General features: G+C 53.5%; 54 protein-coding genes (1 of these 54 only partly in view). 32 read left to right on the forward strand and 22 right to left on the reverse strand.

Features of this window, described 5'->3' with window-relative positions; all coding sequences use genetic code 11:
- On the forward strand, positions 1-616 hold the 3' end of the coding sequence (gene envC, locus JOE25_RS24640) for a murein hydrolase activator EnvC (protein WP_209640077.1). 719 nt of this gene lie to the left of the window's left edge; 616 of the gene's 1,335 nt are visible here — the last part of the coding sequence; the start codon falls outside the window, past its left edge; the stop codon is at positions 614-616.
- A gap of 2 nt (positions 617-618) precedes the next feature.
- Positions 619-1,587, forward strand: coding sequence for a divergent polysaccharide deacetylase family protein (locus JOE25_RS24645; protein ID WP_209640080.1), 969 nt, complete (start codon positions 619-621; stop codon positions 1,585-1,587).
- A gap of 31 nt (positions 1,588-1,618) precedes the next feature.
- Here the strand turns inward: JOE25_RS24645 and tdh are convergent, their stop codons facing one another.
- Both tdh and kbl read right to left on the reverse strand, forming a co-directional pair.
- On the reverse strand, positions 1,619-2,644 hold the full coding sequence (gene tdh, locus JOE25_RS24650; RefSeq protein WP_037421692.1) for an L-threonine 3-dehydrogenase: 1,026 nt from the start codon (positions 2,642-2,644) through the stop codon (positions 1,619-1,621).
- Positions 2,645-2,653: 9 nt separating this feature from the next.
- On the reverse strand, positions 2,654-3,850 hold the full coding sequence (kbl, locus tag JOE25_RS24655; protein ID WP_209640082.1) for a glycine C-acetyltransferase: 1,197 nt from the start codon (positions 3,848-3,850) through the stop codon (positions 2,654-2,656).
- A gap of 240 nt (positions 3,851-4,090) precedes the next feature.
- Here kbl and rfaD point away from each other — a divergent pair, with 240 nt between their 5' ends.
- The 6 genes from rfaD to JOE25_RS24685 are packed head-to-tail and all read left to right on the forward strand — an operon-like array spanning position 4,091 to position 10,469.
- Positions 4,091-5,020, forward strand: coding sequence for an ADP-glyceromanno-heptose 6-epimerase (gene rfaD / locus JOE25_RS24660; RefSeq protein ID WP_209640085.1), 930 nt, complete (start codon positions 4,091-4,093; stop codon positions 5,018-5,020).
- Positions 5,021-5,042: 22 nt separating this feature from the next.
- The gene (gene rfaF / locus JOE25_RS24665; RefSeq protein ID WP_209640088.1) at positions 5,043-6,089 is read left to right on the forward strand and encodes an ADP-heptose--LPS heptosyltransferase RfaF; all 1,047 of its coding nucleotides are present in this window, start codon (positions 5,043-5,045) and stop codon (positions 6,087-6,089) included.
- 2 nt (positions 6,090-6,091) lie between these two features.
- A complete protein-coding gene (gene rfaC, locus JOE25_RS24670; RefSeq protein WP_209640090.1) occupies positions 6,092-7,057 on the forward strand; it encodes a lipopolysaccharide heptosyltransferase RfaC in 966 nt (321 codons plus the stop codon).
- A complete protein-coding gene (locus tag JOE25_RS24675; RefSeq protein ID WP_209640093.1) occupies positions 7,054-8,223 on the forward strand; it encodes a glycosyltransferase in 1,170 nt (389 codons plus the stop codon). Before rfaC ends, JOE25_RS24675 begins: the two co-directional genes overlap by 4 nt.
- Positions 8,224-8,245: 22 nt before the next feature.
- Positions 8,246-9,481, forward strand: a complete 1,236-nt coding sequence (locus tag JOE25_RS24680; RefSeq protein ID WP_209640096.1) for an O-antigen ligase family protein — start codon at positions 8,246-8,248, stop codon at positions 9,479-9,481.
- Between the two features lie 4 nt (positions 9,482-9,485).
- Complete coding sequence (locus JOE25_RS24685) at positions 9,486-10,469, forward strand: glycosyltransferase (RefSeq protein ID WP_209640099.1); 984 nt, start codon at positions 9,486-9,488, stop codon at positions 10,467-10,469.
- Between the two features lie 2 nt (positions 10,470-10,471).
- Here the strand turns inward: JOE25_RS24685 and JOE25_RS24690 are convergent, their stop codons facing one another.
- The gene (locus JOE25_RS24690; RefSeq protein WP_209640102.1) at positions 10,472-11,569 is read right to left on the reverse strand and encodes a glycosyltransferase family 9 protein; all 1,098 of its coding nucleotides are present in this window, start codon (positions 11,567-11,569) and stop codon (positions 10,472-10,474) included.
- 1 nt (position 11,570) lies between these two features.
- Positions 11,571-12,527, reverse strand: a complete 957-nt coding sequence (locus tag JOE25_RS24695) for a polysaccharide deacetylase family protein (protein WP_209640105.1) — start codon at positions 12,525-12,527, stop codon at positions 11,571-11,573.
- Positions 12,528-12,738: 211 nt separating this feature from the next.
- On the opposite strand from JOE25_RS24695, the gene rfaQ reads away from it, so the two are divergent.
- The 3 genes from rfaQ to JOE25_RS24710 are packed head-to-tail and all read left to right on the forward strand — an operon-like array spanning position 12,739 to position 16,045.
- A complete protein-coding gene (rfaQ, locus tag JOE25_RS24700) occupies positions 12,739-13,821 on the forward strand; it encodes a putative lipopolysaccharide heptosyltransferase III (RefSeq protein WP_209640108.1) in 1,083 nt (360 codons plus the stop codon).
- Positions 13,818-14,945 carry a glycosyltransferase family 4 protein gene (locus tag JOE25_RS24705; protein WP_209640111.1) on the forward strand — a complete coding sequence of 376 codons (1,128 nt, stop codon included), beginning with the start codon at positions 13,818-13,820 and terminating at the stop codon, positions 14,943-14,945. Before rfaQ ends, JOE25_RS24705 begins: the two co-directional genes overlap by 4 nt.
- A gap of 2 nt (positions 14,946-14,947) precedes the next feature.
- Positions 14,948-16,045 (forward strand): glycosyltransferase, encoded by a 1,098-nt coding sequence (locus JOE25_RS24710; RefSeq protein WP_209640114.1) that lies wholly within the window; start codon positions 14,948-14,950, stop codon positions 16,043-16,045.
- A gap of 34 nt (positions 16,046-16,079) precedes the next feature.
- Here JOE25_RS24710 and JOE25_RS24715 read toward each other — a convergent pair whose 3' ends face one another.
- Positions 16,080-17,093, reverse strand: a complete 1,014-nt coding sequence (locus JOE25_RS24715; protein WP_209640229.1) for a glycosyltransferase family 9 protein — start codon at positions 17,091-17,093, stop codon at positions 16,080-16,082.
- Positions 17,094-17,218: 125 nt separating this feature from the next.
- On the opposite strand from JOE25_RS24715, the gene waaA reads away from it, so the two are divergent.
- The 3 genes from waaA to coaD are packed head-to-tail and all read left to right on the forward strand — an operon-like array spanning position 17,219 to position 19,759.
- Entirely contained in the window at positions 17,219-18,496 is a 1,278-nt protein-coding gene (gene waaA / locus JOE25_RS24720; RefSeq protein WP_209640118.1) for a lipid IV(A) 3-deoxy-D-manno-octulosonic acid transferase, read from the forward strand.
- The gene (locus tag JOE25_RS24725; RefSeq protein ID WP_209640121.1) at positions 18,497-19,270 is read left to right on the forward strand and encodes a glycosyltransferase family 2 protein; all 774 of its coding nucleotides are present in this window, start codon (positions 18,497-18,499) and stop codon (positions 19,268-19,270) included.
- Between the two features lie 3 nt (positions 19,271-19,273).
- Entirely contained in the window at positions 19,274-19,759 is a 486-nt protein-coding gene (gene coaD, locus JOE25_RS24730; RefSeq protein ID WP_037421730.1) for a pantetheine-phosphate adenylyltransferase, read from the forward strand.
- Here the strand turns inward: coaD and mutM are convergent, their stop codons facing one another.
- The 4 genes from mutM to radC form a co-directional block, all read right to left on the reverse strand.
- On the reverse strand, positions 19,760-20,569 hold the full coding sequence (gene mutM, locus JOE25_RS24735) for a bifunctional DNA-formamidopyrimidine glycosylase/DNA-(apurinic or apyrimidinic site) lyase (RefSeq protein WP_209640123.1): 810 nt from the start codon (positions 20,567-20,569) through the stop codon (positions 19,760-19,762).
- Positions 20,570-20,729: 160 nt separating this feature from the next.
- A complete protein-coding gene (gene rpmG / locus JOE25_RS24740; protein ID WP_004392084.1) occupies positions 20,730-20,897 on the reverse strand; it encodes a 50S ribosomal protein L33 in 168 nt (55 codons plus the stop codon).
- Between the two features lie 11 nt (positions 20,898-20,908).
- Positions 20,909-21,145, reverse strand: coding sequence for a 50S ribosomal protein L28 (gene rpmB / locus JOE25_RS24745; RefSeq protein ID WP_004931195.1), 237 nt, complete (start codon positions 21,143-21,145; stop codon positions 20,909-20,911).
- Between the two features lie 263 nt (positions 21,146-21,408).
- The gene (gene radC / locus JOE25_RS24750) at positions 21,409-22,092 is read right to left on the reverse strand and encodes a DNA repair protein RadC (RefSeq protein ID WP_209640126.1); all 684 of its coding nucleotides are present in this window, start codon (positions 22,090-22,092) and stop codon (positions 21,409-21,411) included.
- 179 nt (positions 22,093-22,271) lie between these two features.
- On the opposite strand from radC, the gene coaBC reads away from it, so the two are divergent.
- From coaBC to slmA, 3 genes are all read left to right on the forward strand, one after another.
- Positions 22,272-23,489 carry a bifunctional phosphopantothenoylcysteine decarboxylase/phosphopantothenate--cysteine ligase CoaBC gene (coaBC, locus tag JOE25_RS24755; protein WP_209640129.1) on the forward strand — a complete coding sequence of 406 codons (1,218 nt, stop codon included), beginning with the start codon at positions 22,272-22,274 and terminating at the stop codon, positions 23,487-23,489.
- Positions 23,467-23,925 (forward strand): dUTP diphosphatase, encoded by a 459-nt coding sequence (dut, locus tag JOE25_RS24760; RefSeq protein ID WP_209640132.1) that lies wholly within the window; start codon positions 23,467-23,469, stop codon positions 23,923-23,925. Before coaBC ends, dut begins: the two co-directional genes overlap by 23 nt.
- Before the next feature lie 260 nt (positions 23,926-24,185).
- The gene (slmA, locus tag JOE25_RS24765) at positions 24,186-24,782 is read left to right on the forward strand and encodes a nucleoid occlusion factor SlmA (protein WP_037421744.1); all 597 of its coding nucleotides are present in this window, start codon (positions 24,186-24,188) and stop codon (positions 24,780-24,782) included.
- A gap of 47 nt (positions 24,783-24,829) precedes the next feature.
- Here slmA and pyrE read toward each other — a convergent pair whose 3' ends face one another.
- Both pyrE and rph read right to left on the reverse strand, forming a co-directional pair.
- On the reverse strand, positions 24,830-25,471 hold the full coding sequence (gene pyrE, locus JOE25_RS24770) for an orotate phosphoribosyltransferase (RefSeq protein ID WP_037421748.1): 642 nt from the start codon (positions 25,469-25,471) through the stop codon (positions 24,830-24,832).
- A gap of 92 nt (positions 25,472-25,563) precedes the next feature.
- The gene (gene rph, locus JOE25_RS24775; protein ID WP_209640135.1) at positions 25,564-26,280 is read right to left on the reverse strand and encodes a ribonuclease PH; all 717 of its coding nucleotides are present in this window, start codon (positions 26,278-26,280) and stop codon (positions 25,564-25,566) included.
- A gap of 126 nt (positions 26,281-26,406) precedes the next feature.
- Here rph and JOE25_RS24780 point away from each other — a divergent pair, with 126 nt between their 5' ends.
- Positions 26,407-27,270, forward strand: a complete 864-nt coding sequence (locus tag JOE25_RS24780; protein ID WP_209640138.1) for a YicC/YloC family endoribonuclease — start codon at positions 26,407-26,409, stop codon at positions 27,268-27,270.
- Between the two features lie 317 nt (positions 27,271-27,587).
- Positions 27,588-28,772, forward strand: a complete 1,185-nt coding sequence (locus JOE25_RS24785; RefSeq protein ID WP_209640141.1) for a nucleoside transporter C-terminal domain-containing protein — start codon at positions 27,588-27,590, stop codon at positions 28,770-28,772.
- Between the two features lie 32 nt (positions 28,773-28,804).
- On the opposite strand, the gene JOE25_RS24790 is transcribed toward JOE25_RS24785, so the two are convergent.
- On the reverse strand, positions 28,805-29,239 hold the full coding sequence (locus JOE25_RS24790) for a DUF3574 domain-containing protein (protein WP_209640144.1): 435 nt from the start codon (positions 29,237-29,239) through the stop codon (positions 28,805-28,807).
- A gap of 296 nt (positions 29,240-29,535) precedes the next feature.
- Between JOE25_RS24790 and JOE25_RS24795 the strand changes: the two genes are divergently transcribed.
- Positions 29,536-30,153, forward strand: a complete 618-nt coding sequence (locus tag JOE25_RS24795) for a trimeric intracellular cation channel family protein (protein WP_209640147.1) — start codon at positions 29,536-29,538, stop codon at positions 30,151-30,153.
- A 6-nt stretch (positions 30,154-30,159) separates the two neighbouring features.
- On the opposite strand, the gene JOE25_RS24800 is transcribed toward JOE25_RS24795, so the two are convergent.
- Positions 30,160-31,050, reverse strand: a complete 891-nt coding sequence (locus tag JOE25_RS24800) for a LysR family transcriptional regulator (protein ID WP_209640150.1) — start codon at positions 31,048-31,050, stop codon at positions 30,160-30,162.
- Positions 31,051-31,166: 116 nt separating this feature from the next.
- On the opposite strand from JOE25_RS24800, the gene JOE25_RS24805 reads away from it, so the two are divergent.
- On the forward strand, positions 31,167-32,723 hold the full coding sequence (locus JOE25_RS24805; RefSeq protein WP_209640153.1) for an MFS transporter: 1,557 nt from the start codon (positions 31,167-31,169) through the stop codon (positions 32,721-32,723).
- A 7-nt stretch (positions 32,724-32,730) separates the two neighbouring features.
- Here JOE25_RS24805 and ligB read toward each other — a convergent pair whose 3' ends face one another.
- On the reverse strand, positions 32,731-34,434 hold the full coding sequence (ligB, locus tag JOE25_RS24810) for an NAD-dependent DNA ligase LigB (protein WP_245210099.1): 1,704 nt from the start codon (positions 34,432-34,434) through the stop codon (positions 32,731-32,733).
- Between the two features lie 284 nt (positions 34,435-34,718).
- Here ligB and gmk point away from each other — a divergent pair, with 284 nt between their 5' ends.
- The 5 genes from gmk to recG are packed head-to-tail and all read left to right on the forward strand — an operon-like array spanning position 34,719 to position 40,582.
- Entirely contained in the window at positions 34,719-35,342 is a 624-nt protein-coding gene (gmk, locus tag JOE25_RS24815; RefSeq protein WP_041415115.1) for a guanylate kinase, read from the forward strand.
- 54 nt (positions 35,343-35,396) lie between these two features.
- Entirely contained in the window at positions 35,397-35,672 is a 276-nt protein-coding gene (rpoZ, locus tag JOE25_RS24820; RefSeq protein WP_004953385.1) for a DNA-directed RNA polymerase subunit omega, read from the forward strand.
- Between the two features lie 19 nt (positions 35,673-35,691).
- Positions 35,692-37,803 (forward strand): bifunctional GTP diphosphokinase/guanosine-3',5'-bis pyrophosphate 3'-pyrophosphohydrolase, encoded by a 2,112-nt coding sequence (gene spoT, locus JOE25_RS24825; RefSeq protein ID WP_209640156.1) that lies wholly within the window; start codon positions 35,692-35,694, stop codon positions 37,801-37,803.
- Positions 37,804-37,808: 5 nt separating this feature from the next.
- Complete coding sequence (gene trmH, locus JOE25_RS24830; protein ID WP_209640160.1) at positions 37,809-38,504, forward strand: tRNA (guanosine(18)-2'-O)-methyltransferase TrmH; 696 nt, start codon at positions 37,809-37,811, stop codon at positions 38,502-38,504.
- Complete coding sequence (gene recG / locus JOE25_RS24835) at positions 38,501-40,582, forward strand: ATP-dependent DNA helicase RecG (protein WP_209640163.1); 2,082 nt, start codon at positions 38,501-38,503, stop codon at positions 40,580-40,582. Before trmH ends, recG begins: the two co-directional genes overlap by 4 nt.
- Before the next feature lie 57 nt (positions 40,583-40,639).
- On the opposite strand, the gene gltS is transcribed toward recG, so the two are convergent.
- Entirely contained in the window at positions 40,640-41,851 is a 1,212-nt protein-coding gene (gene gltS, locus JOE25_RS24840) for a sodium/glutamate symporter (protein ID WP_209640167.1), read from the reverse strand.
- Positions 41,852-42,093: 242 nt separating this feature from the next.
- Here gltS and JOE25_RS24845 point away from each other — a divergent pair, with 242 nt between their 5' ends.
- Together JOE25_RS24845 and JOE25_RS24850 are read left to right on the forward strand one after the other, a co-directional pair.
- On the forward strand, positions 42,094-43,494 hold the full coding sequence (locus JOE25_RS24845) for a uracil-xanthine permease family protein (RefSeq protein ID WP_209640170.1): 1,401 nt from the start codon (positions 42,094-42,096) through the stop codon (positions 43,492-43,494).
- 128 nt (positions 43,495-43,622) lie between these two features.
- Positions 43,623-45,284, forward strand: a complete 1,662-nt coding sequence (locus JOE25_RS24850) for an AsmA family protein (RefSeq protein ID WP_209640173.1) — start codon at positions 43,623-43,625, stop codon at positions 45,282-45,284.
- Positions 45,285-45,328: 44 nt separating this feature from the next.
- Here JOE25_RS24850 and fabY read toward each other — a convergent pair whose 3' ends face one another.
- The 5 genes from fabY to typA all read right to left on the reverse strand — a co-directional run bounded on the left by fabY (position 45,329) and on the right by typA (position 50,379).
- Positions 45,329-46,276, reverse strand: a complete 948-nt coding sequence (gene fabY / locus JOE25_RS24855; protein WP_209640176.1) for a fatty acid biosynthesis protein FabY — start codon at positions 46,274-46,276, stop codon at positions 45,329-45,331.
- A gap of 23 nt (positions 46,277-46,299) precedes the next feature.
- The gene (gene dtd, locus JOE25_RS24860; RefSeq protein ID WP_209640179.1) at positions 46,300-46,737 is read right to left on the reverse strand and encodes a D-aminoacyl-tRNA deacylase; all 438 of its coding nucleotides are present in this window, start codon (positions 46,735-46,737) and stop codon (positions 46,300-46,302) included.
- Positions 46,734-47,624, reverse strand: a complete 891-nt coding sequence (locus tag JOE25_RS24865; RefSeq protein WP_209640182.1) for a virulence factor BrkB family protein — start codon at positions 47,622-47,624, stop codon at positions 46,734-46,736. The genes dtd and JOE25_RS24865 overlap by 4 nt, the downstream gene beginning before the upstream one ends.
- A gap of 176 nt (positions 47,625-47,800) precedes the next feature.
- Positions 47,801-48,391, reverse strand: a complete 591-nt coding sequence (yihX, locus tag JOE25_RS24870; protein ID WP_209640185.1) for a glucose-1-phosphatase — start codon at positions 48,389-48,391, stop codon at positions 47,801-47,803.
- Positions 48,392-48,555: 164 nt separating this feature from the next.
- On the reverse strand, positions 48,556-50,379 hold the full coding sequence (gene typA / locus JOE25_RS24875) for a ribosome-dependent GTPase TypA (RefSeq protein WP_037421790.1): 1,824 nt from the start codon (positions 50,377-50,379) through the stop codon (positions 48,556-48,558).
- A 370-nt stretch (positions 50,380-50,749) separates the two neighbouring features.
- Between typA and glnA the strand changes: the two genes are divergently transcribed.
- The 4 genes from glnA to JOE25_RS24895 all read left to right on the forward strand — a co-directional run bounded on the left by glnA (position 50,750) and on the right by JOE25_RS24895 (position 55,174).
- On the forward strand, positions 50,750-52,159 hold the full coding sequence (glnA, locus tag JOE25_RS24880; RefSeq protein WP_020837667.1) for a glutamate--ammonia ligase: 1,410 nt from the start codon (positions 50,750-50,752) through the stop codon (positions 52,157-52,159).
- Between the two features lie 308 nt (positions 52,160-52,467).
- Positions 52,468-53,517, forward strand: coding sequence for a nitrogen regulation protein NR(II) (gene glnL / locus JOE25_RS24885; protein WP_209640188.1), 1,050 nt, complete (start codon positions 52,468-52,470; stop codon positions 53,515-53,517).
- 8 nt (positions 53,518-53,525) lie between these two features.
- Positions 53,526-54,938 carry a nitrogen regulation protein NR(I) gene (gene glnG / locus JOE25_RS24890; RefSeq protein ID WP_209640191.1) on the forward strand — a complete coding sequence of 471 codons (1,413 nt, stop codon included), beginning with the start codon at positions 53,526-53,528 and terminating at the stop codon, positions 54,936-54,938.
- A gap of 113 nt (positions 54,939-55,051) precedes the next feature.
- Positions 55,052-55,174, forward strand: coding sequence for a YshB family small membrane protein (locus JOE25_RS24895; protein ID WP_209640194.1), 123 nt, complete (start codon positions 55,052-55,054; stop codon positions 55,172-55,174).
- 47 nt (positions 55,175-55,221) lie between these two features.
- On the opposite strand, the gene hemN is transcribed toward JOE25_RS24895, so the two are convergent.
- Positions 55,222-56,595, reverse strand: a complete 1,374-nt coding sequence (gene hemN / locus JOE25_RS24900) for an oxygen-independent coproporphyrinogen III oxidase (RefSeq protein ID WP_209640197.1) — start codon at positions 56,593-56,595, stop codon at positions 55,222-55,224.
- 182 nt (positions 56,596-56,777) lie between these two features.
- Positions 56,778-57,332, reverse strand: a complete 555-nt coding sequence (gene yihI, locus JOE25_RS24905; RefSeq protein ID WP_209640200.1) for a Der GTPase-activating protein YihI — start codon at positions 57,330-57,332, stop codon at positions 56,778-56,780.
- Positions 57,333-57,671: the final 339 nt, after the last annotated feature.

Genomic DNA, 57,671 nt, shown 5'->3' on the forward strand with positions numbered 1-57,671 from the left:
GGAAAAAGATCAGCAACGTCTGGTGGAACTACGCCAGAACGAAACCCGCATGCGAGACCAGATTGCACGTGCCGAACGTGAAGCCCGTGCTCGTGCTGAACGCGAAGCACGTGAAGCGGCAAAGGTACGTGAACAGGTTCGTGTTAAAGAGCAGCAAGCGAAAAAAACCGGCACCAGCTATAAACCAAGCGAAGCCGACCGCTCGCTGATGGCCCGGACCGGCGGCCTGGGCCGACCAAACGGGCAAGCAATATGGCCAGTACGCGGCCGCACTCTGCACGGTTTTGGCGAACAACTGCAAGGTGAGTTACGCTGGAAAGGTATGGTCATTGAGGCCAGAGAAGGCAGCGAAGTAAAAGCGATCGCCGATGGCCGCGTATTGCTGGCCGACTGGCTGCAAGGTTATGGGCTGGTTGTCGTCATCGAACACGGTAAGGGTGACATGAGCCTGTATGGCTATAACCAAAGTGCACTGGTCAACGTCGGTGCGCAGGTGCGAGCAGGTCAACCGATAGCCTTAGTCGGCACCAGCGGGGGTCAGGGCACACCATCGCTTTATTTCGAAATTCGTCGCCAAGGTCAGGCCGTTAACCCACTACCGTGGTTGGGAAGATAGATTTGCGCTATATCAAAACCCGTACTGTCGTACTGATTGGCTGTCTGTTGCAAGTCTGCACTGCACAGGCAGGGAAACTGTCCATCGTCATCGATGACGTGGGTTATCGTCCGCATGAAGAAGGCGCTGTACTGCAAATGCCAACGGCGATATCAGTCGCCGTATTGCCTAATGCCCCCCATGCCCGTTTGATGGCCACCCGCGCCCACAGTCAGGGCCGCGAAGTGCTGATTCATATGCCAATGGCACCGCTCAGCAAGCAACCGTTGGAACGTGATACATTGCAGCCTTCCATGAGTAGCGAAGAGATCCAGCGCATTATCCGCAATGCGGTTAATAATGTGCCCTATGCGGTGGGTATGAATAACCATATGGGCAGCGCCATGACGTCTAGCCTGCCAGGCATGCAAAAAGTCATGCAGGCACTCGACAGTTATCAGCTTTATTTCCTCGACAGCATGACCATCGGTAACAGCCAAGCTACCCGAGCGGCGGCCGGAACGCACGTGAAGGTCATCAAGCGTAAGGTGTTCCTGGACGATACTGCCAACGAAGCCGATATCCGACGTCAATTCAACCGTGCGGTAGACTTGGCACGCCGTACGGGATCGGCTATCGCGATTGGTCACCCGCGCCCAGCCACCGTGAAGGTGCTGCAGCAAATGCTACCAACGCTACCAGCGGATATCGTGCTGGTAAAACCCAGCGCATTGCTCAACGAACCACAGGGCAACAGTAGCGGCGGCAATAATTATGTTCCACCGCCGGTCAAACAGCCGAAACCACAGCCGAAGAACCCGTTCACCGGTGGCATCAAGCAGTGTAAGGTCAAGTTGCCGAAAGAAAAAGTCAACGCGAGCACGGTGATTAACGTGATCGGTGAAAGCGTGGCGCAATCGCCAGCGGGGACATTCATCAAACGCCAGTGGCAACGCTGGACGGACACTGCACCAGCGAAACCAAAAGCATAAAAAAAGGCCGGGATTCCGGCCTTTTTTACAATCAATCCCAGCTCAACACCACTTTCCCGGATTGACCGGAACGCATGGCGTCAAAGCCCTCTTGGAACTGGTCGATAGAGAAACGATGGGTAATAATCGGCGTCAGATCCAAACCAGACTGGATCAGCGCAGCCATCTTGTACCAGGTTTCAAACATCTCACGGCCGTAAATCCCTTTGATAAACAGCCCTTTGAAGATCACCTGATTCCAGTCGATCGACATGTCAGACGGCGGAATCCCCAGCATGGCAATGCGGCCACCGTGGTTCATCGCGTTGAGCAGTGAACGGAATGCCGGTGGTGCGCCGGACATTTCCAACCCCACGTCGAACCCTTCAGTCATGCCCAATTCAGCCATCACGTCGTTCAGATTTTCTTTGCTGACGTTTACCGCACGGGTCACACCCATTTTGCGCGCCAAATCCAGACGGTATTCGTTAACATCGGTGATCACCACATGGCGAGCACCAACGTGTTTACACACGGCTGCGGCCATGATGCCGATCGGCCCAGCACCGGAAACCAGCACATCTTCGCCAACCAGATCAAATGACAGTGCGGTGTGCACCGCATTGCCGAAGGGGTCAAAAATAGACGCCAGCTCATCGGAGATATTGTCTGGGATCTTGAACGCGTTAAACGCCGGGATCACCAGATATTCAGCAAACGAACCAGGGCGGTTCACACCGACACCCGTCGTGTTGCGGCACAGATGCGTACGGCCGCCACGGCAGTTACGGCAATGGCCGCAGGTGATATGGCCTTCACCGGAAACACGGTCACCGACGTTGAACCCTTTGACTTCCTGACCGATGGCAACCACCTCACCCACGTATTCGTGGCCGACCACCATAGGTACCGGGATGGTTTTCTGCGACCATTCATCCCAGTTATAAATATGAACATCGGTACCGCAGATCGCAGTTTTACGGATTTTAATCATGATGTCGTTATGGCCCAGCTCCGGCTGAGGCACATCGGTCATCCAAATCCCTTCTTCCGCTTTCAATTTTGACAATGCTTTCATGGTTTTACCTTATGCAATAACGCCAAGATCTTTACCGATACGAATGAACGCCGCAATCGCACGTTCAATTTGCTCCGGGGTGTGATCGGCGGACATCTGGGTACGGATGCGCGCCTGGCCTTTCGGCACCACCGGATAGAAGAAACCCGTCACATAAATGCCTTCCTTGAGCAGCGCATTGGCGAAATCCTGCGCCAGTTTTGCTTCACCCAACATCACGGGGATGATGGCGTGATCGGCCCCGGCCAGCTCAAAGCCTGCCGCGGTCATTTTTTCACGGAACAGGCTCGCATTGGCCCACAGACGATCACGCAATGCGTCGCCCTGCTCCAGCAGTTCCAGCACTTTAATCGAAGCGGCAACGATCGCCGGCGCCAGCGAGTTGGAGAACAGATAAGGACGCGAACGCTGACGCAGCCATTCCACCACCTCTTTCTTCGCCGCGGTATAACCGCCAGAAGCCCCGCCCAGCGCCTTGCCCAACGTGCCCGTAATGATGTCAACACGCCCCATCACGTCGCAATATTCGTGAGTACCACGCCCATGAGCACCAACAAAACCCACCGCGTGGGAATCATCAACCATCACCAACGCCTGGTATTGATCCGCCAGATCGCAAACCCCTTTCAGGTTGGCAATCACGCCGTCCATTGAGAACACACCGTCGGTGGCGATCATGATGTGGCGTGCACCGTCAGCCTTGGCTTGCTTCAGCTGTGCGGCCAATTCGGTCATATCGTTATTAGCGTAACGATAACGTTTTGCCTTACACAGCCGGACACCGTCAATGATCGACGCATGGTTCAGCGCATCAGAGATAATGGCATCCTCCGGGCCCAGCAGGGTTTCGAACAACCCACCGTTAGCATCGAAGCAGGAGGAGTACAAGATAGCGTCTTCCATCCCGAGGAAATCAGCCAGCTTTTGCTCCAACTGTTTATGACTGTCCTGAGTCCCGCAAATAAAGCGCACCGATGCCATACCGAAACCGTGGCTGTCCATGCCGGCCTTGGCCGCGGCAATCATCGCCGGGTGGTTAGCCAAACCCAGATAGTTGTTAGCGCAAAAGTTAATCACATGACGGCCATCAGCAACGGCAATATCCGCCTGCTGAGCAGTGGTGATAATGCGCTCTTCTTTGAACAGCCCTTCGCTACGGGTGGTTGCAAGTTGTTGTTCCAACTGCTGATAAAAAGACGCGGACATTCGGTTATCTCCAGGATTGGTCTGTTTTCAACATATTTTACTGATTTGTAACCAAACTGACGAGAAACTGCGGGAGAGAATATGAAAATTGCAGCAGATATCACGGCAAAGTGCTGCCGGACTCGACATCGCGGGATATTCGGAGCCCGTCCGATGTTTGCGGCGACATGAAATGCTATTATAAGCGGCATTGAGCGTGGGGCACCGTGTCCCACCGGGCAGAATAACAGGGGTAACCCAATGATTATCGTTACTGGTGGCGCCGGCATGATCGGCAGCAACATCATTAAAGCGCTGAATGACACAGGGTATCGCGATATCCTGGTGGTCGATAACCTGAAAGACGGCACCAAATTCGCCAATCTGGTGGATCTCGACATCGCCGACTATATCGACAAAGAAGATTTCATCGCCAATATCGTGGCCGGTGACGATCTGGGCGAAATCGATGCAATCTTCCACGAAGGTGCCTGTTCGTCCACCACCGAGTGGGACGGCAAGTACATGATGGACAACAACTATCAGTACTCCAAAGATGTGCTGCATTACTGCCTGGATCGTGAGATTCCGTTCCTGTACGCCTCGTCTGCAGCCACCTACGGCGGCCGTGAAGAGTTTATCGAAGAGCGTCAATTCGAAGAGCCGCTGAACGTCTATGGCTATTCCAAATTCCTGTTCGACCAGTATGTACGCGAAATCCTACCGCAAGCCGACTCACAAATTTGCGGCTTCCGGTACTTTAACGTTTACGGCCCACGTGAAGGCCACAAAGGCGGTATGGCCAGCGTCGCATTCCACCTGAACAACCAGATCAACCGCGGTGAGAATCCAAAACTGTTCGACGGCAGCCAAGACTTCAAGCGTGACTTTATCTACGTTGGCGACGTGGCAGCCGTGAACCTGTGGTTCTGGAAAAGCGGCGTCTCCGGCATCTTCAACTGCGGCACTGGCCGGGCGGAAACCTTCCAGGCCGTGGCCGACGCAGTCGTCGACTTCCATCAGAAAGGTACGGTAGAAAATATCCCGTTCCCAGAAAAGCTAAAGGGCCGCTATCAGGCGTTTACCCAGGCCGATCTGACCAAGCTGCGCGCTGCCGGCTATGACGCACCGTTCAAAACGGTCGCCGAAGGCGTGAAAGAGTACATGGCTTGGTTAAACCGCACCGCTTAAGCTGAAGGGAATCACCCCGGGTATGAAAATACTGGTTATCGGCCCTTCATGGGTTGGCGATATGATGATGTCGCAAAGTCTCTACCGCACCCTGAAGGCCGAGCACCCGACGGCAGAAATTGATGTGATGGCACCGGCCTGGTGCCGTCCATTACTGGCGCGTATGCCGGAAGTCAATCAAGCGCTGTCGATGCCGTTAGGCCACGGCGCATTGGCACTCGGTGAGCGTCGTCGTTTGGGGCATGCCCTGCGCGCTAACGGATACGATCGCGCTTACGTGTTACCAAACTCATTCAAATCCGCACTCGTGCCATTCTTTGCCAACGTGCCGCAGCGCACCGGCTGGCGCGGGGAAATGCGCTATGGCCTGCTGAATGATGTTCGCGTGCTGGACAAGGCCGCCTTCCCGCTGATGGTGCAACGTTATGTGGCGCTGGCCTACAACAAACAGCGCATTCAACGCGCAGAAGATCTGCCGCAGCCGCTATTGTGGCCGCAACTGCAGGTCAGCGACGAAGAAATTGCGGAAACCACCGCCGCCTTCAATCTGACCGATCACCGACCGATTATCGGTTTTTGCCCAGGTGCCGAATTTGGCCCGGCCAAACGCTGGCCACATTATCACTATGCCACTCTGTCGCAGAAGCTGATCGACCAAGGCTATCAAATCGCCCTGTTTGGCTCTGCCAAAGATAATGAGGCGGGCGAGCAAATTCGCACGGCGTTGGATGACGACGCACGCGGTTTTTGCATGAACCTGGCTGGGGAAACCCAGCTTGAACAAGCGGTGATCCTGCTCGCTTCCTGTTCGGCTGTGGTCAGCAATGATTCCGGCCTGATGCACGTTGCAGCCGCATTGAACAAACCGCTGATAGCCTTGTATGGCCCAAGTAGCCCGGACTTCACCCCACCGCTGTCCGACAAGGCCACAGTGATCCGCTTAATCAGTGGTTACCATAAGATACGCAAAGGCGATGCCGATCAGGGTTACCATCAAAGCCTGATCGATATACAGCCACAGCAGGTGTTGGACGCGCTGACGCCGTTACTTGCCGCCAGCGAGGAATAAGCATGCAGGTGTTGATTGTAAAAACGTCCTCCATGGGGGATGTACTCCATACGCTACCGGCGTTAACGGATGCCATGCAGGCCATTCCCGGCATCCGTTTTGACTGGGTGGTAGAGGAGGGGTTTAGCCAAATTCCCACTTGGCACCCGGCGGTGGACCGTGTGATCCCGGTGGCAATCCGCCGTTGGCGCAAAAATTGGTTTGGCAGTGAAACCCGCCAGCAACGTTGTGACTTCAAACGTGTGGTGCAAGAGCGCGACTACGATGCGGTGATAGACGCCCAGGGGCTAATCAAAAGCGCGGCGCTGATCACCCGTATCGCCAAAGGCAGCAAGCATGGCCAGGACAGCAAAAGCGCCCGCGAACCCTTTGCCAGTTGGTTCTACAACTTTCGCCATGACATCGACAAGCGGCAACATGCCGTCGAACGTACGCGTGAGTTGTTCGCCAAAAGTCTGGGCTACGAAAAACCCGACAGCGTCGGCGATTACGCCATTGCCGCCCGCTTTCTCAATCATCTACCGGCCGACGCCGGGCAATATCTGGTGTTTCTGCACGCCACCACCCGCGATGATAAACACTGGCCGGAATCTCATTGGCGCGATCTGATTAAACTGATGGCGCCAAGCGGGCTGAAGATCAAATTGCCGTGGGGTGCGGAACACGAACGCCTGCGTGCACTGCGTTTGGCGGAAGGCTTCCCGCATGTGGAAGTTTTGCCAAAGCTTAGCCTGCAGCAGGTTGCCGAAGTGCTGGCCGGCGCAAAAGGCGTGGTTTCGGTCGATACCGGCCTCAGCCACCTGACCGCCGCGCTAGACAGGCCGAACATCACGCTGTTTGGGCCCACAGATCCAGGCTTGATCGGTGGTTACGGGCAGAATCAACATTCCCTGATATCTCCGGAAAAAAACATGGCGACTATCACCGCCGATTCCGTCTGGGACGAGCTGCAAAAGGTTATTGGATGAAAAAGCTGCACATTATCAACTTAGGGAAAATGGGCGGTGTTGAACGCCTGTTCCTGCAGTATATCAACGACACAACCGACGGCAGTAACGAGGTGATTTGTATCAGCAGTGAGATCGGCGAAGAGATCCGCCGTCAAATGCCTGACCAGAAAGTCACATTTGCCAACCGGCTGATTAATTCACTGCCGCTGCGTTGCCCACAATTCTTGCGCAAATACCTGCTCAAAAGAAAAATCGAGAAGGCCAACGCCGACGTGGTCATCGTTTGGGATTTGGTGCCCGGTCTGGCCGCTAAGCCTAAACGCGGCAAAATGATTTATTACGACCATGGCTGTTCATGGCGCTATCCGAAAAACCACAAGACATTACGTTTTCTGGCCATGCTGGACGGTTGTATCTCGGCGTCCTACGCCTCTAAACGGGTGATGGCGCTGCGGTTCAATCTGCCCTGCCCGAATCACGTGGTGATCAATCGACTGAAAACGCCCTCAGGGATCAGCGATAGCCTGAAACCGCTCAGCAAACCGATCAGAATAGGTACTGCGTCACGGTTGGTCAGCCTGAAAGGCATCAGCGTATCATTATTGATGATGCAGGAGCTGCTGCGCCGCGGGCACGATGTCACCCTGGAAATTGCAGGCAAGGGGCCAGACAGAGCTGAATTTGAAGCCTTGGCGGAAAAACTCAAACTGGGCGACCGAGTCACCTTCAGCGGTTTCCAGGATAACGTAGCGGATTTCTTCAACCGCACGCATATCTATATGAGTACGCCAATCACCGAGCCCTTCGGCTTATCCTGTATGGAATCGCTGTATTTTGGCGTACCGGTAATTTTCCCGCAGGTCGATGGCCAGCCTGAAGTGATTAAAGACGGGCTCTGCGGCATTGGCTTGACCCCCTCGGTAACGATTGAAGAACACCAACGGCTAACGGGCATCAAGGTGGATTTCCCTCACGATGTTTATGACCCGGTTAGTGATACGTTGGTAATGCCTAAGTTGTTGTCGCACCTTGAGTGCGCAGATGCGGTGGAAAAACTGATGAATCCCGCAGACTATCAAAACATGAGCCGACACGCACAGCGCTATCCCATCGAACATTTCAGCTATGCTTTGTTCAAAACCGAGTTTGATGACGCGCTAAAATCATTTGTTGCCCAACCGTAATGTGAGCCGGAAACCAAGCCCCATGCTACTCAAAGAAACCACACCGCACCCTGCCTTCAGTTATCTGATCTATTTGGGATGTGCTATCGCGTTTTGCACTATCCCCTTCGGCTCCGACACCGGGCGCAATATCTTTTATATTTCCAGTTATATCTCGTTCATCGCCGTATGTTTAAACCTAAAGTATTACGTTAAAAACAAAAGAAACCTTATCGTGCCTGTTCTGTTCTTCTGCGTAGGTATGGGCAGTATTTTCTGGTTGCAGTATTTCAAACAGCCGGGCGAGTACATTAATATTTACCGCTCTTATATGTCGACCGGTAAATTGCAGATTGCCACCGCATTTATTTTGCTGATTGCGGTAAATGAACGTCTTTGCATGCAACGCGCATTCATTGTAATTGCGTTGCTGGCAGGCATTGCGGTCAACGGTTATTCCCTCTATCAGGGCTTGTGGCTGGATATTGGTCGCGTAGAGATTAACTTCGATCGCGCTACCGTTGCCGCCTATTTGATTACCGCCATCAATTTGGTGATGATGCAGTCAATACTGATGCTACGGACAAAATACCGCATCCCGTTGTACATTATCGGCTTCTTATTCACCTTCTCAACGCTGGTGCTCACCGGAACGCGGGCGGCAATGCTGGTGTACCCGGTTGCGGTTGCCCTGTCGATATTGGCGACGAAGAACCTGATCTCCCATAAGCATAAGATACTGTTGGTCGCCTCAGTGCCGCTGTTACTGCTCGTTAGCGGCTTCGTTTTCAAATCACAGATAGAACAACGTATTGCCGATTTTAAAACTAATATGCAACTGGTGAATACTCCCGAAATCGATAACTCAATTATGTCCCGTCTTTCGATGCAAATCATTGGCGTTCGCACAGGTACTATGGCGCCGTTAGGGCAATCTGCAGAACAACGCGGGGAGGAAATCAAAGCTATAGTTGCCAAACAGCCAGAATTGTATGGTGTCATGCCTTACATCAACGTGCATCTGCACAACGAACTGCTAGAGACCTATTCACTCAAAGGGGTCTGGGGCGTGCTGTTTTTACTGGCGCTCTACGTTGGCCTACTTGTTTCTTCACTTAAGCCCTACCGCAACGCATTACTGCTGGGAGTGACATTCAGCCTGTTTGTATATGGGCTCAGCGACGTCATCTTCTTCAGCACCGAAGGCACTGCCATGTTCTGCCTGGCGATTATTGCCAGCGTACTGTCAGTGAAGAAAACGCCACCCGCGCAGGATTAAAACCATGCACTCTTCGCCGCCTCTGCTCAGCGTTATTGTGCCATTTTACAATAACGAAGACTTCGTGGTCGCCAGCCTGAGTTCGCTGTTCAACCAGATTGGCGATGATATTGAAGTGGTCATCATTGATGACGGTTCAACAGATGCATCCGCTGGGCGAGTCAGCGAACTGCTGGCCAAATGGCAGCATCCGCATGTCACCTTTATCTCGCAAAAAAATGGGGGTATCGCCAACGCCCGCAACGTCGGGCTGCATCATGCTCAAGGGCGCTATATTACCTTCCTTGATGGCGATGATTTATTGAGTGACGACTATCTGAGCATCCTGCGTCCACTGCTGATTGCCGATGAAGACGATCTGATCGATTTCAATTACCAGAAGTTTACCGACATTCCGCCAGTGCAACCCGCCGTTACGACCATACAGCGTAGCGTTTATGATTTTGCTAATCACGGCCTTGCCTGCCTCACCCCTTTGTTTGCCAACTCGATGTGGCACCTCTGGAGCCGGGTCTATAGACGAAGTCTGCTTGAGGGTGAGTCATTTGAAAACGGTCGGCGTTATGAAGACGTGATCTTCACGCCTTTCCAGTATTTCAAAACCCAGAAAATTGCTCATCTCGATCACGTGCTTTATTTTTATCGCGACAACAGTCACGGGATTACCCGTAATGTTAAAGCCAAAGACATTGAAGATATGCTGTTTGCTATCGACAAGATGCTGCTCTTTATTGACCAGCATCCGGGGGATGAACCGTTGCGACAGTTGGCGGCGTTAATGCTCGCCAACTGTTTCTCTGAGGTGAAAAGCATGTCGAAGGTATTGTATGGCTACTACTATTACCCAGCTGAGGCGCTGCATATCTTTAAACGCCTGGCCGACGTATGCCGTAATAGCGCGGTGCCACGTAAAAAAATCCGGCAAATGCATTACGCGTGGGTAGATACCTGTTTGTCAAAAATCCGCTGGCGATTAAAAAAGCGCTAAATTCACGCCTTATCCAACGACAGGTGATCCACTATCTCATCGTAAATCCGCTGTGGCTGGATCACGCCCATTGGGCTCTCCGCCTCAAGCGGCATGGTATAGCCAGTGCGAGATACCTGAATAATTCGATGAAGCTCCAAATCCTGAATGGGTCCGGTAGAACGTGAGTCGGCAGTCACAAACAGACTGATGGTTTTTACCTTCAGCGCGACCGCCAGATGCAGTGGCCCGGTATCGCCGGTGATCAGGACGTGGAAGCTGTCGATCAACGTCAACAACGCCTGCAACCCCGTTTTCCCAATCCTATTGTCCACGCAAGGTCGGGTTTCAGGATTGACCTGATTCAGGAACTGCTGTGCCTTCCCGTCATCAAAAGGCCCACCAATCAGCACAATACGCACGTTGGCCTGCTTAGCCACCAGTTCGTCGGCAAGCTGGACGAAATGTGATACAGGCCAGCAACGTGACTCGGTTGAAGCCCCCAGCTGAAACCCAATCGTACAGTGATCGCGGCTTTTTACACCCGGCTGGTAAGGCGCTGGAATTTCCATTGTTGGATCATCACTGCGGCAACCCAGGATAGAAATCAGCTCCAGCTTACGACGAATAAAGTGGCCGTAGTAATGGAAGATGTAATTGGTCAACCAGGGTTCAAGCCCACAAATACCGGAACTGTAATTATCCCTGATAATGTATTTGGCCCCGGATAATACGGCGCTGATAATGTCATACGGCAGATGAGAATGCAGGATAAGCGCCAAATCCGGCTGATGCTCACGTAATGACTTCAACAGCGGGCGCATGGTTTTTATTTTACTGTCCCAATACACCACACGATCATAGTAGCGACCGTTCTCAACCAACTCCTGATTCTTTTTATGCACCACCAGCGTGATGTGCGCGTCGGGATAGCGCTCCCGCATTGCACGTAACGCAGGCGTATTAAACATAAAGTCACCCAGCGCCGTGGTGGAATAGATGACGATGTTGTCAAACTGAAGCCGACTGTCGAAAGTCGTCTTATCCTGGAAACGGCCGGACTTAGCGGTATAACGGCGCAAAAACCAATCCGCGAGCTTAATCTTCCATTTTTTCGACATGTCAGTTCACTTTAAGTTGATAATACTCGGCCAGCGTCATGCCCACCGTACGCTGCTGCAACCAGGCAAACAGCTGCTCCAAATCACGGTACAACACGTCAATATCCTGCTGCGTTTTAAATGTCGGGCTGCCGCCCGGCATAAACTCGGAAGAGTGAAGCATAAATTCAACGTAGTCATTGCCTTGAGCCAGACAACGCTCCACCACCGACTTCATTTTCTCCAGATTACCGCCGCTTGGCCGCAACCAATTCGCCGACGGCGATCGCTGCTTGCCACGTAAGCGATCGTAACCTTGTTTCAGCGCATTCATCAGCGCCGAATGTTTATACTGGATGCTCATCGGTACTTCCAGCAGTGATGAGGAACCCGCCCTGGCGATATTGTCAGGATCGATAAAATAGGCGTGTGATGGGAAATGGCGGTAGTCGGTACCGCCATTGCCTTGTGGGTTACCCGGGGAGTATTGCCAGTTAACACGCGGTGTAACCGAACAATCTACCTGATAGCCATATTCCAACAGCAAAGCAGCATAATATTCATTAAACGCCCAACGGCCGGCACGATGGCTGAGCATCTTGGTCTGAAAGCTATCTTCCAACAGCTTGGTCATATGATCGACTTTTGCACGGATTTGATCGGCCGGATACTCGATCAGATAAGGCTTATGGCGCCAGTCGTCATTGGTCAAGGGCGTTAACGGCGGGCTGTTCCAGGCATGCAGGTGCATACCGACTTCCCCACAGCCACGTGCAATGACATCGCGAGCAAACTCGACATATTCTGCATCCACCGCCATTTCATAATTAGTGAGGTACACTGGCTTAAAGCCATATTTCTCACACAGCGCCTGAAAGCGCGGCAAAAATCGCGTGTTTTCGGTCGAAATGCGATCGTGGTTTTGCCACAGATTATCGCCTTCGGTATCAATGGTGATGAGAAACGCCGGTTTAGTCATAAATATCGAGCCTGATATCAACAGAATGCATTATGTTACGCAGGGCGTTTCGCCAGGGCAAACGACTTTACTGCCTGGTTTGGACAACGTTGAAGGCCTTTTGTCTCCCTCGCGCGTTATTTTTTCACTTCACGGCAAGAAAACTGTGCAACAGTAGCCACATGCGATCGGGTCATTTAGAATCAAACATTGGTTTCCCAGAAAGCGACTCATGATGAACGACGCGCCAGCCTTAGCTCCTGATACCTCGATACAGCGTATTCTGATCGTTAAACTTCGCCACCACGGCGACATGTTGCTGACAACTCCGGTCATCAATACTCTGCGGCAAAACTACCCACAAGCGCAGATTGACGTACTGCTGTATAAAGAAACCCAGGATATGCTGGCCAGCAACCCCGCACTGTCGAATGTCTTCGTTATCGATCGCCAGTGGAAAAAACAGGGGACAAAAGCACATCTGAATCATGAGCTTAATCTGATCCGGCAGCTCAAGGCGCAGCGTTACGATCTGGTGGTCAATCTGGCCGATCAGTGGCGCAGTGCCCTTCTCACCCGGCTGACCGGGGCACGCATCCGGTTGGGGTTCGACTTCCCCAAGCGGCAGGGTTTTTTATGGCGTCATTGCCACACACATTTGGTGCCGGTTACTGATCACGCCCACCTCCATACCGTCGAACAAAACCTGTCGCTGTTACACCCCTTAGGCCTGCCAACCGTCAGCCAACAGGTGACCATGAGTTATCCGCCCGAGGACTGGCAAACCTGCCAGCAACTGTTACAACAACAGGGCATTACCGATGACTTTATCGTGATACAGCCGACCTCACGCTGGTTCTTCAAGTGCTGGAGTGAAGAAAAAATGGCCGCCACGATAAGTGCATTGCAGGCTGACGGCCACCGGTTGGTGATCACTTCCGGACCAGATGCAAAAGAGCAGGCCATGGTGGAGCGTATTCTGGCGCTCTGCCCGGCACAAGGTGTGGTTTCATTGGCTGGCCAACTGACGCTGCGGCAACTGGCAGCTCTGATCGATCACGCCAAACTGTTTATCGGCGTAGATTCAGTGCCTATGCACATGGCCGCCGCACTGCAAACCCCCTGCATCGCGCTGTTTGGCCCTTCCAAGCTGGTGTTTTGGCGCCCATGGCAGGTGATTGGCAGCGTGATCTGGGCCGGAGACTACGGCACCTTGCCCGATCCAGACGCCATCAATACCGACACCGATGAACGGTATCTGGACCTTATTCCTACAGACGTGGTGATTGCAGCCGCGCGGAGCACGTTGGTATGAAAGCATTTCGTTTGGCGATCGTTCGCCAAAAGTACCGCCCAGACGGTGGGGCTGAGCGTTTCGTTTCGCGCGCCCTCGAGGCACTGGAACAACAAGACCTCGACCTGAACGTTATCACCCGCGAATGGCAGGGTGATGCCAATCCTGATTGGCACATCCACCTGTGCAATCCGCTGAAATTAGGCCGTATTAGCCGTGAGCGCGGCTTTGCCGAAGCGGCCAGAGCACTGTGGCAGAAAGAAGAATTCGATCTGGTACAGAGCCATGAGCGTATCCCCGGCTGTGATATTTACCGCGCCGGCGATGGCGTACACCGCCGCTGGTTGTTACAACGCGCCCGTTTGCTGCCGGAATGGCGCCGTAAATGGCTGTTCTCAAATCGTTATCACCGTTATGTGATGTGTGCAGAGCGCGCAATGTACGCCGCCCCAGAATTGAAAGCCGTCATCTGCAACGCCGAAATGATTAAACAGGAAATCATCGATGATTTTGGCGTACCCGCCGATAAAATTACGGTGATCTACAACGCCATTGATAATCAAAAGTTCCTGCCTGCAACGGCTGAGCAGCGCCAGCAGCTTCGCGCGCAGTACCAGATCCCACAACAGGCGCATTGCCTGATCTTTGTCGGCTCCGGTTTTGAACGTAAAGGCTTAGCCGCCGCCATCCGTGCCGTTGCAGCCACCGACAGCTATCTTCTGGTGGTCGGCAAAGACAAGGCCGAAAAACGCTATCAGGCGTTGGCGCAATCACTGGGTTGCAGCGATCGCGTGCGGTTTATGGGTGTACAGAAACAGACGCTGCCGTTTTATCAAGCTGCCGATGCGCTGTTGCTACCCACGCTGTATGATCCTTTCCCCAACGTGATTCTGGAAGCCATGTCCTGCGGCTTACCGGTCATAACCAGTACCACCTGCGGCGGTGCTGAGTTTATCACCCAAGGGCATAATGGCTTTGTCACCGATGCTCTCGACGTCCCCGCGCTGATTAAGGCGATCGCGGCGTTACCGCGTCAGGCTTTAGGCTCCGCCATGGGTGAGGCCGCAAGATTGCGTATCATGTCGGCCACCCCGGCTCACCTGTCGGAACAGCTGATATCCCTTTATAACCGGCTGCTGGATTAACTATGCGTATTCTGATGATTATCGACGGCCTACCCGGTGGAGGCGCGGAAAAAGTGGTGCTAACACTGTGCCAGGGCATGCAGCAAATGGGCCATGACGTTAGCCTGATTTCGTTACGCGATGTCTGTAACTACCCGATCCCCTCCGGTATTCACTATCAGGTCGTCGCCGATCACAATCGCTCACCCTGGCGTAAAGTGACGGAGCTATCACGCCGTGCTGCCGCACTGGATCGCGCGATAGCCGACATTGAGCGCCAACATGGCATCTATGATTTGGTGTTCTCCAACCTGCATAAAACCGATCGCATCGTCAGCCGCAGCAAGTTGCTCTCCTCAGACCGCCTGTGGTTCTGCATTCATGGCATCCTGTCGACGTCCTATCTCGGTCACCGCAAAGGGCTGGATCGTTGGTTGAAACAGCGGAAAATCGCTGCGGTTTACCAAGGCAGAAATATAGTTGCCGTCTCACAGGCCGTAGGGAACGATTTACAGCAAAACTTGCCGATCCACCCAAGCCGGTTAGCCGTGATCAACAACCCGTTCGATATTGATGCTATTGCACAGCAAGCAGCAGCCCCCTGCGAGCTGGCTGGCCAGGATTACCTGGTGCACGTTGGGCGCTTTCATCCACACAAACGGCACGATCGTTTGTTGAAAGCCTATGCGCTGTCGGGCATACAGGCGCCATTGGCCCTGGTTGGAACCGGCAGCGAAGCTAACATAGAAGAAGCGAAACAGCTGGCAAACCAATTAGGTATCGCAGAGCGTGTGCTCTTCCTCGGATTCCAGGCTAACCCCTATCCGTTTATTCGCCATGCATCATTGTTGGTGCTCAGCTCTGACAGTGAAGGCTTTGGCAACGTGCTGGTGGAAGCCCTGCTGTGCGATACGCCGGTAGTCAGCACTCGCTGTCCGGGTGGGCCTGCGGAAATTCTGGAAAAAGCGGGAATGGATAACGCACTGGCGGAACTCAATGAAAAATCATTGGCAGAAAAAATGGCAGAAATTTACGCCAAACCACCCAAAATCAATCATGACCAATTGCTGAGCTATGGATTAACCCCTATTTGCCAGCAGTACCTGGGCCTCAAAAAATAATTTAAAGGCAGGGGAAACCCTGCCTTATTGATAATTAATTTAATGCCTGTATTTTATCCCAGACATCATCAACGGGCACATCAATACAATCGCCCGATTCAGTTTGCAGAATATGATAACGCCCAGACCAGGGGTGCCAAGATTCTTTATCCGTATCGCCAAAGAATACAACCATATCTTTATTCAGCGCCGCAGCCAGGTGCATTTGTCCACCGTCACTGCACAGCACTCTGTCGCATAAATCGAAACCGGCCAGTAATTCACGTACTGACGCCGTTGGATACAGTGCTACACGCTCATTTTGACACAGCGCCAACAGTTGCTCTGCGCGTTTTTGATCGCCAATATCGTCCGGCGTCAATGTCCCCTGCGGGGACCAGAAAATCAAGACGCCCGTGTTCTTCTCAGCAAGTAAGCGGTTGATAATTTCGGCATAGCGCTCTATAGGCCAACGTCGTTTAGGGCTACGGCTGCTGATGTGAACAGCGCACAATCGATCGACCGGTGGCAGGTATTCTTGCAAACGCTTCGCGGCCTGTTGGCGCTCTTCCTGGGTCAAAAACACCCGTACCGGGGGAATCGGAATATGTTGTTCAGTAATGGCCGAGAGGTAACTGTAAGTATGTTCTACCTGGTGCTTGCCACTAAAATTTTCTTTGCGGAAAGGATGATGAATATCAGACGTCCCCAAATCTGCGCCAATAATATTACTGACACCCGCCATTTTTGCCAATCGCAGGCTGTACTTACAGGGGACGGGGTTAGCCAAGATCGCCGCATCGAATTTTATTTTTCGCAGTTTCAAAAAAATCATCAGTCGCTCAAAATAAACCCCTAATGTGGATTCATTCTTCGCCTTGTGCTTTGCCTTTTTGTAGACAAACACGTTTTCAAGATGGGGGTTATTTTTTACAACATCCTGGCTGACTTTATTGATTAACAGATAAAGTTTGGCATCCGGATAGGCAATTTTCACCCCTTCGATTAGCGGGGTAGTACAAACAAGATCGCCAATGTTGTCACGGCGAATAATTAAAATATTCTTCATTCCAAGCCTATCAGCGAAATCTCTCGCCTGTTGTCTGAAACTGACACCCAAGGTTACCAAATTAGCGCCTTTCCCTTCCAGTTATGGTACTATTCTGAATAACCCATATAAATGAAATTGATAGAATGTTGCTGCGTTTATATCAGGTACTACTCTACCTCATCCAACCCCTGATCTGGCTTCGCTTACTGTTGCGCAGCCGCAAAGCTCCAGCCTACCGTAAACGCTGGGCAGAACGCTATGGCTTCTGCGCCGGGAAAGTCGTTCCAGGCGGCATCATGCTACATTCCGTCTCCGTAGGTGAAACGCTGGCCGCTATTCCATTGGTCCGCGCGCTCCGCCACCGCTACCCTTATTTACCGATTACTGTGACCACGATGACGCCGACAGGTTCAGAGCGTGTGCAATCCGCCTTCGGTAAAGACGTTCACCATGTTTATCTGCCTTATGACCTGCCCGGTTCGATGCGCCGCTTCCTGGATCAAGTGAATCCAAAACTGGTCATCATTATGGAAACCGAGCTGTGGCCGAATCTGATCAACGCACTACACCAACGTCAGATCCCTTTGGTGATCGCCAATGCCCGCCTTTCCGCCCGTTCTGCCGCCGGTTATAAAAAAATCGGCGGTTTTGTCCGTGATATGCTGCGCCGCATTACGCTGATCGCCGCACAAAATCAGGAAGACGGTGAGCGCTTTGTTGAACTTGGCCTTAAGCGCTCACAACTCACCGTGACCGGTAGCCTGAAGTTCGATATTTCCGTGACTCCAGAGCTGGCAGCGCGAGCCGTCACGTTGCGTCGTCAATGGGCACCGCGCCGCCCAGTGTGGATCGCCACCAGTACCCATGAAGGTGAAGAAAGTATTCTGCTGGCTGCGCACCGAAAACTGCTGGAAAAACACCCTGACTTGCTACTGATCCTGGTACCACGTCATCCAGAACGCTTCTCTACCGCCAAAGAATTGGTGCAAAAAGCCGGTTTCAGTTACACCCTGCGCAGCAGCGGCGAAATCCCTTCCGGCGGCACCCAGGTAGTAATCGGCGATACCATGGGTGAACTGATGCTGCTGTATGGCATTGCCGATCTGGCCTTTGTGGGTGGCAGCCTGGTAGAGCGCGGTGGGCATAACCCACTGGAAGCCGCCGCACACGCCATCCCCGTGCTGATGGGCCCCCATACTTTCAATTTTAAGGATATCTGCGCCAAGCTGTCGCAAGCCGGGGGATTGATCACCGTGGCCGACGAAGAATCGTTGGTCAAGGAAGTGACTACGCTACTTACCGACGAAGACTATCGTCGCTATTACGGCCGTCACGCGGTAGAAGTGCTGTATCAAAATCAGGGAGCGCTGCAGCGCCTGCTGCAACTGTTGGAACCGCACCTGCCGCCACGGAGCCATTAAATGAGCAACCGCAAAAGCCTGTCGGTGGTGATTATCGCCAAGAACGAAGCCGGGCTGCTGCCGGATTGTCTTCGCTCCGTAGCATGGGCAGATGAAATCATTCTGCTCGACTCAGGTAGCGAAGATAACAGTGTCGCCATTGCCGAAGATCTGGGTGCCAAAGTATTCACTCATACCGACTGGCAAGGTTTCGGCAAACAGCGTCAGTTGGCACAGAGTTACGCCTGCAACGACTATATTTTGATGATCGACGCCGATGAGCGTGTTACGCCCGAACTTCGCCAATCCATTGAACAGACACTCGCCGCACCGGACGATAACCACGTCTACAGCTGCGCGCGCCGTAACCTGTTCCTCGGGCGTTTTATGCGCCACAGCGGCTGGTACCCAGATCGTGTCAACCGTCTGTATGCCAACCAACGCTACCGCTATAACGACGATCTGGTACACGAATCACTTCATATCAACGGGGCGAAAGTCGTGCCGCTGAGCGGCGATCTGCTCCATCTGACCTGCCGTGATTTCTTTGCCTTTCAGCGTAAACAACTGCGTTATGCCGAAGAATGGGCCAATCAGCGCCATCTGGCCGGTAAGCGCTGCAGCTATGTTTCGATAATCACCCACACCCTGGGTGCGTTCTGCAAAACCTGGCTGCTGCGGGCTGGCTTCCTGGACGGTAAACAGGGGTTGCTGTTAGCGGTGGTCAACGCGCAATATACTTTCAATAAATATGCCGCACTCTGGGCATTGGGCCGCAACTATTCAGAGAAGTGAATCATGACCCGTAAAGCCATCTACCCCGGTACTTTCGATCCCATGACCAACGGCCACCTGGATTTGGTGACGCGTGCGTCAAAAATATTCGATCACGTCATCCTGGCTATCGCGGCCAGTCCGAGCAAAAAGCCACTGTTCACGCTGGAAGAGCGCGTAGACTTAGCCACTCAAGTGACGTCACACCTGGATAATGTGGAAGTATTGGGGTTCAGTGAACTGATGGCACATTTTGCCGCTCATCAGAATGCCAATATTCTGGTTCGCGGCCTGCGTGCAGTCTCTGACTTTGAATATGAGTTGCAGTTGGCGAATATGAACCGCCATTTGATGCCCACGCTGGAAAGCGTATTCCTGATGCCTTCCGAAGAGTGGTCGTTTATCTCTTCTTCTCTGGTAAAAGAAGTGGCACGTCACGGCGGCGATATCGCCCCTTTCTTGCCGGACGTGGTCACTCAGGCATTATTCGAGAAACTCGCCAAACAATAATCAACGCTGGCAACGCCGACAGAAGAAAGTACTGCGTTGCCCGTGCTTGGCCGATTCAATTGGTGTACCGCATACGCGGCAAGGTTCACCAGCCCGACCATATACCTGCAATTCCTGCGCGAAATAGCCAGGCTTGCCGTCCGACTGCAGGAAATCACGTAACGTCGTGCCTCCCTGCTCAATAGAACGCAGCAAGACAGCCTTAATGGTTTCCACCAACACGTCAGCCTCCACTTTGCTTAACGAGCCTGCCGGGCGGTCTGGGAGGATCCTTGCGGTAAACAACGATTCGCTGGCGTAGATGTTGCCAACCCCCACCACCAGCTTGTTATCCATTAGCCAGGGTTTGATCAGCGTACGCTTGTTGCGAGATTTCTCGAACAGGTAGGCGCCGTTAAACGCATCACTCAAGGGTTCCGGTCCGAGATGGGCCAACACGTTGCTTGCCGCCAGATCGTCACACCATAGCCAGGCACCAAAGCGGCGCGGATCGGTATAACGCAGCGTCATACCATTGCTGATAACCAGGTCAACGTGGTCGTGTTTACCCGCTTCTGTCTCTTCGGCCAACATGCGCAGGCTGCCAGACATCCCCAGATGAACGATAATCCAGCCGCTCGCCAGTTCAATGAGAAGATACTTGGCGCGTCGCTGGACACTGAGTACCGGCTGGTCGCTCAGCGCCAGAATTTGCTCGGAAACGGGCCAGCGCAGACGTGCATTGCGCACCACGGCATATTGAATGCTATGACCGACAAGATAAGGTTCAATACCGCGACGGCTGGTCTCAACTTCTGGTAATTCAGGCATTCCACGCTCCCCTTTGCTTTTCTCTACCCTATGATTCCAAGCAGCACAGCTTATGTAGCTTCACATCCCCTGTAGCTCATTTATGTAAGTAACAGGCAATGGGTATCCCTTATAACGCAAAAAACCCGGCCAAGGCCGGGTTTTTATTAATCCACTAAAATTATTTAATTTTAGCTTCTTTGTAGATCACGTGCTGGCGGACAACTGGATCGAATTTCTTCAGTTCCAATTTTTCCGGCTTAGTACGCTTGTTCTTCGTGGTGGTATAGAAGTGACCAGTACCAGCAGAAGAAACCAGCTTGATCTTCTCGCGAACACCTTTAGCCATGATGCAGTTCCTTAATACTTCTCACCACGGGCACGCAGATCGGCCAAGACCGTCTCAATACCCTTCTTATCGATAACACGCATACCTTTAGCAGATACACGCAGCGTTACAAAGCGCTTCTCAGCCTCAACCCAAAAACGGTGTGAGTGCAGGTTCGGCAGAAAACGGCGTTTGGTCGCGTTCATTGCGTGGGAACGGTTGTTACCGCTCACCGGGCGCTTGCCAGTAACTTGGCAGACTCGGGACATGTCTATTCTCCAAAAATCAAATCAGCTCGAGCTTCGTATAGGGTATGGCCGCCTCGTCAGGCTTTTAGAGCCCATCTCAGCAAACTTCATACTGAGGAGACTCTCGTCATCAGGTCAGAAACCACACATCAGGTTAGAAACCTGCTGAGATAGGCTCTTACGCCAAACCCAAGATTCTCAAAGGTGGCGTAGTATACGCTCTGAAGCGTAAGTGCTCAAGTCCCGAACAGCTAAAGATCCCACAAGGATCGCGAAAAAATCGCTTAAAGCCATCCGCGCTCGGCAAAAGAGACGCATTCACCCCGACCTATCACCAAATGATCGAGCACTCGGATCTCCAATAACAGGCAGGCACTTACCACTTGCTCTGTTATTAAACGGTCGGCATGACTGGGTTCAGCCTTACCCGAAGGATGATTATGCGCCAGAATAATGGCGGCCGCATTAGCCTTCAACGCTTCGCGCACAATTTCTCTCGGGTATACGACAACGCTGCTGATGGTACCAGCAAACATCTCCTGATGGCGAATAACACGGTGCTGATTGTCTAAAAACAATACCAAAAACACTTCTCGCTCATGATGGGCCAGCAGGCTTTGCAAATAATGCTGGGTCATTTTGGGGTTAAGCATGGCATTTTCCTTTGCCAGATGGCTGGAAAAGAAGCGGAACGCCAACTCTGAAATGGCCTGAAGTTGGGTATAGCTGGCATTACCCAACCCCTTGTAGCTGCAAAAAACCGAATGATCCGCTGACATCAGATGATAAAGCGAGCCAAACTGCACCAGTAACTCTTCCGCCAACTGCATAACATGCACGCCAGGAAACCCCGTGCGTAAAAAAATGGCCAACAGCTCTGCATCGGACAGCGCCGACGCGCCGTAGTGCAACAATTTTTCCCGTGGTGCCAGCGTATCTGGCCACAAGGTGATTACCTGACTGCTCATCATCGCCTCCCGAAAATGCCACAGCATGCCATGTGACAAAGAAGCCGACGACAGGTGCTTGATAACATTGCGAAGTGCTGCGCAACCTATGATGTAACGGGATGCAGATACAGTGGAATCGCTCACCCGTCTGGCGGTTATGCTAAAATGGCACATCTTTCGGATTCAATCGGACAATCATGATGACGGGACTCTCCGGCAAACATATTGTACTGGGTATCAGTGGCGGTATCGCCGCTTACAAATGCCCGGAACTGGTACGTCGCCTGCGTGACAGAGGCGCGGAAGTGCGTGTGATAATGACCCATGCGGCGAAGGCCTTTATTACGCCGTTGACGCTACAGGCCGTGTCCGGTTATCCGGTCTCAGATGATCTGCTGGATCCCGCAGCCGAAGCCGCGATGGGGCATATCGAGCTCGGCAAATGGGCGGACCTGGTCATACTGGCACCGGCCACCGCCGATCTGCTGGCACGCGTCGCCGCTGGCATGGCCAACGACCTGCTGACAACGGTTTGTCTGGCCACCGCTGCACCGATCGCCGCAGCACCTGCCATGAACCAACAGATGTACCGCGCCGCCGCTACCCAGGCCAATCTGCAAACCCTGCAGGCTCGCGGTATGCTGCTGTGGGGGCCAGATAGCGGTAGTCAAGCCTGTGGCGACGTCGGCCCAGGCCGCATGATTGATCCGCTGGATATCGTTGAACTGGCAAACAATCATTTCTCCGCACCGCAAGATCTGCAACATTTGAAGATTATGCTCACCGCCGGTCCAACCCGTGAAGCGCTGGACCCGGTGCGTTTTATCAGCAACCACAGTTCAGGTAAAATGGGCTTTGCCATCGCCCGGGCCGCCGCAGCACGCGGTGCGCAGGTCACGTTGATTGCCGGGCCGGTTAACCAACCGACACCACCACATGTCACCCGGGTAGATGTCATCAGCGCGTTGGAAATGGAGCAGGCAGTGCAGCAACGCGCCGCTCAGCAGGATATTTTTATTTCCTGTGCAGCCGTGGCCGATTACCGTGCCGAACAAATTTCCGATGAAAAAATAAAAAAACAGGGTGATGAAATCATCCTCAAAATGGTAAAAAACCCCGATATCGTTGCAGGCGTCGCAGCGATGACGAAAAAACGCCCCTTTGTCGTGGGGTTTGCCGCCGAAACCCAGAATGTGGAAGAATACGCGCGACAAAAACTGGCGCGTAAGAAATTGGATTTAATTTGCGCCAATGATGTATCGCTTGCAGAGCATGGGTTTAACAGCGACACCAATGCCTTGCACCTTTTTTGGCAGGATGGAGAAAAGCGCCTGGCGCTGAGCGACAAAGCACTCCTTGGCCAACGTTTAATAGACGAGATAGTCAGCCGTTATGATGAAAAAAATCGACGTTAAAATCCTCGACCCGCGTATTGGAAAGGATTTCCCTTTACCGACCTACGCAACCCCAGGCTCGGCAGGTCTCGATCTGCGTGCCTGCCTGGACAACGCCGAAGAACTGGCACCGGGTGAAACCACGTTGTTACCTACCGGTTTGGCTATCCACATCGCCGACACGAGTCTGGCTGCGGTGATCCTGCCGCGTTCAGGTTTAGGTCATAAGCACGGTGTGGTACTGGGCAATCTGGTCGGCCTGATCGACTCTGATTACCAGGGCCAACTGATGGTTTCCGTCTGGAACCGTGGCCAGAAATCCTTCACGATTGAACCCGGTGAACGCATCGCACAGATGGTATTTGTGCCTGTTGTACAAGCCGAATTCAATCTGGTTGAAGAGTTCGACAGCAGTGAACGTGGCGAAGGCGGCTTTGGCCATTCCGGTCGCCAGTAAGCGCTGCTCAATACCTAAGTACCGACAAGGAAACGTCGCCTGAAACCTTGCCACCTCAGAGAGAAGGACATCTCTACGGCAAGGTTTGGCTGACAACGATTACAGCGCACACCAGGGCGCATGGAGAGTTCAGGTCGTTAAGGCCGCTGACCCCAGCATCGTAAAAAAGCTATCACATAAGCCCTACAGAGAACGCTCTGTAACGGCCGGTGCCCGGGTTTCCGAAAGTCTAAGCAGTTTTAGCAAGGGTCTAATCAGACATGGCAGAAAAAGAAAATACCAAAAGGAACCGGCGCGAGGAAATACTGCAGGCATTAGCCCAGATGCTGGAGTCCAGCGACGGCAACCAGCGTATTACCACCGCTAAACTTGCCGCTAACGTTGGCGTCTCCGAAGCTGCACTCTACCGGCACTTTCCAAGCAAGACACGGATGTTCGACAGTCTGATCGAATTTATTGAAGACAGCCTGATAACGCGCATCAACCTGATCCTGCAGGACGAAAAAGAGACCTTTAACCGCCTGCGTCTGATTTTGCTGTTGGTACTGGGATTCGCCGAACGCAACCCTGGCCTGACGCGTATTATGACCGGTCACGCACTTATGTTTGAACAGGATCGGCTGCAGGGGAGAATCAATCAGCTGTTTGAACGCATTGAGGCACAGCTGCGCCAGGTGCTGAAAGAACGCAAGCTACGTGAAGGTAAAGGTTTTATTGTAGATGAGACGCTGTTGGCCAGCCAACTGCTGGCCTTCTGCGAAGGTATGCTATCACGCTACGTTCGTTCCGAATTCCGCTACCGCCCAACACAAGAGTTCGAAGGGCGTTGGCCACTGCTGGCGGCACAGCTGCAATAAACCTTACGCCGGGCGCGTTTTGCGCGCCCGGCTGAATAAAGCGTGCGTTAAACGCCGTACTGCTCGCGATAAGCACGCACCGCCGCCAGGTGATCGGCCATTTCCGGTTTTTCTTCCAGATAAACAATCAAATCCTTCAGCGTCACGATGGAAATCACCTTACAGTGATAATCGCGCTCAACTTCCTGAATAGCAGAGATATCCGCACGACCCCGTTCCTGACGGTCAAGCGAGATCAGTACCCCGGCCAACGTTGCACCGCCCGCGCCAATGATTTCCATCGATTCACGGATCGCCGTTCCGGCAGTGATCACATCGTCTACCAGCATGACACGGCCCTGCAGCGGACTGCCCACCAGCGTCCCGCCTTCACCGTGAGTTTTGGCTTCTTTGCGGTTAAAGCAGTAAGGGACATCACGGTCATGATGTTCCGCCAGTGCAACAGCCGTGGTCGTGGCGATAGGAATCCCTTTGTAAGCCGGGCCAAACAGCAAATCGAATTCGATGCCAGAATCAATCAATGCTTCGGCGTAGAAGCGCCCTAACAGCGCAAGATCACGCCCAGTATTAAACAAACCGGCATTAAAAAAATACGGGCTGGTACGGCCGGATTTCAGGGTGAACTCGCCGAATTTCAATACCTGCTTGTTAAGCGCGAACTCGATAAACTGGCGCTGATAGGCTTTCATTACTGCTTCTCCTCATCTGGTCGGTTAGATCTGTGAATACTGCCACCCGAACGTCGGGCGTAAAAAAGGCGACTCTTGAGTCGCCTTAAAAATTAATCTGCCAGCGCCGCTTTCTGCGCCTGGAAGATGGTTTCAATGCCCCCTCGGGCCAGCGCCAATAGCGCCAATAGCTCGTCGTGGCTAAACGGCTCACCCTCGGCGGTGCCTTGCACCTCGATCATGCGACCATCTTCCATCATCACTACATTCATATCCGTTTCTGCTGCGGAGTCCTCGACGTACTCCAAATCACACAGCGCTTCGCCGTTAACGATACCGACGGAGACCGCCGCAACCAACCCTTTCATTGGGTTGGCTTTCAGCTTGCCATTGGCCACCAGCGCATTTAGCGCATCAGCCAGCGCAACGCAGGCACCGGAAATAGACGCGGTGCGGGTACCGCCGTCAGCCTGCAATACGTCGCAGTCGAGCGTGATGGTGAATTCACCGAGTTTTTTCAGATCAACCGCCGCACGTAACGAACGGGCGATCAAACGCTGAATCTCCAGCGTGCGGCCGCCCTGCTTGCCTTTGGCCGCTTCGCGGGCGTTACGGCTGTGGGTAGAGCGCGGCAGCATGCCGTACTCAGCGGTGATCCACCCTTGCCCCTGACCCTTCAGGAAGCGCGGAACGCCCTCTTCTACTGTGGCGGTGCACAAAACTTTGGTATCGCCAAACTCAACCAGCACTGAGCCTTCAGCGTGTTTGGTATAGTGACGGGTCAGTGTCAGTGGGCGAACTTGTTGTGGTGCTCTGCCTGCAGGACGCATGGGCTCTCTCCGGCTTCTAATCAACGTTTGGCTGCGCATTATACGGGCTTCGTGACGTAATGCCTATCCTGCCCGCAGGTCCAACGCTATAATCGGTTCATCTTTTCCTATTACGGGTACGCATCAATGATCCGCAGCATGACCGCCTACGCCCGGCGTGAAATCAAGGGTGAATGGGGCAGCGCAGCTTGGGAGCTGCGTTCCGTGAACCAACGCTATCTAGAAACCTACATCCGTCTGCCAGAACAATTCCGCAGCCTGGAGCCGGTGATCCGCGAACGTATCCGTGGTCGCCTGACCCGCGGTAAAGTGGAGTGCAACCTGCGTTTCGAACTGGATCCGAGCGCACAAAGCTCAATGATCCTGAACGAAAAACTGGCAAAGCAGCTGGTTGAGGCTGCTAACTGGGTCAAAATGCAGAGCGACGAAGGTGAAATTGACCCTATCGACGTACTGCGCTGGCCTGGTGTGATGTCCGCCCAAGAGCAGGATCTGGACGCTATCAGCGCACAGCTGATGCAGGCACTGGATGGCGCACTGGATGACTTCATCATTGCGCGTGAAAGCGAAGGTACTGCACTAAAATTGCTGATCGAACAGCGTTTGGACGGCGTCAGCGCCGAAGTGGTCAAGGTACGCGCCCAAATGCCCAACATCCTGCAATGGCAGCGTGAGCGTCTGGTCAGCAAACTGGAAGAGGCTCAGGTGCAGTTGGAAAACACCCGCCTGGAGCAAGAGCTGGTGCTGATGGCGCAACGTATTGACGTCGCCGAAGAACTGGACCGCCTGGAAGCCCACGTAAAAGAAACGCACAACATCCTGAAGAAAAAAGAAGCCGTGGGCCGCCGCCTCGACTTTATGATGCAGGAATTCAACCGCGAATCTAATACCTTGGCGTCCAAGTCGATCAATGCCGAAGTCACCACTTCCGCTATCGAGCTGAAAGTGCTGATCGAGCAGATGCGCGAGCAGATCCAAAACATCGAGTGATACGTTCCTTCATTCGTATAAGCCCGCATTCGCGGGCTTTTTTACGACTATGTTCTGGGTAGCGCGGCATTCCCAATGTTTATTCCCCGACGTTAAGCCGGCCAACATCGCGAACCATAAAGAAATGCACGCCGGATGCTACGTGGGGATTGGCATTGTTTATGAAAAACTGTGACTAAGAGGCCATAGAGGGTCATTGGCAACGTATCTCGCTGGCTGAAAGTATTTTATTCCAATTATCACCCAAGGTAATGAAAGGCGGGCCAAGCTGTGGCTAAATGTGTTTTTTCCTGCCCGTTTAGCCGTACGGACTCTTTATGCCACAAATTCTGCAATTTATTTTTGCCCTAGTGGTGATCATCGCCCTGGCGCTGCTGGTCAGCAACGACCGTAAAAAAATACGCCTGCGTTATATTATTCAGCTTCTGGTCATTGAAGGCGCACTCGCCTATTTCTTTCTGCATTCCGAAAGCGGTCTCGGCGTCATCAAGCACGTCGCTGGCTTCTTTGAAACACTGCTGACATATGCCGCGCAAGGCTCTGATTTTGTGTTTGGCGGTATGAGCAAAGACGGATTGGCATTTATCTTCCTTGGTGTTTTGTGCCCGATTATCTTTATTTCCGCGCTCATCGGTATTTTGCAGCATTTCCGCATTTTGCCGCTGATCATCCGCCTGGTCGGCACCTTGCTGTCCAAGGTTAACGGCATGGGCAAGCTGGAGTCGTTCAACGCCGTCAGCACGCTGGTGCTTGGGCAGTCGGAAAACTTTATCGCCTACAAAGGCATCATCGGTGATATTTCGCCACGCCGCATGTACACCATGGCAGCAACCGCCATGTCGACGGTATCCATGTCTATCGTGGGTGCCTATATGTCGATGATCGATGCGCAATATGTGGTCGCGGCACTGATCCTCAACATGTTCAGTACCTTTATTATTCTGTCGATCATCAACCCTTATCAGTTGGACGATGAACCTGAGCTAAAACTGAACAAGCTGCATGAGGATCAGAGCTTCTTCGAAATGCTGGGTGAATACATTTTAGCGGGCTTCAAGATCGCGATGATTATCGCTGCCATGCTGATTGGCTTTATTGCGCTTATTTCTGCGGTAAATGCTTTATTCTCCGCCGTGTTCGGCATCAGCTTCCAGCAAATTCTGGGCTACATATTCTACCCATTAGCTTGGCTGATCGGCATTCCAGCACCTGATGCGCTGCGTGCTGGCAGCATTATGGCGACGAAACTGGTAGCCAATGAATTTGTGGCAATGATCGAGCTGAAGAAAATTGCAGCGGAAATGTCACCGCGGGGCCTGGGTATCTTGTCGGTATTCCTGGTGTCCTTCGCCAACTTTGCTTCAATCGGCATTGTCGCCGGGGCGATCAAAGGGCTTAACGAGCGACAGGGCAACGTGGTGTCTCGTTTTGGTCTGAAGCTGGTTTACGGTTCAACGCTGGTTAGCCTGCTTTCAGCGGCCATCGCCGGGCTGGTGCTGTAAACAAACCTCCCGGCCTGCGGGCCGGGGGGCAATCAGAACGCTACACACACTGGCGCGTCCACGCGCATCACGGAATCCTGCGCAAACTGTTGCTTATAGCTGCTTCGCAGCGCCTCTATATTGGTTTCACTTTCATTACCCGACGCATGAATCAGCATCAGCGCTTTGCTGTTTTCACGTGCCAACTTGCCGTCATGACCCAACCATTGCCCTTTAGCGTCAAATACCGACAGCCCGTCTTTAAAGCGTGGCGTCACCTGCCGATCAACAAAACTCTGCCACTCTGCAGCACCAATCGCCGGCCCGGTCGGGCGATTCAGGCCGAAATAAAGCGTCGTCTGAGTCATGGGATCGCCCACACGGCAGCTCGCCACTTTTTGCGGCGCACTGTGCTGAACCGGAGCAACACAACCGTTCAAGAAGAAGAGCGTCGCTACGGCCGTCATTAGCAGGGGGGTTCTTTTCATTTTATCTTCATGTTCCTCATTATTGAGTATCATTAACCTGGAGATGCACCATCAGCACACCGCTGCGTGATCACATGCAAGAAGCATAGTTAGCAACAGAAACTAACGCGAAATACCTAATGCTTCTATGAATAAATAAAGCTGATTAAAGGCGATAAACCAGTAAAGTAAAACGCGAAAGGATTAATTAAAGTAATCCGAAATGTCATCAGTTAGAAAAACTCAGTAGCGACAGACCCCGCAGGCGATTACCCTTTCACCATGACACTCATTCCCGCCCATCCTGTGAATACCTTATGTTATTGAGCATTCTTTATATCATCGGCATCACTGCCGAAGCCATGACCGGCGCATTGGCTGCTGGCCGTCGTCAAATGGATATGTTTGGCGTAATCATTATCGCTTCGGCCACGGCAATCGGCGGCGGTTCAGTGCGCGATATGCTGCTCGGGCATTTCCCGCTGGGATGGGTAAAACATCCTGAATATATCGTTATCGTTGCGATTGCTGCGATTGTGACCACCTGGTTTGCACCGTTAATGCGGCACCTGCGTCGGTTGTTTCTGGTGCTGGATGCCGTTGGCCTGATTGTATTTTCAATCATCGGTGCGCAAGTTGCTCTGGATATGGGCCACGGCGCCATCATCGCGGCCATTGCCGCCGTGATCACCGGCGTATTCGGCGGTGTACTGCGTGATATGCTCTGCAACCGTATTCCGTTGGTATTCCAGAAAGAAATCTACGCCGGTATTTCCTTTGCCGCAGCCTGGCTATACATCGGCCTGCAACACTTGAGTCTGCCGCATAATATGGTGGTAATCATCACCCTGGTTGCTGGTCTCAGCGCCCGGTTGATCGCCCTGCGTTTTCGTCTAGGTCTGCCGGTATTTAATTATCAGCACCCGGACCATTAACCGGGTTCAGCGCAGCGGCAACATATGCTGTGCCAGGTAGTCGACGAAGACTCGAACCTTGGGCAGCATATGTCGGTTTGACGGCCATAGCGCGGAGAAAAACCCCTGTTCCTGCGTGTGTTGCTCCAACACGGGAACCAGCCGCCGTGCATCAACTGGCTGACATAGCGTAAAATCCGGCAGATAAGCGATGCCCAACCCTTCTTGGGCGGCATGAATCAGCGCTTCAATGCTGTTAAAACTCAGCGTCACCGGTATTCGAAGGGAAACAGGCTCACCCTCTGACAGGTTCCACGCCTGCAGTTGCTGGCCACCCGGGTAGCGGTAACGTAAGCAGGCATGGTTAAGCAAGTCTTCAGGCCTCTGGGGCATGCCACGGCGCTGGAAGTACTCCGGTGCCCCCGTCAGTATCAGCCGGAACGGCCCCAATCTGCGAGCCATCAGCCGAGAGTCCGCCAGCTCGCCACCGCGCACCGCCACATCAATGCCTTCAGCGATCAGATCTACTATCCGGTCATTAAAGTCCACATCCAACTCCACCTCGGGATAAAACGCGGTAAACTCAGAAAGCAGCGGCACCAGCATCCGATAGCCAACCGCCGGCATACTCACCCGCAGCTTGCCACGTGGCGCATCAGAGATCCTGGCCATTTCAGCCTCGGCATTTTCAATTTCACTAACAATGCGCTGGCAACGTTCAAAAAAAAGGGCGCCTTCGTCGGTCAAATTGATGCGACGGGTGCTGCGGTTAAACAACCTGACGCCCAATGACTCCTCCAGCCTGGCTACGCTTTTCCCTACCGCAGAAGCCGATACGCCTAACCGTTCACCAGCGGCAACAAAGCTGCGTAGCTCGGCAGCGCGAACAAACGCCAATAAACCGCTGAGGCTGTCCATAGAGGCTCCAATTAGAGAGTTATTGTCCTTAAAGAGTGGAATAAAGCCCCATTTTTAGCCAATTAAATCCACCCTATCATCCAACCCAGCCAACAATGCTTTAGCTGGAGCTAACCATGACTAAACCTCTGAGCCTTCCAGAGCCCCACCCAACGCTGCCTGCTCACCCCCAGCGCTGGATCATCCTGTTCTCCGTTTGCCTGGCGGGGTTAATCATGCCGATTAACTTTACCGGGCCGGCAGTTTCTCTACCTGCTATCGCCACCAGCCTGGGCGGCAGTGCAGTGGCCCTCAACTGGGTCACTAACGCCTTTATGCTAACTTTCGGCTGCAGTCTGATGATCGCCGGTGCGCTCGCCGATCGCTTTGGTCGTAAACGCATATTCGTCAGTGGCCTGGCGGTATTGACGCTGAGTTCACTGATCATGCTGGCGATTCGGGACATTATTGCCTTTGATCTGATCCGTGCCTTGCAAGGCTTTGCCGCAGCGGCAGCATTTGCCGGAGGAACTGCAGGCCTGGCGCAGGTGTTTGATGGCGCTGAACGTACCAAAGCCTTCAGCCTGCTGGGCACTACGTTTGGCGTCGGGCTGGCATTTGGCCCGGTGATGGCCGGTTTTTTGGTACAGCACTTTGGCTGGCACTCGATTTTTACCAGCGTGTCGTTACTCAGCGCCATCGCCCTGGCGACCGGCACACGCTATATGCATGAATCGCGCGATCCGGCGGCAGCCAAACTTGATTGGCCCGGCGCGGTGGCCTTCACCCTGGCTTTGACGCTGTTGACTTACGCCATCATTCAGGCTCCCGAAAGCGGCTGGAATAGCCATGGGATCATCGCGCTGTTTTGTAGCGCGCTACTTTCAATGCTGGCCTTTATTCTGATCGAACGCCGTGTGCGCAGACCGATGCTCGATCTGTCTTTATTCCGCTATCCACGCTTTGTCGGCGTGCAGTTTCTGGCCGCCGCCCCTGCCTATTCTTATGTTGTGCTGCTGGTTTTACTCCCGTTACGTTTTATTGGCGTCGAGGGTTACAGCCCCCTGGATACTGGCATCATTATGCTCGCACTCTCTGCGCCGCTATTAGTGTTACCGATGCTGGCTGGCTTACTAGCGCACCGCTTTTCCGCTGGCATCATTGCCAGTGTGGGCTTACTGATCTGCGCCTTCGGCCTGGTAGGGTTGGCTCAATATGCACCAGGGCAGCCATTTTATAGGCTGATCCTGCCGTTACTGATCATTGGTTGTGGCATCAGCCTGCCCTGGGGCCTGATGGATGGCCTGGCGGTCAGCGTGGTGCCGAAGGAACGCGCAGGCATGGCCACCGGTATTTTCAGCACCATTCGGGTCGCGGGCGAAGGCATCGCACTGGCCGTCGTGGGTGCCTTGCTGGCGACCTTGGTTGAACGGCATCTGCCAGTCATGCCACTGGCCGACACTGTCGCCGGGGCTCACCGGTTAGCGATGGGCGATCTGCCCCAGGCCGCGGCACTGCTGAAGATAGATGCTGTAGCGTTAAAGCAGAGCTACGAAGCTGCGTTTCATAGCTTGCTGTATATTCTGGCCCTGTTGGCAGCCATATCCGGGGGCATCGTTTTTGTTTTTCTACGCCATACCTCACCGTCCCCGCTGGCAACGTTGAAGTCCATTGCCGACGAACCTGCAGAGTAATGTCATATCACTGGATATTGGCAAAGCCCTCAATTTCTTGGGATGCCAACGTACCGATCAGATCCAGAACTGGCGGATGCTGGAAAAACTCGACAATTTGTTGTGCCCTTTTAGCGCCGATACCCGCTACTTTACGCCACGCATCAGGGGATATTTGCTGGGTCTGATGCCAATTTTTCAGCGTCATCGCTTGCTGCGGGGACAGCGGTGCACCTAAAGCAACCAGCCAACGTGCGAAAGACTGCTGCCGCGCCAGCTGAAATTGCCGGTGAATACTCTGTCCGCGCTTGTCGCCTATGCCGGGGGTCAACATCAGTTGCTCCTGCGTCAGCACCAACCAATCCAGCAGGTGTCGTACCAATCCCCGGCCAATCAGCGTCCGCCAGGTAGATTCACTGACGCCTCGAAGATTCAGCCCCTGCGGGCCACTTAACCACGCCAACCGGGCAAGAAATTGCTGACGGCAATCAGGCTGCCAGTTGAAACAACTCAACGGATGGTAACGTTCAGCGGATGGGGCACTGGGCACCGACCTATCCGTTCCCCGCCAGACCACGTTATTAAGATGCGGAATGCCGTGCCCCATCAGGCTGATCGTGACCTGATCGCCGGGTACAATCGCCAACTGCCGCCAACGGGGTAGGGAACCGAGGTTCACCCGTGTTACCCATTTATCGTCCATTCTGAGGGGCTCTAGCCTTAACACAACGGCAATTTTTCCGGTGCGGCCAATATTGAAATCAACGCCATTGACCCGCGCGACCTGCTGTGTCGGTGGATACTTCCAGGCGACGGCCCAACCACCGGGTTTCGCTTGCCAGTAACGGCCACTCGGTGAGCTAGCCTGATGAATCACCACACCATCGGTGACGAACGGCAACGCGGCTTGATACCAACGTGTGCGCCATTGTTGCACCTCGGCTAATGAGTTCACCGGCTGCGAGTAAGCCAGTGCCAGAGGAAAGCCCATTGCAGCAAGCTGTCCTAAACGCTGCGCCATGTCCTGCGGACCGTCTGGCCAAGCCCAGACAAACAGACCAATCTGCTGCAGTAGTGGCGAGAGCTTATTTTGCATCAGAGCTCCAGCGACCTTGGCCCGGGCGTTGAGACCACCACTGAGCTTTTGTTGGTGATCGTTCATCATCAGAAACAGCTCTCCCTGCAGCACCAGCGTCTGTGGGGCATTCTTAATGCTGGCAGGCACCGCCGGTATAGCCCGCACCTTTTCCAGCCAGTTTTCGCCTTTCAGTCCGTTTCCCCGGCTAATCGCCGACGTTAATTTTCCGTCACGATAAACCAGCGTGATAGCGACGCCGTCCACTTTTGGCTGAACCCAGAGATCGCGACGGCCATTTACCCACTGGGCCACAGCCGCAGAATCCGGCAGTTTGCGCAACCCGGTATGCGCAACGGGATGCGGGACCTTGCCCGGAACCAAAAGCGGAGTGAACTCATCTGCTGGCGCTGTCCCAGCACAACGTCGCCATATCTGCAGTTTGTTCTGCAGACCGTCATACACCTCATCTTCAATTAAACTGTTGCCCTGCTGGTGATACGCCACATCCCAACGCTCAAGCTGGTTTTTTAGCGTACTAATCTCCAGTTGCAGCCGCTCTGGCCGCCACGTTGGGCAGTTTTCCGCCCACAGGTCTCCACTGAATACCAATCCGCACAGCAGAGTCATTCCGATACGCCCGGCACCTTTGTACATTGTGCACCTCCCTGATAACCGGCAGTAAAACCACAACGTCAGGAGGCGGCAATGCCCAATCAGCCGTTCCACAAAGCAGCTCGAGAAAGATTTGGCACATTGCAGAAAACCGAAGAAATTTAGCGATACGCTGCGCAAACCTGCCGGTTTGAGGTTTTTTCAGCACAAAGAGACGGGCAAAATGCGAGCTAACGCTGCACCCGACGCGTTAGCCGTGTATACTGTGCGGAGAAAATACACATCCGCTGTTATTGGCATATCAACCGCTATCAACGAACATCATCATGGCTCAAGGCACGCTTTATATTGTCTCTGCCCCTAGCGGCGCAGGGAAATCAAGTCTGATTCAGGCTTTGTTAAAGACGCAACCGCTGTACGACACACAGGTTTCGGTTTCGCACACCACGCGCGACAGCCGCCCGGGTGAACAACATGGCGATCATTATTTCTTCGTCTCAAAAGAAGAATTCTGCCGAATGATTGAGCAGGATGCGTTTCTTGAGCACGCCGAAGTGTTCGGTAACTATTACGGTACGTCACGTGCGGCTATTGAACAGGTGCTGTCGACCGGCGTAGACGTTTTCCTGGACATAGACTGGCAAGGCGCACAGCAAATCCGCGCCAAAATGCCGCAAGCGCGCAGCATCTTTATTTTGCCGCCGTCAAAGGAAGAACTTGGTCGTCGCCTGCGTGGCCGCGGACAAGACTCTGATGAAGTGATCGCCAAGCGCATGGCGCAAGCTGTGGCAGAGATGACACACTACGCGGAGTATGATTATTTAATTGTGAACGATGATTTCGATCTGGCCCTGTCCGATCTGAAAACCATTATTCGCGCCGAACGCCTGCGTTTAGGCCGCCAATTACTGCGGCATGACGCTTTAATCAGCAAACTATTGGCAGACTGAAGACAGTTTCAGTATTATGCCCAGTCTTTTCGTCACCTGTGGAGTAGCACAAATATGGCACGCGTAACTGTTCAAGACGCTGTAGAGAAAATTGGTAACCGTTTTGACCTGGTGTTGGTCGCTGCTCGTCGGGCACGTCAAATCCAGACTGGCGGTAAAGATGCACTTGTTCCTGAAGAAAACGACAAGTACACCGTTATCGCACTGCGCGAAATCGAAGAAGGCCTGATCACCAGCCAGATCCTCGATGTTCGTGATCGTCAGGAACAGCAAGAGCAAGAAGCCGCTGAAATTCAAGCGGTTACCGCGATTGCTGAAGGTCGTCGTTAATTAGACTGCGAGTCTGCCTTTGTACCTGTTTGAAAGCCTGAATCTGCTGATTCAACGTTACTTGCCTGAGGAGCAGATTAAGCGCCTCAAACAGGCATACCTCGTTGCACGTGATGCTCACGAGGGACAGACACGCTCCAGCGGTGAGCCCTACATTACTCACCCGGTCGCCGTGGCCTGTATTCTGGCGGAAATGCGTCTCGATCATGAGACGCTGATGGCAGCCCTGCTGCACGACGTCATCGAAGACACCCCGGCCACCTATCAGGATATGGAACAGCTATTCGGCAAAAGCGTCGCCGAATTGGTTGAAGGCGTATCCAAGCTCGACAAACTGAAATTCCAGGATAAAAAAGAAGCTCAGGCGGAAAACTTCCGCAAGATGATCATGGCGATGGTGCAGGATATCCGCGTCGTGTTGATCAAGCTGGCCGACCGTACGCACAACATGCGCACCCTCGGTTCGCTACGCCCCGACAAACGGCGGCGTATCGCGCGTGAAACCCTGGAAATTTACAGCCCTCTGGCCCATCGTCTGGGTATTCACCACCTTAAAACCGAGCTGGAAGAGCTGGGCTTTGAAGCGTTGTACCCAAACCGCTACCGCGTCATCAAAGAAGTGGTGAAAGCCGCACGCGGTAACCGTAAAGAGATGATCCAGAAGATTCTCGCCGAGATCGAAGGCCGGTTGACCGAAGCCGGTATTCCTTGCCGCGTCAGCGGTCGGGAAAAACACCTGTATTCCATCTACCTCAAGATGCACCTGAAAGAACAGCGTTTCCATTCAATTATGGATATTTACGCGTTCCGTGTAATCGTGAAGGAAGTCGATACCTGCTACCGCGTACTGGGCCAGGCTCATAGCCTGTATAAACCCCGCCCGGGTCGGGTAAAAGACTATATTGCCATTCCCAAGGCCAACGGTTATCAATCGTTGCACACTTCATTGATCGGCCCACATGGTGTGCCGGTAGAGGTGCAGATCCGTACTGAAGATATGGATCAGATGGCCGAAATGGGGGTTGCCGCGCACTGGGCTTATAAAGAAAAAGAACAGGGCGAAACCGGCACGACGGCACAAATCCGTGCTCAGCGCTGGATGCAAAGCTTGCTGGAACTACAACAAAGTGCCGGCAGCTCGTTTGAATTTATCGAGAGCGTCAAATCCGATCTGTTCCCAGATGAGATTTACGTTTTCACCCCAGAGGGGCGCATCGTTGAATTGCCTGCAGGGGCCACACCGGTCGATTTCGCCTATGCGGTGCACACGGATATTGGCCATGCCTGTGTCGGTGCACGTGTCGATCGCCAGCCGTATCCGCTGTCGCAGTCACTGACCAGTGGCCAAACGGTCGAAATCATCACGGCTCCGGGTGCGCGACCAAACGCCGCCTGGCTCAACTTTGTTGTCAGCTCAAAAGCACGCGCCAAAATTCGCCAGATGTTGAAAAACCTCAAGCGCGACGACTCAGTCGGCCTCGGCCGTCGTTTGTTGAATCATGCACTGGGCGGCAGTCGCAAACTGGCAGAGATCCCACAAGAGAATATCCAACACGAGTTGGATCGCATGAAGCTGGCGACGCTGGACGATCTGCTGGCAGAAATTGGCCTGGGCAACGCCATGAGCGTTGTGGTAGCGAAAAACTTGCAGGGTGACCAGTCCAATCTGGGGTCATCCTCCGGGGTTCGTAACCTGGCGATCAAGGGTGCCGATGGCGTGCTGATCACCTTCGCAAAATGCTGTCGACCGATTCCGGGTGACCCGATCATTGCCCATGTCAGCCCAGGAAAAGGCTTGGTGATCCACCATGAATCCTGCCGGAATATCCGCGGCTACCAAAAAGAGCCTGAGAAATTCATGGCGGTAGAATGGGATAAAGACATCGAGCAAGAATTTATCGCCGAAATCAAAGTGGACATGTTTAACCATCAGGGCGCGCTGGCCAACCTGACGGCGGCCATCAATGCGGCTGAGTCCAATATTCAAAGCCTGAATACCGAAGAAAAAGACGGTCGGGTTTACAGCGCCTTTATCCGCTTGACCACCCGTAATCGTATTCATCTGGCAAATATTATGCGTAAAATCCGTATCATGCCGGATGTCATTAAAGTTAACCGTAACCGAAATTAGCGCCTATGAGCCCTGAACGCTATGCGCGGATTTGTGAAATGCTGGCTACCCGGCAGCCGGATCTGACGGTCTGCCTGGAACAGGTGCATAAACCGCATAACGTCTCCGCCATTATCCGCACCGCCGACGCCGTCGGCGTGCATCAGGTGCATGCAGTATGGCCAACCACACGCATGCGTACCCTGGTTTCCTCCGCAGCGGGCAGTAACAGCTGGGTTAATGTAAAAACCCATCGCACCATCGCCGACGCGGTGACCCACCTGAAAGCTCAAGGTATGCAAATTCTGGCGACTAACCTGTCAGATCGTGCCGTGGATTTCCGCGAGGTGGATTACACCCGCCCTACCTGTGTGTTATTGGGTCAGGAAAAAACCGGTATTACCGAAGAAGCCCTACAGCTTGCCGATCAGGACATCATTATCCCGATGATCGGTATGGTGCAATCACTCAACGTCTCCGTCGCCTCAGCACTGATCCTGTATGAAGCGCAACGCCAGCGACAAAATGCCGGTCTGTATCGCCGCGAGCACAGCATGCTCGATGAGGAAGAACAGCAGCGCCTGTTGTTTGAAGGTGGTTACCCGGTGCTGGCCAACGTGGCGAAACGTAAAAAACTGCCGCGCCCGCACATTGACGAACAAGGCCAAGTGATCGCCGATGCCGAATGGTGGGCAACCATGCAAGCCACGGTACGCAAATGAAAGGACGCCTGCTGGATGCTGTCCCACTCACCACACTTTCCGGGGTTGGTGCCAGCCAGGCGGGAAAACTGGCCAAAATTGGCCTGGAAACCATTCAGGATCTGCTGCTCCACCTGCCGCTACGCTACGAAGACCGCACCCGGCTTTATCCAATTAACGACCTGCAGCCGGGCATTTTTGCCACGGTAGAAGGCGAAGTTCTGCGTACTGACATCAGTTTTGGTCGTCGACGCATGCTAACTTGCCAGATCAGTGACGGCACCGGCTTGCTCACCATGCGCTTCTTTAACTTCAATGCGGCGATGAAAAATAGCCTGGCAACAGGCCGTCGCGTAACCGCCTATGGTGAAGTTAAACGCGGTAATCATGGCGCAGAAATTATCCACCCGGAATACCGTATTCAGGGGGAAAGCAGCGAGGTTGAGCTGCAAGAATCACTGACCCCGGTCTATCCAACCACCGAAGGCATACGGCAGGCCACGCTTCGCAAGCTGACCGATCAAGCGCTGGAATTGCTGGATACCTGTGCGATTACCGAGCTGCTGCCATCGGAGTTGAGCGGTGGCTTAATGAGCCTGCCGGAGGCGTTGCATACTCTGCACCGCCCACCGCCGGATATCCAATTGGCAGATTTGGAGCTGGGTAAACACCCCGCACAAAAACGCCTGATCATGGAAGAGCTGCTGGCACATAACCTCAGTATGCTGGCGGTACGCGCCGGTGCGCAAAGCTATCAGGCGCTCCCCCTGATGCCGGACGACCGGCTTAAAAAACAATTCCTCGCCCAACTGCCCTTTGCCCCCACCGGCGCGCAAGATCGCGTGGTGGCCGACATCGAGGCCGATTTGCAAAAAAGCTTCCCGATGATGCGGCTGGTGCAGGGCGACGTTGGCTCAGGCAAAACGCTGGTCGCGGCATTAGCGGCACTGCGCGCTATCGCCCACGGCAAGCAGGTGGCATTAATGGCACCTACCGAACTGCTGGCCGAACAACACGCCAACAACTTCCGCCAGTGGTTTGAACCCTTGGGATTAGAAGTCGGCTGGCTGGCGGGTAAGCAAAAAGGCAAGGCGCGCATCGCGCAACAAGAAGCGATTGCCAGCGGGCAGGTCTCCATGGTGGTTGGTACCCACGCCATCTTCCAGGAACAGGTACAATTTTCCGGCCTGGCGCTGGTGATCATCGATGAGCAGCATCGGTTTGGCGTACACCAGCGCTTAGCGCTGTGGGAGAAAGGCGAAGAGCAAGGTTTCCATGCCCACCAGTTGATCATGACTGCCACGCCAATCCCTCGCACGCTGGCGATGACGGCCTATGCCGATCTCGACACATCGGTCATAGACGAACTGCCACCGGGCAGAACGCCGGTCACGACCGTCGCCATTCCGGACACCCGGCGTGCCGATATCATTCAACGGGTAAAAAGCGCCTGTATGGAAGAAGGGCGGCAGGCGTACTGGGTTTGTACACTGATAGAAGAGTCTGAGCTGTTGGAAGCTCAGGCGGCGGAGGCCACGTGGGAAGAATTGAAAACCGCGCTGCCAGAGCTGAAAGTGGCGCTGGTGCACGGACGCATGAAAGCACAAGAGAAGCAGGCGGTAATGCAGGCCTTTAAACAAGGCGAACTGCAACTGTTGGTGGCTACGACGGTGATCGAGGTGGGTGTTGACGTGCCAAATGCCAGCCTGATGATCATCGAAAACCCAGAGCGGTTGGGGCTGGCGCAGTTGCATCAGTTACGTGGCCGTGTGGGCCGTGGCGCTGTGGCATCACACTGTGTTCTGTTGTACAAAACGCCGTTAAGCAAAACCGCTCAGCAGCGCCTGCAAGTACTGCGGGACAGCAATGACGGCTTTGTTATTGCCCAGCGCGATCTGGAAATTCGTGGGCCAGGCGAGCTCTTGGGCACACGCCAAACCGGCAGTGCAGAGTTTAAAGTGGCTGACTTACTGCGCGACCAGGCGATGATCCCGGAAGTACAACGCGTAGCCCGCCATATCCACCAACAGTACCCGGAACATGCCCGCGCGCTGGTTGAGCGCTGGTTACCTGAAAAAGCTCGCTACTCCAACGCCTGACATTCAGGCATAGAAAAGGCGCCCGCAGGCGCCTTTTTCGTTATGACGGCCGGTGAATCAGCCAATCGCCGGGAACACCGGCAACAGCAGATACAGTTTAATCACAATCGCGTTGGCGATATCAATAAAGAACGCCCCCACCATTGGCACCACCAGAAACGCCAGGTGCGATGGACCGAAGCGATCGGTAATCGCCTGCATATTGGCTATCGCCGTCGGCGTCGCACCCATACCAAAGCCACAGTGACCCGCAGCCAGTACCGCGGCATCGTAATTTTTACCCATCACCCGGTAGGTAACAAAGATTGCGTACAGTGCCATCACCAACGTCTGTACTGCCAGGATCGCCAGCATTGGCAGTGCCAACGAAGCCAATTCCCACAAGCGCAGACTCATCAACGCCATCGCCAGGAACAGCGACAGGCTAACGTTGCCCAGCACCGATACTGCACGCTCAAACACAGTATAGAAACCGGTGAAGGCCAGTGTGTTACTGAGGATCACACCAACAAACAGCACACAGACAAAGTTTGGCAGTTCAAACACCGTGCCACTCAATAAGCCGGAAATAAACTGACCCAGGCTCAAACAGATGGCAATCATCGCGATGGTTTCAATCATGACCAGCGAGGTAATCAAACGGCCGCTTTCCGGTTTTTCAAAACCGCTTGGCTGAACGCTGTCATCCGGAGACCCTTCCGGTGTAGAAGAGTGCTTCACCAGATAACGCGCCACAGGACCGCCGATCAGGCCGCCCAAAACCAACCCGAAGGTGGCGCAGGCCATCGCAACTTCCGTGGCATTTTCAAAGCCGTAACGCTCAATGAACAGCTTGCTCCAGGCCGCCCCGGTGCCGTGGCCGCCGGACAGGGTAATGGAACCGGCGATCAGACCCATCAACGGGTCCAGACCCAGCATTTTTGCCATGCCGATGCCGATCGCGTTCTGCACCAACAGCAAGCCCAGCACGACAAACAGAAATACCATCAATGCCTTACCGCCCGCGCGCAGCCGCGCCAGGTTGGCATTGAGACCAATAGTGGCAAAGAAGGCCAGCATCAAAGGGTCTTTCAGCGACATATCGAAGCTGATTTCCCAGTTAGCGAATTTTTTCAGGGCTAATAACAGGATAGCCACCAGCAAGCCACCGGCGACAGGTGCGGGAATGGTGTATTTTCTTAACAGAGGGATGCTTGTGACGCATTTGCCCCCAAGGAGCAAAACCAATGTTGCCGCGACTAACGTGCCATAAGTATCAAGATGAAACATCCAGGTACTCCATGTAAGGGAAAAGATCCAATTAATAAATAATAAGTTATAGAAAACCGCTTAGTTTTTAAAACTTGATGAGTGCAGGATTAGAAGTAAAAAACGCTGATAACACAAGAAAAAATGAACGAAAATGCGACATAACCGCCGATAATGCTAACAGAATAGTAACGCGCAACCGTTTGCTTTTGCGGGGTAAATCATTAAAATGCCTGCTTTGCCGTTTCCGGAAATGCCACATCATGACCATGCCATCCGCCGAGCTCGATGCAGAGCAAAAAGCCTCCTCAACGCCGCGCAATAGCGAACTCATTTATCGCCTGGAAGACCGACCGCCATTGCCGCAAACCCTGTTTGCCGCTGGTCAGCACCTGCTGGCGATGTTTGTTGCGGTAATCACCCCTGCTCTGTTGATCTGCCAGGCATTAGGTCTACCGGCACAAGACACCCAGCACATCATCAGCATGTCCTTGTTCGCTTCCGGTTTGGCTTCCATCCTACAAATTAAAACCTGGGGACCGGTCGGTTCTGGCTTGCTCTCGATTCAAGGCACCAGCTTTAACTTCGTTTCACCGCTGATTATGGGTGGGCTGGCATTGAAAAACGGGGGGGCCGATGTCCCTACAATGATGGCGGCACTGTTCGGCACACTGATGGTCGCCTCCTGCACCGAAATCCTGTTATCGCGCGTGCTGCATCTGGCGCGTCGCATCATCACCCCGCTGGTTTCTGGCATTGTGGTGATGATTATCGGTTTGTCGCTGATCCAGGTTGGGCTAACCTCCATCGGTGGCGGCTATGCCGCGATGAATGATCACAGCTTTGGCGCGCCAAAAAACCTGATGTTGGCCGGGGCCGTACTCTTGGTCATTATTCTGCTTAACCGCCAGCGTAACCCCTACCTTCGCGTCGCCTCGTTGGTGATCGCCATGGCGGTCGGTTACCTTTTGGCTTGGGTCATGGGGATGTTGCCAGACACTCAGCCGGCCACCGAGACAGCCGCAATTATCATCCCAACGCCGCTGTATTACGGTTTGGGCTTTGACTGGAACCTGCTGCTACCGCTGATGCTGATCTTTATGGTCACGTCATTGGAAACCATCGGGGATATCACCGCGACCTCTGACGTATCGGAACAACCGGTGAGCGGCCCGCTGTATATGAAGCGCCTGAAGGGTGGCGTGCTCGCCAATGGCCTGAACTCCATGCTGTCCGCAGTATTCAATACGTTCCCCAACTCGTGCTTTGGTCAGAACAATGGCGTGATCCAACTGACGGGTGTTGCCAGTCGCTATGTGGGTTTTGTGGTGGCATTGATGCTGATCGCGCTGGGCTTGTTCCCGGCGGTGGCCGGTTTCGTGCAACACATTCCTGAGCCGGTACTGGGCGGTGCGACCCTCGTGATGTTCGGCACCATTGCCGCATCGGGTGTGCGCATCGTGTCGCGTGAACGACTGAACCGCCGCGCGATCATGATCATGGCACTCTCCCTGGCCGTTGGCATGGGCGTTTCTCAGCAACCGCTGATCTTACAGTTCGCACCGGATTGGCTGAAAACCCTGCTCTCTTCAGGCATTGCCGCTGGCGGTATTACCGCTATCGTGCTGAACCTGTTATTCCCGCACGAACACGAAAAGCAATAATCGCCACATTGCTTATCAAACGGCCGCTTGCGGCCGTTTTTTATTGCCTATCAGACCATTGCACTTGAGATGCCCGGCTAATTACGGCATAAACAGGGTATCTTTTTTGACCGACGCGGATGTAGACGATGAAATTTATCGGGAAACTGTTGCTGACGTTGCTACTGCTGGTAGTGCTTGCCATTGCGTTGCTGTACGTCATCGGGCAAACCCGCTGGGCTGCCAGCTGGTTAAGCCGCTGGGTCAGCGATCACAGCGAATATCGCCTCTCGGTGACGAAGCTCTCCCACTCATGGAACCAACCGGGCCAAATCAGCCTGGAAGACGTTCAGTTGGCGAAAAAGAATGGACCACAAGCGCTGGTCGCCAAACGTCTGGATCTCGGTCTCAGCCTGCGCCAAATTACCGAGCCCCGTTATTTCCATAGCGTCACGTTGCGCGACGGTACGCTTAACCTCCAACAGCAAGATGCAGCATTGCCACTACGGGCCGATGTATTGCAACTGAGCAATATGGCGCTGCAATCCAACGATGAAACCTGGCAGCTCAACGCGCAACAAGTCAATGCTGGCATCACACCATGGCAACCCAAAGCGGGCCACCCATTGGGTGAAGATAATCAGTTCCAGTTCAGTGCGGGCTCAATGACACTCAACGGCATCCCCGCCTCAAAAGTCTTGGTGCAGGGCGAACTTAAACAGAATCAGTTGCAGCTAAGCGACTTCGGTGCCGATCTGGCGCAAGGTGATTTGACGGGGGTAGCCACTCGGGGTGCCGACGGCAGTTGGCAGGTGGAACGACTGCGTCTGAGCGGCGTGCGTTTACAGACGCCACTCACGCTGGAGCAGTTCTGGCAGCGCTTCACCGCCATGCCGCCAATCACACTTAAACGTTTTGATTTGATCGATGCGCGACTGGAAGGAAAAGAGTGGGCATTCAACGATCTCGACCTGTCGCTGCAAAACGTCACCTTCCAACAAGGCGACTGGAGCAGCCCGGACGGCTCGCTCAACTTCAACGCCAGTGACCTGATCAACGGTGGCGTCCACCTGATTGATCCGATCATGAATATGCGACTCTCACCCGCTGGCATCGCTATTCAGCAGTTCACCACCCGCTGGGAAGGCGGGCTGTTGCGCACCTCCGGCAATTGGCTGCGTACCAACAACCGTCTGCAACTGGATGAAGTGGCTGTCGCCGCACTGGAGTACACCTTACCGAGTAACTGGCGTGCACTGTGGTTGCAACCGCTGCCACACTGGTTGGCAGAGGTATACGTCAGTAAGTTGACCACCAACCGCAATCTGATCATCGATATCAACCCTGCCTTCCCATTCCAGGTAACCGCACTGGACGGTTACGGCAGCAATCTGCTGTTGGCACGCGACCACCAATGGGGCATCTGGTCCGGTACACTCAACCTGAACGGCAGTGAAGCCACCTTCAATAAGATCGACGTTCGCCGTCCATCACTGGCTCTGAACGCCAATGACGGGCAGATCAACGTTACCGATCTCAGCGCTTTTATGCCGCAGGGGCTACTGGAAGCCAAAGCCACCATAGAACAGCTGCCGGGCAAACCCTTTGCGCTATCGCTGAATGGGCGTTCAGTACCGGTAAATACTCTGCAGCAATGGGGATGGCAACCTGTTCCACTGGAGGGTGACGGTAATCTGCAACTACAGTTGAAAGGCTTGTTGAACAGCGATGGACCGTTTAAGGCTTCATTGCAGGGCCATTTGCAAGCTACCGCCCGCGACGGCCAGACGGTTAACCAGCAACTGCCTTAATGGTTGATTGGCCCTCTCTGGGTTGCGTTGAGAGGGCCACAATATCAATTATCTATTGCCTCACATCCCCCCTGATCCAGGGGCACTTCGGGTTCGGCAGGCAATACCATGTAAGTACCCTCAAACACCGCACCTCGGTCATCGTCACCAAACAGATGAACTTCCGCCTGTACGCGCGCACGACGACCGCGTGCCAAACGCGCCAGATCACCGCTCAATGAGCTAAGGTCCGCCACCGCTCGCGGTCGGCCGGTGATAGGTTTGCTGTAACGGATATGAGCATCCGCCAGAATAATGGTGCCACCCAGATGGCGTTCACGCAGTAACAACCAGATCAGCCCCCAGGCCGTCAGCGTAGCAAGGGAAAACAGGCTGCCGGCAAACAGCGTATGGTGCGGGTTCTGGTTGCCAATCTCTGGCATGGTGGTGACAAAACGCTGGCCAGTATATTGACTGATGCGCACCCCCATCTTCTCGCTAAGCGGAATATGATCGTACCAGGCTTGCTGCAACTGGCCGCACCAATCCGGGCGATGCAAAATATCGTCCAGCGTCGCCACGGGTTTAATCATCAGAAAGTGGCGAATCGGCGTGGTTTGCGGTGCGGTAATCTCACCCTGATTAACAAAGCCAAGTTTGGCAAAGAAATCCACCGCGTCCTCACGGGCGCTACAGACCACACGCTTCACGCTTTCCTGACGCGCAACCGACTCCAGGGTCATGGCCACCAGCGTCCCCAAGCCTTTGTCCTGCACCGTGGGATCGACAGCCAGAAAACGAATGGCTGCCTCATTATCGGCGTTGATATACAACCGCCCGATAGCGACAATTTTACCGCCTTCGTCCACCACCATTTGGTGATGCGCCATGGCGTCATAGGCATCCTTTTCCGACCCCACCGGCTGGTGCAGCGGCTTGCGCAGCATTTCCCAGCGGAACTGGTAATAATCCTTCAGTTCTTGTTCTGTTACCGGTACTCGTAGGTGATACATAGACGCCTTCTCTCCCAACACTCTTAGACTTGAAGCCAAAACGTCACCGGCCCGTCATTCACCAGCGCGACTTTCATGTCGGCCGCAAATTCACCGGTTTGGGTTTCTATACCGCGCTCACGGCACTGGCCAACAAAATATTGGTATAACCGATCGGCTTCCTGCGGTACCGCACCGCGTGAGAAGCTCGGACGCATGCCCTTTTGCGTGTCCGCCACCAACGTGAACTGCGACACGACCAACAGGCTACCTCCTGCCTGTTGGACATTGAGATTCATCTTGTCGTTCTCATCGCCAAAGATGCGGTACCCCAACACACGTTCACACAGGCGCACGGCTTTCTGTTCGTTATCATCCTGCTCCACGCCCAATAACACTAACAAACCGGGGCCTATGTTGCCTACCGTCTGTCCATCGACCGTAACGCTGGCATTTAACACCCGTTGAATTAACGCAATCATAACTGCCCTTCTGGTGGCTGATCCTGTTGTTCCGCCTTCTGTTGGCGGTAGTCGCGGTATTCCCCTATTGTCACTGTGATTTCCGCGCCAAGTAACACGATACACCAGCTCCAGTAGACCCACAGGAATAAAATGGGGATCACGGCCAGCACGCCATAGATCAACTGATAAGACGGGAACATGGTGACATACAGGGCAAACCCCTTTTTGCCCAACTCAAACAGCAGCCCCGCGACCAGCGCGCCAATCAGCGCATCTTTAGGTGGCACGCGTACCGTCGGCACGATGCAATACAGCAGCCAGAACGATATCCACGACAGGATCAACGGGAAAATACGCAGCACCTGATCCACCAGGCTGTTGACCCCGGTCTGCGCCAACCAGTTGAGTGACAACAGATAAGAACTGATGGCCATGCTGGCGCCAACCAACAGTGGCCCCAGGGTTAGCACCATCCAATACACAGCAAAGGAGAAGACTATCGGCCGCTGGTTCTTGCTGCGCCAGATGGTGTTCAGCACGCTGTCTACCGAGGAAATCAGCAACAATGCAGTGACAATCAGCCCACAGGTACCGACGGCCGTCATCTTGTTGGAATTGGCGACAAACTGCTCCAAATAACTTTGAATGATATTGCCGGCAGCGGGCATAAAGTTAGAGAAGATAAAGCTTTTCAGTTGGACGCTAATGTCAGAGAACATCGGGAACGCGGCAAACAGCGCGAACACCACCGTCACAAGGGGTACCAGTGACAACAAAGAGACGTAAGCCAAGTGACCCGCCAGCATGGTAAGTCCATCACTGTCGACCCGTTTAATCAACAACCGCCCAAAGGTGACGCTAGGTTTGATCGCAGAAGGCAGCTTCTTACGGCGGAAAAATGACATGGGTACCCCTTGATGTCAGTTTTTTTACCCGATGGGTTTCAAGTTGCAGCCAGGCAGCAAGCGTAGGGATCCCCAGAGCCTTACCTTAATAAGTCACCGGGGTAAGTACGTGCAGCAAACAACGCTGCGGCTTGAAAGACGACAGGCATATACGCCTTAAGCTTAACGCTTCGTGGTCATTGGGCAAAATACGCAGGCACCACGTCACGATCGGTAACGTGTACGACCTTAATCCCTAGCGCTTCAGCCGCTGCCACATTCGCCTCCACGTCATCAAAAAATACGGCCTGATCGGGTGCAGTATTTTCTGCGTTGAGTACATGCAGATAGATGTTGGCATCCGGTTTACGCATGCCGATGTCCTGCGACAAGTACAGATGATCGGCAGCTTCAGCAACCTGAGGGTAGTGCTGTGGCCAATAGTTGCAGTGCAAACGGTTGGTATTTGACAAGACGACGACCCGATGGCCTTCACTGCGCAGGCGCTTCATGATGTCGATCACTTCCGGGCGCAGTGCAACAAACACCGCCTGCCAACCGGTAGCAAATTGTTCAAAACTGAGGGCGATACCCATTTCATCACTCAGCCGTTCAGCAAAGTCTTCGTCGCTGATCTCACCACGCTCATGCTGTTGGAACAGTTCACCCATAGTGAAACGCTCAGACAATACGGCCAGCGGCGTACCACTTAAATTGCTCCATACACCCAGTACACGTTTGAAATCGATATCGACGATCACATTACCTAAATCAAAGATATACAGCATAGTCCTCTCCTGATGGGCCGGTGAGATTTTACTGTAGCGGGAAAAACAGAGGCTGAATAGAGAGCAGGAGGAAAAGCGTATAGCACGCGGCAGAAATGAGAAAAGACAGAGGAAAAAACTCAGGGCGCTGGACGCGCCCTAAGTGTTGCAGACTAAATCAGCGATTAAGCGTCTTTAGGACCGCGGCTTGCACGTTTACGATCGTTTTCCGTCAGGTGACGCTTACGGATACGGATCGAGGTTGGCGTCACTTCTACCAGTTCGTCATCATCGATGAACTCCAGAGCTTGCTCCAGGGTCATCTTGATAGCTGGGACCAGGGTAGTTGCTTCGTCAGTACCAGAAGCACGCATGTTGGTCAGCTTCTTACCGGTCAAGCAGTTCACTGTCAGGTCGTTAGAACGTGAGTGAATACCGATGATCTGGCCTTCATACACTTCCGCACCGTGGCCCAGGAACAACTTGCCGCGATCTTGCAGACCAAACAGGGCGAATGCTACCGCTTTGCCTTGGCCGTTAGAGATCAGCACGCCGTTCTGGCGCTGGCCAACTTCACCCGGACGCACATCGTCGTAGTGGCTGAAGGTGGAGTACAGCAGACCGGTACCAGAGGTCATGGTCATGAACTCGTTACGGAAGCCAATCAAGCCACGGCTTGGGATCACGTAGTCGAGACGCACACGGCCTTTACCGTCTGGATCCATGTTTTTCAGGTCAGCTTTACGCTCACCCATGGCTTGCATGACTGAACCCTGGTGCTGTTCTTCGATGTCCAAGGTCACGTTCTCAAACGGCTCTTGTTTACGACCATCGATTTCACGGAAGATAACTTTCGGACGGGATACCGCCAGTTCGAAACCTTCACGACGCATGTTTTCGATCAGAACCGACAGGTGAAGTTCACCACGGCCAGATACGCGGAATGCGTCAGCATCTTCAGTTTCTTCAACACGCAACGCAACGTTGTGCACCAATTCCTTGTTCAGACGCTCAAGGATTTGACGTGAAGTCACGAACTTACCTTCTTTACCGCAGAAAGGTGAGGTGTTGACGTTGAAGAACATGGTTACGGTTGGCTCATCGACAGACAGCGCTGGCAGTGCTTCCACTGCAGAGGTGTCACAGATGGTGTCGGAAATGTTCAGCTCGCCCAGACCGGTGATAGCGATGATGTCGCCCGCTTCAGCCAGGGTCGACTCGATACGCTCCAGACCCATGTGGCCCAGCACTTTGCCCACTTTACCGCTGCGAGTTTTACCTTCGCTATCGATGATAGTGACCTGCTGGTTTGGCTTCACTTTACCGCGCTTGATACGGCCGATGCCGATCACGCCCAGGTAGTTGTTGTAGTCCAGCTGAGAGATCTGCATCTGGAACGGTGCTTCGAGCTCAACCTGCGGTGCAGACACGTGGTCCACGATCGCTTGATACAGCGGGGTCATGTCTTCCGCCATCTCATTGTGGTCAGTACCCGCGATCCCCATCAGTGCAGAAGCATAGATGATTGGGAAGTCGAGCTGCTCGTCGGTCGCGTCGAGGTTAACGAACAGGTCGAAGACCTGATCAACAACCCAATCAGGACGTGCGCCTGGACGGTCAACCTTGTTGATTACCACGATCGGCTTCAGACCATTAGCAAACGCTTTTTTGGTCACAAAGCGGGTTTGCGGCATTGGGCCATCCATTGCGTCCACAACCAGCAGCACCGAGTCAACCATTGACATCACACGCTCAACCTCACCGCCGAAGTCGGCGTGTCCTGGGGTATCCACGATGTTGATGCGGTAGTCTTTCCAATTAATGGCGGTGTTTTTTGCGAGGATGGTAATCCCACGCTCTTTCTCCAAATCGTTGGAGTCCATTACGCGTTCGGTGGCTTCTACACGCTCTCCGAAAGTACCGGATTGTTGCAGCAGCTTATCAACCAGGGTGGTTTTACCATGGTCAACGTGGGCAATAATGGCGATGTTACGCAAATTTTCGATCACAGCTTTGCCTCAGGCATTAGAAATAGCGCGCTATTGTACACGTATTAAGCGAGGGACTAAACAAGATCACAACAGTCTCTTATAAACAACTGTGTACAGGTCAGTATGTGATCCCTTTCACGGTGCAAAAAGCATCATCTGGTGCACTTTTGCACCATTACAGTGCCCCACCTCGCACTGATTGCACCATTTAAGTGCAATATGTCACTAATGGTGCATACTCATTCTGTGCAAAACCCGCACAGAAAGGCGTTTAACACGCTTTCGCAAAGTTGGCACAGTTTTCGCTTTAGTCTTTTCAAGGCAAAAAAAGCCAGTTTCACAGATTCGTTCCACGACGACGACAATGATAAATCCGGGAGAGTTAAGTATGTCCGCTGAACACGTTTTGACGATGCTGAATGAGCATGAAGTGAAATTCGTAGACCTGCGTTTCACTGACACCAAGGGTAAAGAACAACACGTCACCATCCCTGCTCACCAGGTGAATGCCGACTTCTTCGAAGAAGGTAAAATGTTTGACGGCTCCTCGATCGGCGGTTGGAAAGGTATCAACGAATCTGACATGGTGCTGATGCCAGACGCCAGCACGGCGGTATTGGACCCGTTCTTTGAAGAATCTACCCTGATTATTCGTTGTGACATCCTTGAGCCAGGCACCATGCAAGGCTATGACCGTGACCCACGCTCCATTTCCAAGCGTGCAGAAGACTTCCTGCGTTCATCCGGCATTGCGGACACCGTATTGTTCGGGCCAGAGCCAGAATTCTTCCTGTTCGATGACATTCGTTTCGGCAGCAGCATCCGTGGCTCCCACGTGGCTATCGACGATATCGAAGGCGCATGGAACTCAGGCACCCAATACGATGGCGGCAACAAAGGCCACCGTCCGGCAGTGAAAGGCGGCTACTTCCCAGTTCCTCCGGTCGACTCTTCACAAGACATCCGTTCTACCATGTGTTTGACCATGGAAGAAATGGGTCTGGTTGTTGAAGCGCACCACCATGAAGTGGCAACTGCAGGTCAGAACGAAGTGGCAACCCGCTTCAACACCATGACCAAAAAAGCTGACGAAATCCAAATCTACAAATACGTGGTTCACAACGTGGCTCACGCATTTGGTAAAACAGCGACCTTCATGCCGAAGCCGATGTTCGGTGATAACGGCTCTGGTATGCACTGCCACATGTCTCTGTCCAAGAACGGCACGAACCTGTTCGCTGGCGACAAATACGGCGGCCTGTCTGAAACTGCCCTGTTCTATATCGGCGGTATCATCAAGCATGCTAAAGCAATCAATGCCCTGGCCAACCCGACCACCAACTCTTACAAGCGTCTGGTCCCAGGCTACGAAGCCCCGGTCATGCTGGCTTACTCAGCCCGTAACCGTTCCGCTTCTATCCGTATTCCGGTAGTAGCTAGCCCGAAAGCGCGTCGTATCGAAGCTCGCTTCCCGGATCCAGCGGCTAACCCATACCTGTGCTTCGCAGCTCTGCTGATGGCAGGCCTGGACGGTGTGATTAATAAAATCCACCCTGGCGATGCCATGGACAAAAACCTGTATGACCTGCCACCGGAAGAAGAAGCTGAAATTCCAAAAGTTGCAGGCTCCCTGGATGAAGCGCTGGCTGCATTAAGCGAAGACCGCGAGTTCCTGACCCGTGGCGGCGTCTTCACCGACGACGCGATCGACGCTTATATCGACCTGCGTAAAGAAGAAATGGATCGTGTTCGCATGACGCCACACCCGGTTGAATTCGAACTCTACTACAGCGTTTAAGTTTTACCGCGCCGTCTGCGGACGGCGCCCAGATTTAGTTGTCTTTTTTGTTGCCGTGGAAACTTTCTGCCCATCTTCGGATGGGTTTTTTTCTCCACCATATTTTCTGCAAAACTATTCCATACCGCGTACATGACGGATGGAGTAGGATAAATGCACTAAAAAGGTGCAGTCGTCTGCTATGCCCAATGAATTTCAAGGTGCAGCTAGGCGGCAACCGAGCCAACCGACAGGAGCTTGGTCTGCCAAGTGACTGGTGTGAGTAAGAGCAGCCAACAACGCTGCGTCTTGAAAGATGAAGGGCATATATGGCAACTGGCAAGCTGCCCGACGCAGGGCAGATCCTCAATTCGCTCATTAACAGCATTCTGCTGTTGGATGACTCACTGGCGGTTCATTACGCCAATCCGGCAGCACAACAACTGCTGGCACAGAGCTCCCGTAAACTTTTCGGTACGCCGTTACCCGATCTGCTCGGCTACTTCTCACTGAACGTCGATTTGATGCGTGAGAGCCTGCACGCCGGTCAGGGCTTTACCGATAACGAAGTGACCCTGGTGGTTGACGGGCGTGCGCACATCCTCTCTTTGACCGCCCAGGCGCTGCCTGAAGGCTACATCTTGGTCGAGCTGGCGCCGATGGATAACCAACGCCGCCTGAGTCAGGAACAGTTACAGCACGCACAACAAGTTGCAGCGCGTGATTTAGTCCGTGGTCTGGCACACGAGATCAAAAACCCATTGGGTGGTTTACGGGGCGCGGCGCAGTTGCTGGCCAAGGCGCTGCCTGATCCATCACTGACCGAATACACCAAGGTCATCATTGAACAGGCCGACCGCCTGCGCAACCTGGTTGATCGCCTGCTGGGCCCACAACGGCCTGGCCAGCACATTACCCAAAGTATTCATCAGGTCGCAGAACGCGTTTGCCAACTGGTGGCTCTCGAGAAACCCGATAACGTGACGCTGTTCCGTGATTACGACCCCAGCCTGCCAGAAATGGCACACGATCCGGATCAAATCGAACAGGTTCTGCTGAACATTACCCGTAACGCTCTGCAGGCACTGGGGCCGGCTGGCGGCACCATCACGCTGCGTACCCGCACCGCGTTCCAGATCACCCTGCATGGCAGTCGTTACCGGCTGGCAGCACGTATCGATATAGAGGATGACGGCCCCGGCGTGCCGGCGCAGTTACAAGACACGCTGTTTTACCCAATGGTCAGTGGCCGCGAAGGCGGAACCGGCTTGGGTTTATCCATCGCCCGTAATCTTATTGATCAACATTGCGGAAAAATTGAATTTAACAGTTGGCCAGGACATACCGAATTCTCGGTGTACCTGCCTATTCGTCAGTGAGGTTTTCTATGCAACGAGGGATAGTCTGGATCGTCGATGACGATAGCTCCATCCGCTGGGTGCTTGAACGCGCACTCACTGGGGCGGGTGTGAGCTGCGTGACCTTCGAGAGTGGCAATGAGGTGTTGGAAGCCCTGTCCACGCAAACACCTGACGTGTTGCTGTCTGACATCCGCATGCCCGGCATGGATGGTCTTGCATTACTCAAGCAGATAAAGCAGCGCCACCCTATGCTTCCGGTCATCATAATGACGGCACATTCGGATTTGGACGCCGCTGTCAGCGCATATCAACAAGGGGCATTTGATTACCTGCCAAAACCTTTTGATATCGATGAAGCTGTCGCACTGGTCGAACGTGCTATCAGTCATTATCAGGAACAACAACAGCCGGCGCGCAGCCAGCCGGCTAACGATCCGGTAGCGGATATTATCGGCGAAGCCCCGGCAATGCAGGATGTGTTCCGTATTATCGGACGTCTATCACGCTCGTCGATCAGCGTGTTGATCAACGGTGAATCCGGCACAGGTAAAGAACTGGTGGCTCATGCTCTGCACCGCCACAGCCCGCGCGTCAAATCGCCTTTTATCGCATTAAATATGGCCGCTATTCCCAAAGATCTGATCGAATCTGAACTGTTCGGTCACGAAAAGGGGGCCTTTACCGGTGCCAATCAGATCCGTCAGGGCCGCTTTGAGCAGGCTGACGGCGGAACCTTGTTCCTGGATGAAATCGGCGATATGCCGCTGGATGTTCAAACCCGTTTGCTGCGGGTTCTGGCAGATGGCCAATTCTATCGGGTCGGCGGTTATGCCCCGGTTAAGGTAGACGTTCGTATCATCGCCGCGACACACCAGAACCTGGAATTACGCGTACAAGAAGGCAAATTCCGTGAGGATCTGTTCCATCGTCTCAATGTGATACGTGTACACCTGCCGCCATTGCGTGAGCGCCGTGAGGACATTCCGCGCCTGGCGCGCTACTTCCTGCAGGTGGCAGCAAAAGAGCTGGGCGTTGAGGCGAAAAATTTGCATCCAGAGACCGAAACGGCTCTGACTCGTCTGCCGTGGCCAGGCAACGTGCGTCAATTGGAGAACACCTGCCGCTGGTTAACCGTGATGGCCGCCGGGCAAGAGGTGCTGATTCAGGATCTGCCGAGTGAGTTGTTTGAGACCTCTGCGCCAGAAACCACCAGCCAGAGTCTGCCAGACAGCTGGGCCACATTGCTGGCACAGTGGGCCGACCGCGCACTGCGCTCCGGTCATCAAAACTTGCTGTCAGAAGCACAGCCTGAAATGGAACGCACGCTGCTCACCACGGCACTGCGTCATACCCAAGGGCATAAGCAGGAGGCCGCACGTTTGCTGGGATGGGGCCGCAATACGTTAACACGTAAATTAAAAGAGTTGGGAATGGAATAGTTTGCGTGATTGATTATAGAAAACGCAATCTGGCGCACAAAAAAACCGCTATGTCAGGCTTTACAGCCAGTAAGGCAGCAGTATGATCGAAGCGCACACTCTGGAGGCTCTCGATGCTGGACTCATTTGTCGCATTCATTTCCCAAGGTGCAGCGCTTGGCTCCGCTGCCAGCCACACGCCACAGGCAGCCGTGGCTGCGGTGCTGTGCGCAGCACTGATTAATTTTTTGAGTTAAATAGTTAATCGAAAAAACAGCCGCTAATGCGGCTGTTTTTTTATTCCTCAAATAACCCGAGAGAATTGCTGCGTGCGCGCCTGCTGACGCAGGTAGATATCAAAGCACATGCAGATATTGCGGATCAGTAACCGGCCACGTGGCGTAACACGGATACCCTGCTCGTTGCGTTCCACCAACCCGTCACGTTCAAACGGCGCCAGCAGTTGCAAATCTTCAGCAAAATAGCTGGCGAAGCTGATGCCGAACGGCTGTTCTATTGCCAGGTAGTACAGCTTAAAGTTACAAATCAACGTTTTGATCACCTCACGCCGCAAACAATCGTCTTCCGTCATGGCCAGGCCGCGCCACAGTGCATTGCCCTGCGCTTCAACGCGGCTGTAATAGGTTTTCAGCTCTTTCTGGTTCTGCGCATAGCTGTCACCCAGCATGCTGATGGCCGAAACCCCAAGCCCCAGGAGATCACTGTCGCCCTGGGTGGTATACCCCTGGAAATTACGGTGCAGCTTTCCTTCACGTTGCGCCACCGCCAGTTCATCATCTGGGCGTGCGAAGTGGTCCATGCCAATAAACTGGTAACCCGATTCGGTCAGGGAGGCGATGGTCTGTTGCAGGATATCCAGTTTCTGCTGTGCCGTCGGCAAATCCACGTCTTTGATTTTGCGCTGGGCCGCGAATAAATTCGGCATATGAGCGTAGTTAAATACGCTCAGACGATCCGGATTTAGCTCTGCCACCCGCTGCAAGGTGTAAGCAAAGCTCTCTGGTGTCTGCTTTGGCAATCCATAGATCAGATCGATATTGGTGGAATTAAAGCCTAGTGCTTTGGCGCGGGCAATCAGCGCAAAGATGAAGGCTTCATCCTGCTCGCGGTTCACCAACCGCTGCACGTCTTTATTGAAGTCCTGCACACCCATGCTCAGACGGTTAAAGCCCTCGCTGCGTAAATGATCGAGCACATCCAGCTCAATCTCACGCGGATCGACTTCGATCGACATTTCAAGATCGGGGAGAAAATCAAAGTGTTGCCGTAACTGCGCTACCAGCGTGCTGATTTGCGTTTTGCTTAGGTAGGTCGGTGTGCCGCCGCCCCAGTGTAACTGGCCAACCTTACGCCCGGCAAACAGGGGGGCGCGCTGGGCGATCTCCTGTGCCAGCACCGCCAGATACTCATCCGCCTTGTGTGTCTGACGCGTCACCAGCTTATTACAGCCACAGAAATAGCAGAGCTTGTGGCAGAAAGGGATATGTACATACAGCGACAGAGAGCGCTCAGGATAACGCACCGCGGCGCGTTGAAACGCCGCTTCGTCGTAGTCCTGGTTAAACTCCAGCGCTGTGGGGTATGAGGTGTAACGCGGCCCTGAATAGTTATATTTCTGGATCAGGGCCAGATCCCAGACAATTGCCTGTTCTGACATGCTCACTCCTTCCGATATTTTTTCCTACCGGGCCGGGAAATGGGCAGTTGTCTACGCTGTCTGGCCGCGGAAGCGCTGCGGTAACGTGATTTACGTTTAGACAGCCGCCATAGTTTACCGAATAACCACAGCAGATAACACATCAAGAGTAGGGCTATTGTCAGGATCAACCACATGACGCGTTAAATTACGTCTTTTGGGTTACCGCCTTTCAGCAGTTTCAGGATATCTTCCCGCTTCTCTTCTTCTTCTTCTTCATCGTCGTCGCCCAACTCAATACCCAGCTGCTCCATCAGGGCATCGATACGGTCCAGTGTCTGATCAACGTAGGACTGATCTTCAGCATTCAGCGTCTCACCGTCATCAATGCGATCCAGCAGTGCATCCAGACGCTCATCATTTTCCAACTTCGCCAGTTCTTCTTCCGGCGACAGACGAGGTTTAGGTTTCACTTCAGCTTTTGGTTTTGCCTGCGGTTTGGCTTTTGGCTGGGCTTCAACCACCAGCGCTACCGGCACTTTACTGCCAATGCGCGGATCTTTGGTTTCTGCCCCTGCTTTATTTTTCGTCTTCGCGGACTCAACCTGGGTGCGAGAACCGGAAGCAAGACCACGGCGTTTTTTTGCACGCTTGCGTTCACGGGCTTCCTGATCGAGCTCCACACGGCTTTTCTTTTTGGTTTTCGACGTCGCCGCGCTGCTGCGTGGGGCGCGAGGTGCTTTTGATGGCTGGTTCATAGCGTATGCTCTTAGGTATGTAGATTCAGTATAGAGATAGATGCTATACGATTGCGGCGGAATCTAGCAGAAAGCGAACAAAGAAAAAAGGCGGCAGGTTAAACCCGCCGCCTATTTACCCCTTCTTTCGAAGGATATTCCTGCTACGCGATCCCTGCGCACACTCAACATCCTGGTCTTTCCTTTTGCTATAACCGCATTCCCTGCCACACTACATCCTTCATCCTGAAAGGAAAATCGTCCATGGCGCAATCCGTACGCATTCGCTCATCCTGAGCGTGCTTCCTGCTGGCATCCCAATTGCAGTGACTTCACCATCCTTGTGCTATTTGCATATTC

It is taken from the genome of Serratia sp. PL17, assembly GCF_017832355.1.
GTDB lineage: Bacteria > Pseudomonadota > Gammaproteobacteria > Enterobacterales > Enterobacteriaceae > Serratia.

What these genes read in the sequence shown, in the direction of transcription:
- tdh (WP_037421692.1), bottom strand. Translation starts at nt 2,644, where the DNA reads ATGAAAGCATTGTCAAAATTGAAAGCGGAAGAAGGGATTTGGATGACC.
- kbl (WP_209640082.1), bottom strand. Translation starts at nt 3,850, where the DNA reads ATGTCCGCGTCTTTTTATCAGCAGTTGGAACAACAACTTGCAACCACC.
- rfaD (WP_209640085.1), top strand. Translation starts at nt 4,091, where the DNA reads ATGATTATCGTTACTGGTGGCGCCGGCATGATCGGCAGCAACATCATT.
- rfaF (WP_209640088.1), top strand. Translation starts at nt 5,043, where the DNA reads ATGAAAATACTGGTTATCGGCCCTTCATGGGTTGGCGATATGATGATG.
- rfaC (WP_209640090.1), top strand. Translation starts at nt 6,092, where the DNA reads ATGCAGGTGTTGATTGTAAAAACGTCCTCCATGGGGGATGTACTCCAT.
- JOE25_RS24675 (WP_209640093.1), top strand. Translation starts at nt 7,054, where the DNA reads ATGAAAAAGCTGCACATTATCAACTTAGGGAAAATGGGCGGTGTTGAA.
- JOE25_RS24680 (WP_209640096.1), top strand. Translation starts at nt 8,246, where the DNA reads ATGCTACTCAAAGAAACCACACCGCACCCTGCCTTCAGTTATCTGATC.
- JOE25_RS24685 (WP_209640099.1), top strand. Translation starts at nt 9,486, where the DNA reads ATGCACTCTTCGCCGCCTCTGCTCAGCGTTATTGTGCCATTTTACAAT.
- JOE25_RS24690 (WP_209640102.1), bottom strand. Translation starts at nt 11,569, where the DNA reads ATGTCGAAAAAATGGAAGATTAAGCTCGCGGATTGGTTTTTGCGCCGT.
- JOE25_RS24695 (WP_209640105.1), bottom strand. Translation starts at nt 12,527, where the DNA reads ATGACTAAACCGGCGTTTCTCATCACCATTGATACCGAAGGCGATAAT.
- rfaQ (WP_209640108.1), top strand. Translation starts at nt 12,739, where the DNA reads ATGATGAACGACGCGCCAGCCTTAGCTCCTGATACCTCGATACAGCGT.
- JOE25_RS24705 (WP_209640111.1), top strand. Translation starts at nt 13,818, where the DNA reads ATGAAAGCATTTCGTTTGGCGATCGTTCGCCAAAAGTACCGCCCAGAC.
- JOE25_RS24710 (WP_209640114.1), top strand. Translation starts at nt 14,948, where the DNA reads ATGCGTATTCTGATGATTATCGACGGCCTACCCGGTGGAGGCGCGGAA.
- JOE25_RS24715 (WP_209640229.1), bottom strand. Translation starts at nt 17,093, where the DNA reads ATGAAGAATATTTTAATTATTCGCCGTGACAACATTGGCGATCTTGTT.
- waaA (WP_209640118.1), top strand. Translation starts at nt 17,219, where the DNA reads ATGTTGCTGCGTTTATATCAGGTACTACTCTACCTCATCCAACCCCTG.
- JOE25_RS24725 (WP_209640121.1), top strand. Translation starts at nt 18,497, where the DNA reads ATGAGCAACCGCAAAAGCCTGTCGGTGGTGATTATCGCCAAGAACGAA.
- coaD (WP_037421730.1), top strand. Translation starts at nt 19,274, where the DNA reads ATGACCCGTAAAGCCATCTACCCCGGTACTTTCGATCCCATGACCAAC.
- mutM (WP_209640123.1), bottom strand. Translation starts at nt 20,569, where the DNA reads ATGCCTGAATTACCAGAAGTTGAGACCAGCCGTCGCGGTATTGAACCT.
- rpmG (WP_004392084.1), bottom strand. Translation starts at nt 20,897, where the DNA reads ATGGCTAAAGGTGTTCGCGAGAAGATCAAGCTGGTTTCTTCTGCTGGT.
- rpmB (WP_004931195.1), bottom strand. Translation starts at nt 21,145, where the DNA reads ATGTCCCGAGTCTGCCAAGTTACTGGCAAGCGCCCGGTGAGCGGTAAC.
- radC (WP_209640126.1), bottom strand. Translation starts at nt 22,092, where the DNA reads ATGAGCAGTCAGGTAATCACCTTGTGGCCAGATACGCTGGCACCACGG.
- coaBC (WP_209640129.1), top strand. Translation starts at nt 22,272, where the DNA reads ATGATGACGGGACTCTCCGGCAAACATATTGTACTGGGTATCAGTGGC.
- dut (WP_209640132.1), top strand. Translation starts at nt 23,467, where the DNA reads ATGATGAAAAAAATCGACGTTAAAATCCTCGACCCGCGTATTGGAAAG.
- slmA (WP_037421744.1), top strand. Translation starts at nt 24,186, where the DNA reads ATGGCAGAAAAAGAAAATACCAAAAGGAACCGGCGCGAGGAAATACTG.
- pyrE (WP_037421748.1), bottom strand. Translation starts at nt 25,471, where the DNA reads ATGAAAGCCTATCAGCGCCAGTTTATCGAGTTCGCGCTTAACAAGCAG.
- rph (WP_209640135.1), bottom strand. Translation starts at nt 26,280, where the DNA reads ATGCGTCCTGCAGGCAGAGCACCACAACAAGTTCGCCCACTGACACTG.
- JOE25_RS24780 (WP_209640138.1), top strand. Translation starts at nt 26,407, where the DNA reads ATGATCCGCAGCATGACCGCCTACGCCCGGCGTGAAATCAAGGGTGAA.
- JOE25_RS24785 (WP_209640141.1), top strand. Translation starts at nt 27,588, where the DNA reads ATGCCACAAATTCTGCAATTTATTTTTGCCCTAGTGGTGATCATCGCC.
- JOE25_RS24790 (WP_209640144.1), bottom strand. Translation starts at nt 29,239, where the DNA reads ATGAAAAGAACCCCCCTGCTAATGACGGCCGTAGCGACGCTCTTCTTC.
- JOE25_RS24795 (WP_209640147.1), top strand. Translation starts at nt 29,536, where the DNA reads ATGTTATTGAGCATTCTTTATATCATCGGCATCACTGCCGAAGCCATG.
- JOE25_RS24800 (WP_209640150.1), bottom strand. Translation starts at nt 31,050, where the DNA reads ATGGACAGCCTCAGCGGTTTATTGGCGTTTGTTCGCGCTGCCGAGCTA.
- JOE25_RS24805 (WP_209640153.1), top strand. Translation starts at nt 31,167, where the DNA reads ATGACTAAACCTCTGAGCCTTCCAGAGCCCCACCCAACGCTGCCTGCT.
- ligB (WP_245210099.1), bottom strand. Translation starts at nt 34,434, where the DNA reads ATGTACAAAGGTGCCGGGCGTATCGGAATGACTCTGCTGTGCGGATTG.
- gmk (WP_041415115.1), top strand. Translation starts at nt 34,719, where the DNA reads ATGGCTCAAGGCACGCTTTATATTGTCTCTGCCCCTAGCGGCGCAGGG.
- rpoZ (WP_004953385.1), top strand. Translation starts at nt 35,397, where the DNA reads ATGGCACGCGTAACTGTTCAAGACGCTGTAGAGAAAATTGGTAACCGT.
- trmH (WP_209640160.1), top strand. Translation starts at nt 37,809, where the DNA reads ATGAGCCCTGAACGCTATGCGCGGATTTGTGAAATGCTGGCTACCCGG.
- recG (WP_209640163.1), top strand. Translation starts at nt 38,501, where the DNA reads ATGAAAGGACGCCTGCTGGATGCTGTCCCACTCACCACACTTTCCGGG.
- gltS (WP_209640167.1), bottom strand. Translation starts at nt 41,851, where the DNA reads ATGTTTCATCTTGATACTTATGGCACGTTAGTCGCGGCAACATTGGTT.
- JOE25_RS24845 (WP_209640170.1), top strand. Translation starts at nt 42,094, where the DNA reads ATGACCATGCCATCCGCCGAGCTCGATGCAGAGCAAAAAGCCTCCTCA.
- JOE25_RS24850 (WP_209640173.1), top strand. Translation starts at nt 43,623, where the DNA reads ATGAAATTTATCGGGAAACTGTTGCTGACGTTGCTACTGCTGGTAGTG.
- fabY (WP_209640176.1), bottom strand. Translation starts at nt 46,276, where the DNA reads ATGTATCACCTACGAGTACCGGTAACAGAACAAGAACTGAAGGATTAT.
- dtd (WP_209640179.1), bottom strand. Translation starts at nt 46,737, where the DNA reads ATGATTGCGTTAATTCAACGGGTGTTAAATGCCAGCGTTACGGTCGAT.
- JOE25_RS24865 (WP_209640182.1), bottom strand. Translation starts at nt 47,624, where the DNA reads ATGTCATTTTTCCGCCGTAAGAAGCTGCCTTCTGCGATCAAACCTAGC.
- yihX (WP_209640185.1), bottom strand. Translation starts at nt 48,391, where the DNA reads ATGCTGTATATCTTTGATTTAGGTAATGTGATCGTCGATATCGATTTC.
- glnA (WP_020837667.1), top strand. Translation starts at nt 50,750, where the DNA reads ATGTCCGCTGAACACGTTTTGACGATGCTGAATGAGCATGAAGTGAAA.
- glnL (WP_209640188.1), top strand. Translation starts at nt 52,468, where the DNA reads ATGGCAACTGGCAAGCTGCCCGACGCAGGGCAGATCCTCAATTCGCTC.
- glnG (WP_209640191.1), top strand. Translation starts at nt 53,526, where the DNA reads ATGCAACGAGGGATAGTCTGGATCGTCGATGACGATAGCTCCATCCGC.
- JOE25_RS24895 (WP_209640194.1), top strand. Translation starts at nt 55,052, where the DNA reads ATGCTGGACTCATTTGTCGCATTCATTTCCCAAGGTGCAGCGCTTGGC.
- hemN (WP_209640197.1), bottom strand. Translation starts at nt 56,595, where the DNA reads ATGTCAGAACAGGCAATTGTCTGGGATCTGGCCCTGATCCAGAAATAT.
- yihI (WP_209640200.1), bottom strand. Translation starts at nt 57,332, where the DNA reads ATGAACCAGCCATCAAAAGCACCTCGCGCCCCACGCAGCAGCGCGGCG.